The organism is Kribbella caucasensis, from assembly GCF_004361855.1.
GTDB lineage: Bacteria > Actinomycetota > Actinomycetes > Propionibacteriales > Kribbellaceae > Kribbella > Kribbella caucasensis.
The window spans coordinates 227,243-283,267 of record NZ_SNWQ01000008.1 but is presented as its reverse complement, the minus strand read 5'-3'; the positions used below and the strand labels follow the sequence as shown (position 1 = coordinate 283,267).

Here is a 56,025-nt window from a genome sequence, read left to right as displayed (position 1 = left end):
GCATCGCCGCGGATCCGTTGCGGTACGTGCGTGTAGGCCCAGGCCGACTCGGTGCCGGCCGGAGAACGGCTCGGATCGGCCGTCGTCGGGGTCCCACTTGAAGAACCGCAACCGTTGCCAAACGTGCGAGGGCAGGTCTTGCCGTGGGATCAGATGACAGTAGAGAGCAGGTGCCGGGACGTCGGCGAGAATCGCGCGGCTGGCGGAGTACTCTCTGCCGTCGGCAGTCCGTACTGCGACGGCCCGGCCGTCGCGGATGACGATCTGGTCGACACGGGGCCTGGCAAACGATCGTGCCGCCGCCGGCCGTGAAGCGGTCGGCCAGTGCCTGTGACAGGCGTCCGGCGCCGCCGCGGGGGACAGGGTATCCGTACTGCTGGGCGATCATGACCAGCAGCCAGCCCATCAGTCCCGAGCCCGGGGTGGTCGGCGCGATGTCCGCCTGTTGGGAATTGGTTGCTACCAGCAACTTGGCGGCTTCGCCCGCGAACTGTTTGTCGCCGACGGACCGAACCGGGCCGATGAGAAGCCGCAGCCGCTTCAGGCCCCGCGGGCCCAACAGGTGGCTGAGCAGATCGGTCCCCGCTCGGATGGGAGGAAACGGGGTAAGGAGGGCTTCGGTGATCGCTGGGCCGACGCGTTCCCAGTCGGAGGACAGGTCCAGCCAGGCATGCCCATCGCCGGGGGTGTGTGCGTCCAACGCGTGCGCGGTGTCGGCTGGCTATCGGTCGCCGCCGGGAATGATCTGTTCGGCCGCCATCCATGCGGTGATCTCGGCGTGGTGCTCGTCCTGGTACTGGACGAGGCCGTGCCAGCCGGACGTCTGGTTGTCACAGGCGATAAGCCATCCGGGACGCCAGGCACCGTGCACCCACACACTCACGTGAGCCGGCAGCTGAAGGTGATCCAGTCGGTGTAGATCGTGGTCGGGTCGATCGTCGGGGCTGTTGCGCTGCGCGCTCATGAGGCTTGAGTGGTTGCTGCCGAGACGGCGGTCGGGTGGCGTAGTTGCTGGCCGACTTCGTGCATGTGGCGCAGTCCTTGGGCGTAGGAGTCGACGATGCCGGTGGACAGGTAGGGGACTCCGACGTGCTGGCAGTAGGCGCGGACGGCGCCTTGGGCGTGGCGCAGGTTGGCGCGGGGCATGTTCGGGAACAGGTGGTGTTCGATCTGGCAGTTCAGGCCGCCCATCAGCCAGTCGGTGACCGGGTTGCCGTTGACGTTTCGGGATGTGCGGACCTGCTTCTCGAGGTGTCCCCATCGGGTGTCACCGTCGGGCATCTCCATGCCCTTGTGGTTCGGGGCGAAGACGCTGCCGAGATGCAGCCCGAACAGGGCATGGTGGAGTACGGCGAAGACGATCGCTTTCTGGGGCGACATGATGAGGAGGAGTCCACCGAAGTACCCGGTCAGGTGGACGGCGATCAGGCCGAGCTCGAGTGTGGCTTCGCGGCGCCGCCGGCGGCCGAGCAGGTAGGTGATGCTGGAGATCTTCAGGCTGATTCCTTCGAGGGTGAGCAGCGAACACGCGGCCGGGACGCCGGCTCCCGACGGCGCGACCCCCGACCAGCCCTACTACACCGTCCACTACGACCTGGTGCTCGCCACCACCGAGGAGGCGCACTGATCACCACGGATGTGCTGATTGTCGGCAATGCCCCGCGGACGGTGCCGCTTCGCTGACCTGTCCACGTACGGCGTCGACAACCTCGTGGCACCGACAACGGACCGAAAGTCCTTGGTAGGCGCGGGGTCAGCTGGGCGAGGTCGACGGTGCCGGCCATGGCGCCAAGGTGTATCCCTCGGCGGTGGTTCCGCCCTGGACATCTTCGACGTCGCTGTGCAGCGCGTCGAGGAAGAACTCCCACGACCGGCGCCTGTCGAGCCGGGCGAGAACCCAGGAGTGCACCAGGCGGGAGAGTGTCGACCCGTGCGCGGTCCGGCTCAGGTAGTACTCGATGGTTCGGGGAATCTGGTCGGCGGGATCGAACGAGTAGCCGAGCCGTTCGAAGAGCACCGTGAGCTCCTCCGCGGAGAGCAGGTAGAACAGCATGAGCGTGTCTGCCTGCTTGGAGATCATGTAGCGGTTGGGCGTATCACCTTCGGCCTCCAGGATTCGGTCGAGCCGGTGAATGTCGCCGTACCGGCGCTGGTCGCCGTCCCAGTCCAGGTCCTCCAGCTTGCTGTAGCCCTCGAACTGGCTGATGATCCCGTCGGCGTGGAACGGGACGTACAGCTGCGGCTGATGACGTCCCAGAGCTCCAGCTCCCCGGCGGTACGAGCTGATGCGATCGCCGAGGGCAAGTTGACTGCGCTGGCGGGTCGCAAACCGCGGTCGGCCGGTGCAGTCCTCAATGACAAAAGGCGGCACAGAGCGTGCCGCCTTCTCTAGCTGAAACAGTTGTTCCAGTGTCCGAGGGGGGACTTGAACCCCCACGCCCCGCGAAGGGCACTAGCACCTCAAGCTAGCGCGTCTGCCTATTCCGCCACCCGGACGAGTGGTCTGGTCGCTCCGGGTGGGCCGGAGTGACGCTGACCGGAGAACCTTAGCAAACCCCACGGGTGAAATTCACATCGGGCAGGGGAGGATGGGGGCATGACTTCTCCGACGACCCCCGACCGACCGCCGTACCGCCCGGACGCGGAGGTGGTGGGGCTGTGCAGTGACCTGATCCGGTTCGATACGACGAACTACGGGAACGGGAAGAGCAACGGTGAGCGGGGGGCCGCGGAGTACGTGGCGGCGAAGCTGGATGAGGTCGGGATCGAGTCGACGATCTACGAGTCCGAGCCGGGGCGGGCAACGTTGGTGGCGCACTGGGAAGGCGAGGACGAGGGAGCGGATCCCCTGCTCGTGCACGGGCACCTGGACGTCGTACCGGCTGATCCGAAGGACTGGAAGGTGGACCCGTTCGCGGGGGAGATCTTCGACGGGTGCGTGTGGGGCCGGGGTGCGGTGGACATGAAGGACTTCGACGCGATGGTGTTGTCGGTGGTCCGGGCTCGGCAGCGGGCTGGGGTGAAACCGCGGCGTCCGGTGCGGTTGGTGTTCACGGCGGACGAGGAGGCCGGCGGCTTGTACGGCGCGCAGTGGCTGATGAAGAACCACCCGGACACGGTGGCCGACTGCACCGAGGGGATCGGCGAGGTGGGTGGGTTCTCGATCACGGTGCAGGACGATCTGCGGCTGTACCTGATCGAGACGGCCGAGAAGGGCATGAACTGGATGCGGCTCAAGGCCCGCGGTACGGCGGGTCACGGGTCGATGGTGAACAACGACAACGCGGTGACGAACCTGGTCGAGGCGGTCACCCGGATCGGCAACCACGAGTGGCCGCTGCGGATCACGCCGACGGTGAAGGAGTTCCTCGAGACGCTGGAAGAGGTGCTCGGGATCGAGCTGGATCCGGACGACATGACGGCCACGCTGGCGACGCTGGGTAGTTTCACCCGGATGTTCGGGGCGACGATCCGGAACACGGCGAACCCGACGATGCTGAGCGCGGGGTACAAGGTGAACGTGATCCCGGGCGACGCGGAGGCGCATGTCGACGGGCGGTTCCTGCCGGGGTACGAGGAGGAGTTCTTCACCACCATCGACGAACTGCTCGGCGACAAGGTGCGGCGGGAGACCGTGATCGAGGACATCGCGCTGGAAACGGAGTTCAGCGGCGGCCTGGTCGAGGCGATGAAGGCGTGCCTCGCGGCCGAGGACCCGCAGAGCCGGACCGCGCCGCTGCTGATGTCGGGCGGCACGGACGCGAAGTCGTGGTCCCGCCTCGGCATCCGCTGCTTCGGGTTCGTACCGCTCCAGCTGCCGCCCGACCTCGACTTCATGGGCATGTTCCACGGCATCGACGAACGAGTCCCCACCGCCTCCCTCGAATTCGGCTCCCGAGTCCTGGACCGCTTCCTCGCCCAAGCCTGAGCCCGGTACTACGCCCGCCCCCGCTCTTCAGGAGGTAGCGGGAGGGTTCGACCCAGGCGGGACAGGGGGGATAGGAGCATGCAGGTGGGGGAGGAGAGGAGGGCGAGGGCGGTGATGAGTAGGGCGGTGCGGGGGGTTAGGTGGGCGGCCAGGTAGCCGCCGGTTAGGGAGCCGATGGGGGCTAGGCCGAGGGTGGCGAAGTTGATGGTGGCGGCTACTCGGCCCTGGAGGTGGAGTGGGGTGATGGTTTGGCGGACGACTACGACGCAGACGTCGACGGTCTGGCCGAACACGCCGAAGGTGAAGTTGATGGCGACCAGCAAGACGATCGTCACCGCGCCTGAGCCGTGTAGTAGCGGGACGCCGATCAGGGCGGCGTCGGCGATGGCGGCTCCGGCGACCAGGACTGGGCCGTAGCCCAGGCGCCGGGGGAGGGTGGCCGCGAGGAGCGAGCCGAGGAGGGCGCCGGGGCCCAAGGCTGCGAGGGTGAGGCCGATCGCGGCTCCGGACAGTTCGAGCGTGCGCGGGAGGAAGACGAGGTAGATCGTCATGAACGCGGCGAACGAGAACTGGAAGATCCCCGAGATGACCCCCACGGTTCGCAGTGAGGGGTCCCGGGCCACGACGCTGAGTCCTTGGCGGATCGACCTCAGTACGCCGTGCGCCGGGCCGCCGTGGTCTGGGACCTCGGAGCGGTGGATCCGGCTGATGGAGATGGACGACAGAGCGAAGAAGACGGCGCCGGAGATGATCGCGAGGGGCGCGGACAGCAGAGATACCAGGCCGCCGCCGAGTGCGGGGCCGCCGATTTGGGCCAGTGATCTGCTGCTTTCCAGGATGCTGGCGCCCTGGGCGAGCTCGTCGCGGTCGACTAGTCGTACCAACGAGGCCTGGTATGCGACGTCGAAGCAGACGGTGAAGACGCCGACTACGAAGGCGACTGCGAAGAGCAGGGCTACGCCGAGGGCGCCGAGCAGGTAGGCGATCGGGATGGCCATCAGTACGAGGGCGCGGGCGAGGTCGGCGAGCATCATCACGGTGCGGACGCGCCAGCGGTCCACCCAGACGCCGACGAAGAGCGACAGCAGCAGAACCGGGATCTGCTGGGCCGCGCGGAGTTCTCCGAGTTGGCCGGCTTCCGCGCCGAGCGCGACGACGGCGACGAGTGGCAGCGTCACCTGACCGGCCTGACTGCCGAACTGTGAGGCGGTCTGCCCCACCCAGAGTTTCAGGAAATCACGGTTGCGCCACAGAGAAGAGGGCAGCACAGCAAGAACTCCCAACGAGTTACCGTGCTGCAAATCTGAGCAGCACGCGGTGACAGGAATGAGTCAGCGCGTGCAGGGTTGACCGGGCATCTCTCAGCTCCTCGAAGGATGGCTCAGGGCAAGCTAACAGGTCAGCTACCGCAGAACCACTGAGTTCCCGTCAGCTTGGGCGGGACAGGTTGATCGTTTTGCGGAGGTGGGGGAGTAGGCGGGTCAGGCGTGCGGGTGGGGTTGGGCTGGTCACGAGGCTGAGGGTGAGGCGGTAGCGGAAGGGGGCCGGGACGAGTTGTTCGCCCGGGCGGAGCTCACCCGACAGCGCGCTCCGTGGGACCAGGGCCAGGTGGGAGCTGCGGCGGGCCATGGCGACGGTGGTGCCGAGGGTGACGCCATGGCGTGCCCGTGCGCCAAAAGCGATCAGCCGGGCACGGATCTCCTCGGCGCCGCGGTCGTAGGTGGAGAACGGGATCTGGCGGTCCTTCAGCGGCTGCTTGCCCCGGCCCGGCAAGGCCACGCCGGGCGGTACGAACAGCACCAGCTCGTCCCGTCCGACCGGGCGGGTGACGGTACCGCGGGGGAGCGCCATCTGGTCGGCGATCGCGATGAACGCGGCGTCCATGGTGCCCTCGGCAACCTTTTCGACCAGGAAGTGGCCGTGATCGACCTGCTGTTCGATGTCCAGTTCGGCCAGCGATGCGTCGAGCACGGGGAACAGGATCGGCGCCAGGCTGGCGAACGTGCCGACCACCAGCCGAGGCCCGCCAGCCGCGGCGCGGGTGGCGGCGTACACCTCGTCGAGGTGGCCGAGGATGTGTTCGGCGCGCTGGGCGAGCTCGGCGCCGGCGACTGTTGGCCTGGCACCGCGGGTGTCTCGCTCGAACAGGCGTACCTCGCAGGTGCGCTCCAGCCGGGCCAGGCGCTGGGAGGCCGACGGTTGGGAGATCCGGAGCTCGCGGGCCGCCGTCCCGACCGAGCCGGTCCGGCTGATCGCCAGCACGAGCCGGAGATCCTCGACCGACGGTGATGAGGCCATAGGGAAAGGCTATGACATGAGGTCAGTTGCCGCCGGCTACCGGTCGAGTATCGAACAGCCAAGAATGAAAGGCATGAGAGCCCGTCGGGATGCGCTGGTTCTGTTGGCCGGTGCTGGTTCGGCGGATCTCGCCTTCCGGATCGCGCAGGTCGCGCTGCCGTTGGTGGTGCTGGCCGAGACGGGTTCGGTCGCCGCGACCGGACTGGCCGGCGGAGCATCCGGTCTACCTGTCGTGCTGTCTCCTTGGTGGGCTCGGCGCGCGCGGCAATGGGTCGACTCGGGTCCGCGATTGGCCGTGGTGGCCGTGGTTTCCGCGGTCGCGCTCGCGATGGTGCCGGGGGCTGCCGCGCTCGGCGTACTGCACGCCGCTGTGCTGATCGCCAGCGGGCTGCTGCTCGGTTGTGCCGACGCCCTGTCCACGCCGGGACGCTCTGCATTGCTCGCGGACACCGGAGATCGGTGGGGTGCCGACAAGGCAGTCGTACTGCTGACCTGGCAGGACGGGTTGCGGCGGGTGGGCATGGTGATCGGTCCGCCCATCGGCGCGCTCGCGATCGCGGCGGGCTTCACCAACCAGTTGTTGTGGGTCGAGGCCGGGACGGTGCTGGCCGCCGGCGTACTCGCGTGCTCGGTGAAGGCCGATCGACCCCGCGACGGCGAGGTAGCGACACCGTCGATCCGGGCCAGCCTGGTTGGTCGCCGCGACATCCTGTATGGGTGGATCGCGCGGGGGACCGGCTGTCTCACCTGGTTCGCGTTCACCCTCGGTCTGTCGGTGATCGGTGCCCAGCGCAACCAACCGGGCGTCTATCTCGCCGCCGGGATGTCCGGGTACGGCGTGGGCTCGGTGCTGGGCACGGTGATCTCGGTGGCCGTAGTCCGTCGGTTCGCCCCGGTGCCCGTCTCGAGTCTCGCCTGGACGGTCATGGGGTTGTGCTGGGTCGGGATGGGGGTGTGGACCACGCCGGCCGCGGTCGCAGTACTGGCTGCGTTGTCCGGAGCGACCGTCGTACTGGGGATCGCGGCCATCTCGGCACTGATCACCAGGTCGTCGACGGGTGCGGAGCGACGGACGTTGCTGTCGGGGCAGAGTGTGGTGGTGAACGCGAGTAGTTCGGCGGGACTCTTGCTCGGTGGTCCGGTGATAGCGGTGGTTGGTGCGGAGCACACGTTGATCGGCGCGGGCGTCCTGACGGCGGCGGTGGCGATGGGTGTGCTGGCGACGGGTACGCAAAAGACGGGGCGAAATCGGGCTGCGGATGAGACGGCGGCCTGCGACACTGCCGGGCATGTCCGAGATCGTGATCACCACGCTGGCCGAGCGGCCTGACATCGTCGACGGCCACGACCACGCCGTGTACGTCGAACCCAACGTCTGGGTCCGGCACGACCTCGGACAAAACCCCAACTAGTCGGGGTACTCCGGTCGCCGGTGAGGCCGGACGATCGGGGCATGACTACTTCGACAGAGCAGAACAAGGGGATCGTCCGCGACTTCATCGACGGACTGTTCAGCAAGGGGGATCCGGGCGCGGTCGACACATACCTCGCCGAGGACTTCGTCAACCACGACCCGCCGTTCGGGGTCTCCGCCGACCGGGAGGGGATGCGGGTCGCCGGGGCAATGATGCGGGCCGGCTTCCCGGATTGGCACAGCGAAGTGCACGACCTGATCGCCGAGGGTGATCTCGTGGTCGAGCGGTTCACCGCGACTGGGCACCAGAAGGGTGAGGTGATGGGGGTCGCGCCGACGGGCCGGGCGGTCGCGCTGGAACCGTCTGGACGTGCTGATCCGGCGCTGCTACGCAGGACTGGAGACCGACCGGCTGCGCGCCGAGACGCTCGACCGGCTCCGCGGCCTGCTGACTGTCGACGCCGCCTTCTTCGCCACCGTCGACCCGGCCACGCTGTTGTTCACCAGCGCGTTCGCCGACGATCCGTTGCGGTCGGCAAGCGGGGAGTTCATGGCCAACGAGTTCGGCCGGGCCGACGTGAACAAGTTCGCCGAGCTGGCCCAGGCGAGCGACCCGGTCAGCTCGGTCGACCATGCGACCCGGGGCGATCGGTCGGCGAGTTCGCGGTACGTCGAGGTGATGGCGCCCCTCGGGCTCGGCGACGAGTTGCGGGCCGCGCTGGTGTCGGGCGGCAGGTGCTGGGGCGTGATCTGTCTGCATCGGGAGGACGCCGAGTTCGGCTTCTCCGATCGGGAGCTCCGGCTGGTACGCCGAGTCGCCCCGCACCTGGCCGAGGGACTGCGCCGGAGCCTGCTGGGCGGGACCACGGCATCCACGGACGTCGGCCCCGGCGTGGTCGTCCTCGATACGGGGCTGGACGTAGTGTCGATCAGCACAGAGGCGGAGTACTGGCTGGCTCAGCTGGATCCGGAACGACGGACCGAGCTGCCGGTCGCCGTACGGGCGGCGGCTGCGCAGTTACGGCGAGTGCACGAACTTTCGGCGGCGCCGGTGCTGAAGGTGAGAACACCAGCCGGGCAATGGCTGGCCGTGCATGCCTCGACGCTGCGGGGTGCGGATGGCGAGCAGATCGCCGTCGTCGTCGAGCCGGCCACGGCCAAGCAGCTCGGCTCGTTCCTGCTCGACGTTCACGGTCTCACTCCGGCACAGCAACGGGTGACCGAACTACTTCTGCAGGGCTGCTCGACCCGGCAGATCGTCGAGCGGCTGCACCTGTCGCCGCACACGGTCCAGGAGCATGTCCGGGCAGCCTTCGACAAGGTCGGCGTCGGCAGCCGCCGCGAGCTCGTCGCGACCCTGCTCGGCGGCCACTGAGCTGAGCTCCTAGAACGTGCGCATCACCTTGATGATGCGGCGGCGGAGCCAGACCCTGCGGGTGCCGTCGGGATATCGGCGGAGCCGGGCCAGCTCCCAGCCGCCGTACTCGGCGTGCTCGGTGAGCAGCCGCCGGACAGCCCCCCGCGACTCCGTCCTGGACAACTCGAACTGCTGCAGTTCGTATTCGGCCAATCTGCACCTCCACCACTACTTCACGAAACATCCTCCAGCGCCGCCACGATCGCGGGCGGCAAGGCGAGCTCCTCGGTCCCCAGCACCGACTTGAGCTGCATCGCCGTCCGGGCCCCGACGATCGCGGCGGTCACGCCGGGCCGGTCCCGGACCCAGGTCAGCGCCACTTCGAGCGGGGTCCAGCCGAGCCCGTCAGCCGCCCGGGCCACGGCTTCAACGATGCCCGAACCTCGTCCATCGAGGTAGGGGTCGACGAATCTGGACAGATGCTGAGATGCGGCCCGCGAGTCGGCCGGGATCCCGGTCCGGTACTTCCCGGTCAACACGCCGCGGCCAAGCGGCGACCACGCCAGTACGCCGATGCCGAGTCCGCCCGCCGCCCGGATGGCGTCCGCCTCCGCGTCCCGGGCGAGCAGCGAGTACTCCACCTGGTTGGAGACCGGGACCGCGCGACCGGGCCAGGCCTGCTGCCAGGTGACGGCGCGGGCGGACTTCCAGCCGGCGTAGTTCGAGATGCCGACGTACCGGACCTTGCCGGAGTTGACCGCGTGGTCCAGCGCCGACAACGTCTCCTCCAGCGGCACGTCGTCGGACCAGGTGTGCAACTGCCAGAGGTCGATGTGCTCCACGTTGAGCCGGCGGAGTGAGCTGTCCAGATCGCGGAGCAGGGCGCCACGGGAGGTATCGGTGAGCCGCTCGCCCCGCCGTACGCTGAAACCCGCCTTGGTGGCGATCACCAGGTCGTCGCGGTCGACCACGTCGCCGAGCAGGTTGCCGATCAGCCGCTCACTGTCGCCGTCCCCGTACGCCGCGGCGGTGTCGATCAGGGTGCCACCCGCGGACACGAACGCGGCCAGCTGCTCGCGCGCCTCGTGCTCGTCGGTGTCCCGGCCCCAGGACATCGTCCCCAGGCCCAGTCTGCTGACCGCGAGGCCACTGTGACCGAGATAGCGCTGCTGCATGTACCGAGCCTATTGCGGGGCACCGACAACGGCTCGTTAGGCTCGCCTGTCATGCGACTCGGACTGAACATCGGCTTCGTCTACGGCGGCGACGACCATCTGGATCACTTGCGGGTGGTGAGGGAGGCCGAACGGCTCGGGTACTCGGTCACCTGGGCCGCGGAGGCGTACGGCTCCGACGCCGCCACGCTGCTGAGCTGGATCGCCGCTCAGACCTCGACCATCGACGTCGGCGCGGCGGTGTTCCAGATCCCGGCCCGGACGCCGGCGATGACCGCGATGACGGCCGCCACCCTGGACAAGCTGTCCGGCGGCCGGTTCCGGCTCGGCCTGGGCGTGTCCGGGCCGCAGGTGTCCGAAGGCTGGCACGGCGTCCGGTTCGACAAGCCGTTGGGCCGCACCCGCGAGTACGTGGCGATCGTCAACGCGGCGATGCGCCGTGAGACCGTCGCGTTCGAAGGTGAGCACTTCACCCTGCCGCTGCCGGACGGGCCGGGCAAACCGCTCAAACTGACGATCCGGCCGGTCCGCGATCATGTCCCGGTGTACCTTGCCGCGGTCGGGCCGAAGAACCTCGAACTGGCCGGCGAGATCGCCGACGGCTGGCTCGGCATCCTGAACGACCCCACCTATCTGGGAGAGCAGTTGAACCACATCAGGACGGGCCGCGAGGTCCGTCAGCCCGGTCTCGGCCTGGACGGCTTCGACACGGTGGTGTCGGTCCCGGTCGTGGCCGGCGAGGACATCGCCGCGGCCGCCGACCCGATCCGGGGCTACACGGCCCTGTACATCGGCGGCATGGGCAGCCGGGAGAAGAACTTCTACAACGCCCTCGCGGTCCGGATGGGGTACGCCGACGAGGCGAAGGAGGTCCAGGACCTCTATCTGGCCAAGAAGCACCGGGAGGCGATGGCCGCCGTACCGCAGGGCTTCATCGACTCGATCTCGCTGCTCGGCGGCAAGGAGCGGATGGCCGACAAGCTCACCGCGTACGCCGAGGCGGGCGCGACCACCGTCGCGCTGACCCCCTTCGAGCCGACCGTCGAGGCCCGGATCGACACGTTGCGCACGGTCGCCGAGGCGCTCGAGCTCGCCGGGGTCGGTGACTGACCGCGTATGTCCATCTGGGACGCCATCATCCTCGGCATCGTCGAGGGGCTCACCGAATTCCTGCCGGTTTCCAGCACCGGGCACCTGACCATCGCGTCGAAGATGCTCGGCCAGAAGATCGACGACCCGGCGATCACGGCGTTCACCGCGGTGATCCAGTTCGGCGCGATCGCGGCCGTGGTGTTCTTCATGTGGAAGGACATCCGGACGTACGCCGTGGCGTGGTTCAAGGGGTTGCGCCATCCGGAGTACCGGGGTGAGTTCGACCACCGGATGGGGTGGTTCGTGATCGTCGGGTCGCTGCCGATCTGCATCGTCGGGTTCCTCGGCCGGCACATCATCGCGGGGCCGCTGCGCAGTCTGTGGTGGGTGGCGGGGTCGCTGATCGCGTGGTCGTTCGTGATGGTGGCGGCCGAGCGGATGGGCCGGAAGGACCGGCCGTTGACGCGGATCACCTGGATCGACGCGATCGTGATGGGCGTGATCCAGTGCCTCGCGCTGATCCCAGGGGTCTCGCGGTCGGGGGCGACGATCTCGGCCGGGTTGTTCTGCGGGCTGGATCGGGTCGCGGCGACGCGGATGGCGTTCCTGCTGGGGATTCCGGCGCTGGTGGGGGCTGCGGTGTTTGAGTTGCCGCATGCGCTGGATGGGAGCGTGGGACTGGTGCCGGTTCTGGTGGGGACGGTTGTCAGTTTCGTGGTCGCGTACGCGTCGGTGGCGTGGTTGATCCGGTTCGTGGCGAAGCACACGACCGAGGTGTTCGCCTTCTACCGGATTTTGATCGGCATCGTCATTTTGATCCTGCTGGCGACCAGCACGATCACGGCGACCTGAGGACGGGTACGGCGCCGGGCTGGTGGGGTTAGAGCCAGCCGGCGCGGCGGAAGGCGGCGTACATGGTGGTGCTGGTGACGGCCATCACGGTGAGGCAGGCGTAGTAGCCGTAGTACCAGCGGAGTTCGGGCATGTTGTCGAAGTTCATGCCGTAGATGCCGGCGATCGCGGTCAGGGCGGCCGCGATCCCGACCCAGGCGGCGATGCGGCGCATGTCTTCGTTCTGCTGGACCGAGACGCGGGCCAGGTGGGCGTTCAGGGCCGAGCTGAGCAGGGTGTTGAGGGCGTCGGTCTGGTCGGCGACCCGGACCACGTGGTCGGCGACGTCGCGGAAGAAGGGGGCGGCTTCGGGGCTGATCAGTGGGACCGCGCCGTGGGCGAAGGATTCCATCGGCTCGGTCAGCGGGCCGATCGCGCGGCGCATCTCGAGCACCTCACGCTTGAGCAGGTAGATCCGCTCGGCGTCGCTGGTGCGTTCGGCGGAGAAGACCGAGGTCTCCACCTCGTCGACGTCCACCTCGACCTGCTCGGCGACCGACTCGTAGCCGTCGACGATCGAGTCGCAGATCGCCCACAGGACGGCGGCCGGGCCGTGGCCCAGGACGGAGGCGCGTTCCTCGAGTTCCTGGCGGGCGGTGGACAGCGGGGCCCCTTCGCCGTGCCGCACGGTGACGACGTACCGCTTGCCGACGAAGACGCTGACCTGGCCGGTCTCCACGGCGTCTTCCTCGTCGATGTACCAGAGCGTGCGGAGGACGACGACGATCGAGTCGCCGAAGCGTTCGACCTTGGGGCGCTGATGAGCCTGCAGCGCGTCCTCGACGGCGAGTTCGTGCAGGTCGAACAGCTGCTGGACCCGGTGCATCTCGGCCGGAGTGGGTTCGTGCAGGCCGACCCAGCCGAAGCACTCGCCGTTGTCGTCGATCGCCTGGGCCACGGTCTCCGGGTCCTTGGGCAGGTCCTGCCGCTCCCCCTTGGCGTACACCCCGCAGTCGACGATCACAGCACTATGATGGCACCGCCGGTACTGCGGACGCGGGATCGCCTGGTTGCCGCGGTCGTTGCACTGTGGTTGCCGGGGACTTGCCCGGACCGGATACCGTGCGGTCATGCCCACGGTGATTCTGGTCCGGCACGGTCGCAGCAGCGCGAACACCTCCGGTGTCCTGGCCGGCCGGACACCAGGGGTCAAGCTGGACGAGGCCGGGCTGCAGCAGGCGGCCGCGGTCGGGGAGCGGCTGGCCGGGTTGCCGCTGGCCGCGATCGTGACCTCGCCGCTGGATCGCTGCAAGCAGACCGCGGCCGCGATCGCCAAGCACCACCAGGTGTTGCGTCCGGCAACGGATCGGCGGCTGACCGAGTGCGGGTACGGCGACTGGACCGGGCAGCAGCTGTCCGCGCTTATGAAGGACCCGCTCTGGCCGGTCGTCCAGCAGCACCCGTCGGCCGTCACGTTCCCGAACGGAGAGTCGATGCGCGGGATGCAGCAGCGCGCGGTCGACGCGGTCCGCGAGCACAACACGGCGCTGGCGGCCAGCCACGGACCGGATGCGCTCTGGGTCGCGGTCTCACATGGTGACGTGATCAAGGCGATCGTGGCGGACGCGCTCGGTCAGCATCTGGACACGTTCCAGCGGATCGTCGTGGACACCGCGTCGACCACGATCATCAGCTACACCCCGACCCGGCCGTTCCTGGTCCGGCTGAACGACACCGGCAGCGAGTTGGCCTCGTTGATGCCGAAGCCCCCGGCCAAGACGAAGGGCGGTCGCCGCAAGCCCGCAGTACAGTCGTCTGATGCCGTAGTGGGCGGGCGATAGGGTTTCGGTATGGCGCGCGTTGTGCATTCGTATGACGATCCGGATCGGTTCGTCGCAGGCACCGTCGGTGAACCGGGTGCCCGGACCTTCTTCCTGCAGGCCCGGGCCGGTGCCCGGCTGACCTCGGTCGCCTGTGAGAAGGAGCAGGTGATGGCCCTCGCGGAGCGGCTGGACGTGATGCTTGACGAGGTGGCCCGGCGGTTCGACCGGGATCCCGTGCCGCCGGGCGGGGAAGAGGACACCGATCCGCTGGAGCAGCCGATCGAGGAGGAGTTCCGGGCCGGCACCATGACGCTGGCCTGGGAGGCCGACGCCGAGCGGGTGGTGATCGAGGTGTTCGCCGTCGTCACCACTGAGCAGGTCGAGCTGGAGGAGTCCGACCCGGTCACGGCCGCGATGGAGTCCGACGACGCCGAGGTGTTCATCGTCCGGATCAGCGAGGAGCAGGCCCGCGCGTTCGCCCGGCGGGCGGTGGCCCTGGTCGCGTCCGGCCGGCCGAGCTGCCCCTTCTGCGGCCGCCCGATCGATGCGGACGGCCATATCTGTCCCCGCGCCAACGGCTATCGCAGGCACACCCGCGAATGATCGACCTCGACCTGCTCAGCAGGGGAGAGTTGTCCCTGCACGGTCGGCTCGTGGCCGCCTCGAACGGCACCTTCCAGGGATCCGTCAGCCTCTCCGGTGAGAGCGCGACTGTGGTCTACAAACCGGTCCAGGGCGAGCGCCCGCTGTGGGACTTCCCCGACGGCACCCTGGCCCAGCGCGAGTACGCGGCGTACGTCGTGTCGGAGGCGCTCGGGTGGTCGCTCGTCCCCCCGACGTTGCTGCGGGACGGGCCGCTCGGCGAGGGCATGGTGCAGCTGTGGATCGACGAGGCGGAGCTGCCGGCGGGTGAGACCGAGCTGGTGGACATCGTGCCGCAGGGGCGGGTGCCGACGGGCTGGATCGGCGTGCTCGACGCGCTCGACGGGCGGCACAACCCGGTCACGCTGGTGCACGCCGACCAGGACGGGTTGCGGCGGATGGCGGTGTTCGATGCCTTGGTCAACAACGCGGACCGCAAGGGCGGGCATGTCCTGAATCCGGGCGACGGGCGAATCTTCGGCGTGGACCACGGGGTCACCTTCAATGCCGACGACAAGCTCCGGACGGTCCTGTGGGGATGGGCCGGCGAGACGATCCCGGCGGAGCTTCTCGAGGACGTCCGGAAGCTGGCCGACGAGCTGGCCGGACGGCTGGGTGCCGAGCTCTGCGAGCTGATCACCGGCGTGGAGCTGACCGCGACCCGCGAACGTTGCGCTGCATTGCTCAAGACGGGCAAGTACCCGTTCCCCAGCGACGACTGGCCGGCGATTCCCTGGCCGGCGTTCTAGAACCCTGGGTCGGACGTTCTTCGGCGGTTGCCGGGCACTGGTTCGTCAGGCCGTTGCGTAGGCGCTTGGGCTGGTGCCGCGGTTGCGTTTGAAGGCGGTGCTGAAGCTGAAGGCGTCGGCGTAGCCCACCTGGCGAGCCACTGATTGGACGGTCGCGCCGGGTTCGGTCAACAGGCCGGCGGCGTGCGTCATTCGCAGATCCGTCAGGTAGGCCAGTGGCGGTTCGCCGACGAGTTCGGTGAAGCGACGGGCCAACGTGGTCCTGGAGACGTTGGCGACTCCGGCCAGGCTGTTCAGGGTCCAGGGCGCGCCGGGGGAGTTGTGCAGGGCCTGCAGCACCGGACCGACCACGTCGTCGCCCAGAGCCTGGTACCACGGCGGCGACTTCTGCTCGAACCAGTCGCGCATCGTGCAGACCAGCAACCAATCGAGCAGCCGATCGAGACCGACCTGCCGGCCGAGGGATCCCGCGGCGAGCTGCAGTTCGAGGTAGTCGCGCAAGGGACCGCAGTCGTGGTTCGAGGTGAGGACGAGGACGGGTGGCAGCTCGCGAAGCAGCCGCTGCGGCGTCTCCCGCCGAACGTGGTACGCCCCGGCGAGGAGAACCGTGCCGCCCAGACTCGTCGTACCGGCTGGTCGAACCCTTGACGGTGCCGTCGCAGAGCGCGTCGACCGGTTGGGCGTTGCGCCTCGGGTCGTCGGTGACGATGAAGGGCGCCGGGCCGAGGACGATCGCGTTGTCGCCTGGTCGTACGGGTGTGGGCTCCCAGCCGTCCGCCACGATCCAGGCCTCGCCTCGCAGCGGCGCGATCAAGGTCAGCGCGGCGGCGTCGGTGAAGCGGAGCGCATACGGAGCCGGGAGCACCGGAGTACCGAGCACCGCGCCCTCGGCACGGACACCTCGGAGCAGGTCGTCGAGAGGATCCATAGGACCCAGCGTAGGCAGCGGGACTAATGGACATCTGGGTGGAACTTTCGCGCATGGGCCGCGGTGGGATGGCCGGATTGACTTCGGGTATGACGATTTTGGTGCTTGGGGCAACGGGTAAGACCGGTCGGCGGGTGGTTGGGAGGCTGCGTGATCGAGGGGTGGCGGTGCGGGCGGCCTCGCGGAGTTCGGAGACTCGGTTCGATTGGGAGGATTCGGGCAGCTGGGCGAGCGCCGTACGGGATGTCGCTGCCGTGTATCTGATCGCGCCGGAGGAGCCGAAGCTGATCGAGCCGTTCGTGGATCAGGCGGTTGCCGCGGGGGTGGCGAAGTTCGTGGTGTTGTCGGGGCGGGGTGGTGCGGATGGGTTCGGTGAGGTGTTCGGGCATGGGATGGCCGAGGCCGAACGAGCCGTGAAGGCATCCGGGGTCGCGTGGACGATCATCGGGTCGAACAACTTCGCTCAGAACTTCGACGAGGATCTCTGGTACGAACCGCTGCTGACCGGGCGGCTGGCGTTGCCGACGGGTGGGGTGCGCGAGCCGTTCGTGGATGTCGAGGACGTGGCAGAGGTCGCCGCGACGCTGCTGACGGAGGACGGGTACGACGGGCGGAGGTACGACCTGTCCGGTCCGGAGGGGTTGACCTTCGACGAGGCCGTTGCGCAGATCGCGGCCGCCTCGGGGCGGACGATGTCGCACGTCGACGTGTCGCCGGCCGAGTACGGGGCCGAGCTGCGGGCGCAGGGGTACCCCGAGGACGTCGTGGAGCAGTTGAACGCCATGTTCGACCTGGTCCGGGCCGGTCTGCTCGCCGAACCGGCCGACGGCGTACGCCAGGTCCTCGGCCGGGACGCGACGCCGTTCGCGGCGTACGTGGACCGGGCCTGGCGTCGGAGGTGATCCCGCTCATACCGCATTTCGGGCGGGAGCGCGGGGCGGATCGGGGAGTGGAACCTGTTCGTGTCTGTTGATGGCTGACTGGATAGGCTCCGTCTCATGCAGGCGTGGACGAAACCAGAAATCCCGGTCGTACCCGGGCCGGCCCGGCGTCTTCGCCTCTACGACACCGCCTCGGGTGGTCCGGTCGAGGTCCCGCCGGCCGCCGACGGGCCAGCCAGGATGTACGTCTGCGGCATCACCCCGTACGACGCGACGCACATGGGCCACGCGGCGACGTACGTCACCTTCGACCTGATCAACCGCCTCTGGCGCGACGCCGGCTACGACGTCCACTACACCCAGAACATCACCGACGTCGACGACCCGCTGCTCGAGCGGGCGACCGCGACCGGTGTCGAGTGGGCCGATCTGGCCGAGCGCGAGATCCAGTTGTTCCGCGACGACATGACCGCGTTGCGGGTGATCCCGCCGCAGGAATACGTCGGCGTGGTCGAGTCGATCCCGTTGGTGGTCGAGCGGATCGCCGAGCTGCAGCGCGCCGGCGCCGTGTACGACGTGGACGGGGACCTGTACTTCGCGGTCAAGGCGGACCCGGCGTTCGGCAGCATCTCGTCGTACGACGCCGCGACCATGCTGGCGTTGTTCGGCGAGCGCGGCGGCGACCCCGATCGCGAAGGCAAGCGCGACCCGCTGGACTGTCTGGTCTGGATGCGCGAACGTCCGGGCGAACCCGCCTGGGACTCGCCGTTCGGGCGCGGCCGGCCGGGTTGGCACATCGAGTGCTCGGCGATCGCGCTGCGCTACCTCGGGATGACGATCGACGTCCAGGGCGGCGGGTCGGACCTGATCTTCCCGCATCACGAGATGTCGGCGAGCGAGGCGCAGTGCGCGACGGGGGAGTACCCGTTCGCCCGCGCGTACGTCCACCAGGCGATGGTCGGACTGGACGGCGAGAAGATGTCGAAATCCAAGGGCAACCTCGTCCTCGTCTCCCGCGAACGCCAGGCCGGCTCCGACCCGATGGCGATCCGGCTGGCGCTGCTGGCCCACCACTACCGGACCGACTGGTTCTGGACCGACGCCGACCTGCTCGAAGCCCAGAAGCGCCTCGACACCTGGCGCGGCGCGATCGCCCGAGGCACCGGCCCCGACGGCACCGCCGCGGTCGACGCCCTCCGCTCGGCCCTGACCAACGACCTGGACACCCCGGCCGCCCTCGCCGCCCTGGACCTCTGGTCCGAAACCAACGGCGAGGACCCCACCTCACCCGCCCTGATCACCCAGGCCGCCGATGCCCTACTCGGCATCAAGCTCTAACCCGTACTACGCGCCGCCGGCGACGAAGGAGCGGGTCGTCGTACGGGGCTATTCGGGGCGGTTGTTGTTGCGGCGTCTGAGGTAGCGCTCGAATTCGGCGGCGATGGCGTCGCCGGAGGCTTCGGGGAGGTCGGTGGTGTCGCGCTGCTGTTCGAGGGTGGCGACGTACTCGGCGACCTCGGGGTCTTCCTCGCTGAGTTCGTCGGCGCCGCGTTGCCAGGCGCGGGCGAGTTCGGGCAGGTCGCCCTCGGGGATCGGGAGATCCAGCAACGCCTCGACCTTGCCGAGGAGGGCGAGGGACGCCTTCGGGCAAGGGGTACCGGCGATGTAGTGGGGGATCGCGGACCAGACCGAGACCGACGGTATGCCGAGGGTGTTGCACAGGTCGGCGAAGACACCGGTGATCCCGGTCGGGCCCTCGTAGCTGGACGGCTCCAGACTCCACGAGGCGGTCAGCTCGGGATCGGACGACGTCGCGCTGACCGGGATCGGGCGGGTGTGCGGCGAGTCGGCGAGCAGGGCGCCGAGCACGACGACCAGTTGCGCGTTCGACTCGTCGACGACCGCGAGGAGCTCCTGGCAGAAGGTCCGCCAGCGCATGTTCGGCTCGATGCCGCGGATCAGCAGTACGTCGCGGTCGGTGTCGTCCGGCCGGGCCAGGTACATCCGGGTGGTCGGCCAGGTGATCTCACGGACACCTTCCTCGTCGATACCGACCGTCGGCCGGTTCACCTGGAAGTCGTAGTAGTCCTCGGGATCGATCTCGGTCACGAGCTCGGCGTCCCACTCGTCGATCAGGTGGTCCACCGCACCGGTCGCGGCCTCGGCGGCGTCGTTCCAGCCCTCGAACGCGGCGATCACGACCGGGTCCCGCAGGTTAGCGAGGTCTACCACCCGCCACCCCCTGTCCTAGCCGTTGTCGCTGCCGCTGTCTGAGCTGCCAAAGTCAGTACTCCGTCCGCACCGCGTGCCGGACTGCCAGCCTACGTCCCCGGGGAGCACCGTGCGTCCGGTTTCACGCCCAGCGGAACGTGTCGGCCGTACGACGTACCGAGGTACCCGGCGTGCTCCGAACTTGAGTCCCAGGTGAAACTGGTGGGGCTGTCCGTCTCTCAAAGGAGCCCACGTTGTCCGCGCACCCGAAGTACGTCATCGCCCCATGACCCTGCGCGCGGTGCTCTGGGACATGGACGGCACGCTGGTCGACTCCGAGCCGGTCTGGGCCCGGGTCCAGATCGACCTGATGGCAACGCTCGGAGCGGTGTGGACGACCGAGGATTGTGTCTCGCTCGTCGGCAGCGATCTGAGTAACGCGTTGAAAGTCTGGATGGCGCGGATCCCGGCCGGCCGGATCACCCCCGACGAACTGGCCGAGCGGATGTTCAGCCAGGTGGTGGCGACGTTGCGGGAAGAGGTCGAATTGCGGCCCGGGGCGGTCGAGTTGCTGCAGGCGTTGAACAAAGAAGAGATCCCGTGCGCCCTGGTTTCGGCGTCGCACCGGGTCATGATCGACGCGGTCCTCGGACACCTGCCGGACGAGTTGTTCGACGTGATCGTCGCCGGTGACGAGGTCGAGCACGGCAAGCCGCACCCCGAGCCGTACCTGACCGCAGCCCGGGCGCTCGGCGTCGATCCGGCCGACTGCGTGGTGATCGAGGATTCCCCGGGCGGCACCGAATCCGGTACCGCGGCGGGTGCGTTCGTGGTCGCCGTACCGCAATGGGTGCCGATCCCCGAAGCACCTCGGCGCCTGGTCGTCAAGTCCCTGGAACCCATCACCCCGGAGTCCCTGCGTCGTTTGCTCCACTGAGGCGCTACCTTCGTGAGGTGCCCGCGGGGCGTGACTGGGGACGAGAGGGTGGGACGTGGTGATGGTGGTGAAGCGTCGTCTCCTGGCGGTGGCCAGGACCGGCGTAGTGAGGTCCGCAGGGCAGGCTGCACTGGTGGGGTTGCTGGCCGGCTCGCTGGCGGCGTGTGGGAAGAACGGCGACCAGCAGAACGACACCGGCCCGACGCCGAACCAGGTGATGATCAAGGTCGCGACCACCGACTCGGTCACCTCGCTCGATCCGGCCGGCCCGTACGAGATCGGCTCGCGCACCCTGCAGGCGAACCTCTTCCAGACCCTGCTGACGATCACGCCGGGCAAACCGACCCCGGTACCGGATGCCGCCGACTGCCAGTTCGACGCGCCCACGACGTACACCTGCAGCCTGAAGAACGGGCTGACCTTCCCGAACGGGCACGAGCTGACGTCGTCGGACGTGAAGTTCAGCTTCGACCGGATGGTCAAGCTCAAGACCGCGGGTGGCCCGGCCGGACTGTTCAGCACGGTCGCGTCCGTGAGCACGCCGGACGAGTTGACCGCGGTGTTCACGCTGAAGCGGCCGGACGCGCGACTGCCGTACCTGCTGACCACGACCGGCGCCTCGATCGTGGACGAGGAGACCTACCCGGCCGCGAAGCTGTTGAACGACAAAGCGATGGGCAGCGGGCCGTACCAGCTCAGCTCTTACAAGGCCGGTACGTCGGCCGTGCTGACCAAGTTCATCAAGTACCGCGGACCGCGGGCCGCGCAGAACGACGGGATCGAGCTCAGCCTGCTCCCCGACTCGGCCGCGCTGTCGTCGGCCGTCACCACCGGGAAGGCCGATCTGGCGTTCCATGGGTTCGGCGCGAGCGACCTGGACAAGCTGCGCTCTGGGGACAAGGTGCAGGTGGTCGAGGCCGCGTCCGCGGAGATCCGGTTCTTCTCCTTCCACTTCAAATCGACGGTGGCCCGACGGCCCGCAGTACGGCGTGCCGTGGCGCAGTTGATCGACCGGCCGGCCCTGGTGAAGAAGGCGTACGGCGACCACGTGACGCCGTTGTACTCCGTTGTGCCGCCCGGGTTCGCGGGTCAGGTCGACGCGTTCCGCGCGGAGTACAAGGATCCGAACAAGGCAGCGGCCACGACGATCCTGCGCGAAGCGGGTATCACCACGCCGGTGCCGTTGACGCTCGGGTGGACGCCGACGCAGTACGGCGCCGGCGCGAAGGCTGAAGTGACCGAGCTGAAACGGCAGCTGGATGCGACGGGGTTGTTCCGGGTGACGCTGCTGTCGGTCGAGTGGCCTCGGTACCAGCAGCTGGCGCGGGCCGGGGCGTTTGATATTTATCACTCCGGCTGGCTGCCGGACTACCCCGACACCGACGACTATCTGGCCCCGTTCGTGCGCGACAGCGGGCTCTACCAGAACGGCTACAAGTCGCAGACGGCGAACAAGCTGTTGGATCAGGAAGTCGCCGAGCAGAACAACCTCGACCGCGAAGAGCTGCTGGCCAGTGCACAGAACGTGATCGCGCACGACGCGCCGGTGCTGCCCAGTTGGCAGGGCCGGTTCACCGTCGTGGCCGGCAAGGGCCTGGAAAACGTCGCCGAGACGCTGAATCCGCTGTCGTACCTGTCCTTCTCCGCATTGAAGAAGTAACACTCGGCGAGGCATCCGCGACGCCGCGTGGGAGGACATGGTTTACTGCGACGTGTCCACGATACGGGACGATTTCCGCAGCATCACGATCGGGCAACGCAGCACTTTCCGCGTTTGACTCCGGAGAGTTCTGGCGGCAGGTTTGGGCCGCAGCCATTCCGGCGTGGGCCGGATTTCACGGATTCGAGGTAGGGGGAGCACACCGCGTGACAGCACCACTCGAGGTCGAGCCCGGCGCGGCGACGGCAGATCCGGAGGCCGTCCTCAAAGGTATGGGCAAGATCGAGGGACGCTCACTCGGTCAGATCGCGTGGATGCGGCTCAAGCGGGACAAGGTCGCGATCGGCGGCTTCGTCATCATCGTCCTGCTGATCCTGATGGCGATCTTCGCCAACCTGATCATCAAGCTCATCGGGCATCCGCCGAACCAGTTCAACCAGAACCTGATCGACACCGTCGGCGGCACCCTCGCCCCGACCGGGAAGTTCGGCGGGATGAGCTGGGAGCACCCGTTCGGGGTCGAGCCGGTGAACGGCCGCGACATCATGAGCCGGGTCATCTACGGATCCCGGATCTCGCTGCTGATCGCCTTCTTCGCCACCCTGCTGTCGGTCGCGATCGGCACCACCCTGGGGATCGTGGCCGGCTTCTTCGGCGGCTGGGTCGACGCCTTCATCAGCCGCTTGATGGACATCTTCCTCGCCTTCCCGCTGCTGGTCTTCGCGATCGCGCTGGCCGGGGTCGTCCCGGACGACGCCTTCGGCCTGAAGGGCGACTCGCTGCGGATCGTGCTGCTGATCTTCATCATCGGATTCTTCAACTGGCCCTACATCGGCCGGATCGTGCGCGGGCAGACGATCTCGCTGCGGGAACGCGAGTTCGTCGACGCCGCCCGCAGCCTGGGCGCTCGCCGGCCGTACATCCTGTTCACCGAGCTGCTGCCGAACCTGATCGCGCCGATCCTGGTCTACGCGACGCTGCTGATCCCGACGAACATCCTGTTCGAGGCCGCGCTGTCGTTCCTCGGCGTCGGTGTCCGGGCTCCCACGGCCACCTGGGGCGGCATGCTGTCCGACGCGGTGACCTTCTACACGATGCCGCACTTCATGTTGTGGCCCGGCTTGGCCATCTTCATCACCGTGCTGGCCTTCAACCTGTTCGGCGACGGACTGCGGGACGCGCTGGACCCGCGGTCTCGATGACTCGACTTTCACCACCAGTGGTTCTGACAAGAAGGGGTGCACCACAACCATGAGGATCAAACGACTGAGAACGGTCGCCGCGTTGTCGGCGGTCGTCGCCCTGGCGCTGTCGGCCTGTGGCGGCAGCGACGAGAGCCCCAGCGACGGATCCACTGGGGCCAAGAACGAGTTCAACGCGGCGCTGACCGGGGTGGTGAGTCCTTCTGACAAGAAGGGCGGCACCATCAAGATGGCCAACGCCGACGACTGGGACACCCTGGACCCGGGTGAGACCTACTACGGCTATGCCTGGAACTTCGCCCGCCTCTACGGCCGGTCGTTGCTGATGTTCAAGCCGGCTCCGGGTAAAGAGAGCAACGTACTGGTCCCCGACCTGGCCGAAAGCCTGGGCGTGCCCAGCGACGGCGGTAAGACCTGGACGTACAAGATCCGCAAGGGCGTCAAGTACGACGACGGCACCGAGGTCAAGGCGCAGGACGTCAAGCACGCCGTCCTGCGCTCGACCGACAAGGAGACCTTCCCGAACGGCCCGGCGTACTTCGAGGCGTTCCTGAACCTGCCGGCCGGCTACAAGGGCCCGTACAAGTCGAAGGGTGTCAACACCGACTCGGCGATCACCACCCCGGACGACCACACCATCGTCTTCCACCTGAAGAACGGCTTCGGTGGTTTCGATTACCTGGCTCAGCTGACCCAGACGATGCCGGTGCCGGAGGCAAAGGACGACGGCGCCAAGTACCGGAACCACATCGTCTCCAGTGGCCCGTACAAGTTCGAGAACGTGCAGCCCGGCAAGTCGTTCGCGCTGGCCCGCAACGACCAGTGGGACCAGGCGACGGACCCGAACCGCAAGGCGCTGCCGGACCGGTACGAGGTCGCGCTGAAGGTCAGCGCCGACGACATCGACAACCAGGTCATCAACGGCACCATCGACATCGATGTCCAGGGCACCGGTGTCCAGCCGGCGTCGCTGAGCAAGGTGCTGACGGACCCGGCCCTCAAGGCGAGCTCGGACAACGCCACCATCGCGCGTCTCTGGTACACCTCGATCAACCCGACGGTGAAGCCGTTCGACAACATCGAGTGCCGCAAGGCGATCGAGTACGGCATGGACAAGACCAGCTACCAGACCGCTTACGGAGGCCCGTTCTCCGGTGGCGACCTGGCGACGACGATCATGCCGCCGCTGGTCCCGGGCTACGAGAAGTTCGACCTGTACCCGGCCGGTCCCGACAACAAGGGCGACCAGGCCAAGGCGAAGGAAGCCCTGACCGCTTGTGGTCAGCCGAACGGGTTCAGCACCAACATGGCCTACCGCTCCGACCGGCCGCGTGAGAAGGCGACCGCCGAGGCGTTCCAGCAGGCCCTCAAGCCGCTCGGTATCAACCTGACCCTGAAGGGTTACCCGTCGGGTGACTACTTCTCGCAGTACGCCGGCAACCCGGGCTTCGTGGTCAAGAACGGCCTCGGCCTGGCCACCAACGGCTGGGGCGCGGACTGGAACGACGGCTTCGGCTTCCTGTCCCAGATCGTCGACAGCCGGGTCATCCGGCCGGCCGGTGGTTCGTCGAACACCAGCGTCCGGATCCCCGAGGTCGACAAGATGCTCGACGCGGCCATTGCCGAGACGGACACCGCCAAGCGGGAGAAGCTCTGGGCCCCGATCGACAAGCGCGTGATGGAAGAGGCCGTGATCTACCCGGGTGTGTACGCCAAGAGCCTGCTGCTGCGGCCGAAGAACCTCAGCAACGTGTTCATCAGCGAGGCGTTCAACATGTACGACTACCTGAGCCTGGGTGTGAAGTAACCGATCCAGCACAACCCTCTCTCAGGTACTCACGTTAGGTAGGTGAAGGCTGCAGGTGCCCGGCCCGGGAGGATCTCCCGGGCCGGGCACCGGTGCCGGGCACTGTGATCACATACATCGTCAGGCGGCTCATCGCGGCGATCGGTCTGCTCATCATCGTGAGCGCGATCACCTTCTCGATCTTCTATCTGGTACCGCGCTGGGCCGGTGCGTCGCCGGAGACGCTGGCGAACCGGTACGTCGGTCGCGCGGCAACCGAAGAGACCGTCAAACTGACCGCCGAGCGGCTCGGTCTGTACGACCCGATCGCAGTGCAGTACTGGAACTGGGCCAAAGGTGTCGTGGTCGGCGCGGAGTACGACTACGGCGCCGGCGTCGAGCGGTGTCCCGCGCCCTGCCTGGGGTACTCGTTCATCACCAAGCAGCCGGTGTGGCCCGAACTGCTCGACCGAATACCCGTGACGCTGTCGCTGGCAGCCGGTGCGTCGATCCTCTGGCTGGTGTTCGGTGTCGCCATCGGCGTGTTGTCGGCGTTGAGACGCGGCTCGATCTTCGACCGGGCCGCCATGACGGTGGCTCTGGCCGGAGTCTCGTTGCCGATCTTCTTCACCGGTCTGATCTCGCTGGCGTTCTTCAGCTATCGACTGGGCTGGACGAAACCCGGTGGAACCTTCGTCCCGCTCACCGACAATCCGGTGCTGTGGGCGCAGGCACTGATCCTGCCCTGGATCACCCTTGCCTTCCTGTTCTCTGCGCAGTACGCCAGGCTGACCCGGGCAGGCATGCTCGAGACGATGAACGAGGACTTCATCCGGACGGCCCGGGCGAAAGGCCTGAAGGAGCGGAACGTCGTCGTCCAGCACGGGCTCCGTGGAGCGTTGACACCGATCCTCACCATCTTCGGTCTGGACGTCGGCCTGCTGCTCGGCGGTGCCGTCCTGACCGAGAAGACGTTCTCCCTGCCGGGTCTGGGCAAGTACGCGGTCGACGGCATCGTCGCGAACGACCTGCCGAAGATCCTCGGCGTGACGCTGGTCGCGGCGGTCTTCATCGTGCTCGCGAACCTGATCGTCGACCTCCTGTACGCCGTCGTCGACCCGAGAGTGCGCGCCAAATGACCAACGACAACGCATTCCTCTCGGTCCGCGACCTGCGGGTGCACTTCCCGACCGACGACGGCCTGGTCAAGTCCGTCGACGGGTTGTCGTTCGACCTGGAGCGGGGCAAGACGCTCGGCATCGTGGGCGAATCCGGTTCCGGCAAGAGTGTGACCAGCCTGTCGATCATGGGCCTGCACAAGGGCGGATCGGCCCGGATCAGCGGCGAGGTACTGCTGGACGGGCAGGAGCTGGTCAGCTCCAGCTCGGAAGAGGTGCGGCTGCTCCGCGGCAAGCGGATGGCGATGATCTTCCAGGATCCGCTGTCGGCGATGCACCCGTACTACACGGTCGGGCACCAGATCATCGAGGCGTACCGGGTGCACAACAACGTGTCCAAGGCGGTCGCCAAGAAGCACGCGATCGAGATGCTCGACCGGGTCGGGATCCCGCAGCCGGACAAGCGGGTGGACGCGTATCCGCACCAGTTCTCCGGCGGTATGCGGCAGCGCGCGATGATCGCGATGGCGCTGTCCTGCGACCCGGATCTGCTGATCGCGGACGAGCCGACGACCGCGCTGGACGTGACCGTGCAGGCACAGATCCTGGACCTGATCCGGGATCTGCAGTCCGAGTTCAACTCCGCGGTCATCATCATCACCCACGACCTCGGGGTGGTGGCCGAGCTGGCCGACCACATCCAGGTGATGTACGCCGGCCGCGCGATCGAGTACGGCACGGCCGAGGACATCTTCGACCGGCCGCAGCACCCGTACACCTGGGGCCTGCTCGGTTCGATGCCGCGGATCGATCGCGAACGCACCGAGCGGCTGATCCCGATCAAGGGCACCCCGCCGAGTCTGATCAACGTGCCGAAGGGGTGTGCGTTCAACCCGCGCTGCAACTACGCGCACCTGAACGGCGGCGCAAGCGAGACCGAGCGGCCCGAGTTGCTGGACAGCGGCGCCGGCCACATGGTCGCCTGCCACCTCTCCCCGCAGGAGCGCCAGAAGGCGTGGGAGACCGACATCAAGCCGAAGCTGTGAACGGACGACGACTGTGACGACTGCTGATACCGACCCCACCGCCGTTCCCGGCGTCGTCGAGCCCGAGATCGGCGAGGAGCTGTTGTCGGTCAACAATCTGACCAAGCACTTCCCGATCCGGCGCGGCCTGCTGCAGCGTCAGGTCGGCGCGGTGCAGGCCGTCGACGGGCTGGACTTCACCGTCACCAAGGGCGAGACGCTGTCGCTGGTAGGGGAGTCCGGCTGCGGCAAGACGACGACCGGTCGGCTGCTGACCCGGCTGCTGGAGCCGTCCGACGGGCGGATCGTCTTCGAGGGCCGGGACATCACGCACATGTCCGAGGGCAAGATGCGGCCGCTGCGGCGCGACGTCCAGATGATCTTCCAGGACCCGTACGGTTCGCTGAACCCGCGGCACACGGTCGGCAAGATCGTCGGTGCGCCGTTCAAGCTGCAGAAGGTCCAGACCGAGAACGGCGTGAAGAAGGCCGTCCAGGAACTGCTCGAACTCGTCGGTCTCAGCCCAGAGCACTACAACCGGTACCCGCACGAGTTCTCCGGCGGCCAGCGGCAGCGCATCGGTATCGCTCGCACGCTGGCGTTGCGCCCGAAGTTGATCGTCGCCGACGAGCCGGTCTCCGCGCTCGACGTGTCGATCCAGGCGCAGGTGGTGAACCTGCTGGAGGACCTGCAGGAGGAGTTCGACCTCACGTACGTGATGATCGCGCACGACCTGTCCGTCGTACGGCATGTCTCGGACCGCGTCGCCGTCATGTACCTCGGCAAGATCGTCGAACTCGCCGACCGCGTCAGCCTCTACGAGAAGCCGATGCACCCCTACACCCTCGCCCTGCTGTCGGCCGTCCCGATCCCGGACACCGCCCGCAAAAGCAAACGCGAACGCATCCGCCTGGTCGGCGACGTCCCCAGCCCCATCAACCCGCCCCCGGCCTGCCGCTTCCACACCCGCTGCTGGAAAGCCCAAGACATCTGCAAGGTTGTCGAACCCCCACTGATCCAACTGGCCCCCGGCCACCAATCCGCCTGCCACTTCCCCGAAAACGCCACCCCGGAGCAAGAGGCCACGGCGATGAAGGCCGCAGAAACCAACCCCGGCAGAGACTCCGTCAAGGCCTGACGCTGACGGCTAGGGGACCACGTTGGTACCGCCTCTGGTACCAACGTAGTAGCATCGCGGGTATGGCCACGAATCTGAGACTCAGCCCGGAGATGGCATCGGCTCTTCAGGCTGAGGCGGAGCGGACAGGCAGGTCGCAGCAGGAGATCCTCAGGGAGGCGGTCGCCCGTCACCTGCACCTTGTCGAGGACGAACGGCCTGCCAGCGATCGTGAGGTGGCTCGGGCATCGGGATCGGTTCGTGCGGCGCGGGTGCCCTACCGGAAGGTGAGGCCACGCCTCCGTCTCCCGGAAGGCACCAGCAGCCTCGACCTGCTCGATCGCGGCGACCGCCTCTGATGCGCGTCTATATCGACAGCAGCGCTCTCATCAAGCGCGTCATTGTCGAGCAGGAATCCGATGAGTTCGTGGAGTTTCTGGATTCGCACAATGAGCAGGCGGACTTTCTGGTGTCGTCCTCGCTTGCTTGGGTCGAGGTCTCTCGCGCGGTGCTTGCCCGGGCCAAAGCGACGTCATCTGCCGGCCGCTTGATTGACGAAGCGATGTCCGGTATCGACGAGCGGACGATGACGGCCGAGGTCGTGAGCATCGCGCGGCGGATCGAACCGCTTGTACTTCGCAGCCTCGACGCAATCCATCTGGCCACGGCCGTATTGGTCGACGCCGACGTTGTCGTCACGTACGACGACCGACTGGCGGACGCGTGTAGACGCAATGCCCTCGCGGTCGCGTCACCCGGTCGCGATTGAGTCGACGTAGGGGCGGACTTCTTGCGGACCGCCAGGAGCCGGTCGTTCTGGGTGATGGCGTGTTGTATTGCCCGCTGTCGATCCAGCAACCTGCCATTGGCCGTTGGTTAGTTGGTGGTTGTGGTGGTGGCGGTGGGGAGTGTGGTCTGGCCGGTGACGAAGTGGCTCCAGAGGGCGAAGTGGAGGGGGTGGGTGGTGGGGGCGGAGCTTTGGACGAGGCTGACGGTTCGGGGGCCGGTGGGGGAGTTGATGGTGCGGGTGGCGCCGAAGGTCAGTTCGAAGCGGGAGGTGCCGGCGCGGTCCTGGGGTGGGGTGGCGGTTGGCGGGACGATCTCGTCGAGGGCCCAGCGGTAGGTGCTGCGGTAGGGGAGGGAGACCCGTTCAAGGGTTTGCTCGAGGAGGACGTTCGCGGCGGGGATGGAGACCAGGAGGCCGTAGTCGCCGGTCGCGTGGCGGGTGTTGAGTAGGTAGACCGGGGTGGTTCGGCCTTGGAGGTCGGTTGAGGTGCCGCCGCCGACCTGGGATCCGGATGGGCAGGCTGTGGGGCCTTGTTCACGGACAATGGTGGCTGCGCAGGTGGGGAAGTCGCGCAGGTTGAAGGAGATCGCGGGGTCGAAGAGGAAGACGAAGCGGCGAGCCGCGGCGGGGACGGTGCCCTCGGCGGTTCTACTGCGGCGGTCGAACTTGATGGTGACGCCTTGGCTGGTCGAAATGTTGGGAGCCGAAAGTCCGCCGAAACTTCGGGCCGGCTGGCAGCTTTAGGTCAGCCGGCTTGGCGGGTGGGGAGGAGCAGGTCCATCAGGAGAGCGGTATCGGGGTCCAGGCCGGCGCGGAGGTTTTGCAGGGCCTGGGTGGTCGTGGTCTGGGCGGTGCTGATCGAGCAGCCGAGGATCTGGGCGATCTCGGTGTCGCCGAGGTGTTCGTAGTACCGGAGGATGAGCGCCGCGCGCTGGCGGGGTGGGAGCGCCTGGAGTTCGTCGCGGATCCAGGTGCGCGCAGCGATGTCGTACTCCGCTCCGCCGGCCGGACGTGAGCGGTCTGCGAACCAGGCTCGGGGGCGCCAGCGGCCGACGGCGGCTGTGGTGTTGCCCGGCGGGTGTGGAGTTCGGCCTCGGCGTCGGTGTTGATCCGGCGCCAGGTGGCCTGGGTGCGGCCGAGTGCGTCCCGGACCAGGTGTTCGGCCTCGATGTGGTCGCCGGTGAGCAGATGCGCGTACCGGTAGAGCGCGCGCTCCCGCCGGATCGCGAACCTTCTGAAGTCCCCCGACTCGGTCATCCTGTCCCCATCCCCCGGCATGCGAGCCCTCGATCCACCAAAGTGCCTACCCTGCCAAGACGCATTGACCCCACCTTTTGGTTGCCTTCCGGCCGCAAATCTTTCCCACGTACCTCGGAGGCACCGGCGTGCCGCCTGATACGACGAGCAGGCCGTTCGACAATGTCGAACGTGCAGCGTTGTGCCGCCCCGCTAACACTCCTAGATTCCAGTTCTCCGTGGTTGTCACGGGGTTGGAAGGGAGGACAAGCATGGCTACGACCGAAGCGGTCAAGGAAAAGACCTTGATCGGTGAGTTGGCGGCGGAGTTCGCGGGCACCTTCATCCTGATCATGTTCGGTGTCGGTGTGGTCGCACAAGTGGTGGTAGGCGCCGGTGCGTACGGCGGTGCGCTCGGCGACCACGACTCGATCGCGTGGGCCTGGGGTCTCGGCGTCGTGCTCGGCATCTACACGGCCGGCCGGATGACCGGCGCGCACATCAACCCCGCTGTCACCCTGGCGATGGCAGTGTTCCGTGGCTTCTCGTGGAAGAAGGTGGTGCCTTACTCGGTGGCTCAGTTCCTCGGCGCCTTCGTGGCCGCGCTGCTGGTTCGATGGAACTACACCGAGGGACTGAACAAGGTCGACCCCGGTCTGACCATCAAGAGCCAGGGCGTCTTCTCGACGTTGCCGGGCAACGGCGTCGACATCGGTGTCGGCATGTGGGGCGGTTTCCGCGACCAGCTCATCGGCACCGCGCTGCTGCTCTTCCTGGTGCTGGCGATCATCGACGCCCGAAACATTTCGCCGGGCGTCAACCTGGCACCGTTCATCATCGGCCTGGTCGTCGTCGGCATCGGCATGGCCTGGGGCACGAACGCCGGGTACGCCATCAACCCCGCTCGTGACTTCGGACCGCGGCTCGCCTCGTTCATCACCGGCTACGGTACGGCGTTCCGAGATCAGTTCGGCGATCTGTACTTCTGGGTACCGATAGTGGGCCCGCTCATCGGCGGCCTGATCGGGGCCGGACTCTACGAACTGCTGATCGGTCGGTTCCTGCCGATCGCCGACGAGGCCGAACAACCCGAACGGGCTCCGGAGGAAGCTGCGCAATGACAACTCTGCAGCAGGAAAGGACTTTCCATGCCTGACTTTGTCGGTGCCGTGGACCAGGGCACCACGAGCACCCGTTTCATGACCTTCGACCACTCCGGCAACGAGGTGGCCATCCACCAGCTGGAGCACGAGCAGATCCTGCCCCAGGCAGGCTGGGTCGAGCACAACCCGGTGGAGATCTGGGAGCGCACCAGTTCGGTGATCAGGACCGCGATGAACGCGCAGGGTCTGCAGGCGAGCGACCTGGCGACGCTCGGCATCACGAACCAGCGCGAGACGTCGGTGGTCTGGAACCGCAAGACCGGCCGTCCCTACTACAACGCGATCGTCTGGCAGGACACCCGGACCGACCGGATCGCCTCTGCCCTCGAACGTGAGGGCAAGGGCGACGTGATCCGGCAGAAGGCCGGGCTCCCGCCGGCGACGTACTTCTCGGCCGGCAAGGTCCAGTGGATCCTGGAGAACGTCGAAGGGGTTCGCGAGGCCGCGGAGGCCGGTGACGCCATCTTCGGCAACACCGACACCTGGCTGCTCTGGAACCTGACCGGCGGCACCGAGGGCGGCGTACACGTCACCGACGTCACCAACGCCAGCCGCACGATGCTGATGAACCTGGAGACGCTCGACTGGGACGACGAGCTGATCTCGTTCTTCAACATCCCACGCCAGATGTTGCCGGAGATCCGTCCTTCGTCGGACCCGAACAAGTACGGCGAGACGCTGGCCAGCGGGCCTCTCGGTGGGGTGGTCCCGCTGACGGGCGACCTCGGCGACCAGCAGGCGGCCACGGTCGGCCAGGTCTGCTTCAAACCCGGCGAGGCCAAGAACACCTACGGCACCGGCAACTTCATGCTGCTGAACACCGGCACCGAGCTGGTCCGGTCGAAGTCCGGCCTGCTCAGCACAATGTGCTACAAGTTCGGCGACGAGGCCCCGGTCTACGCACTCGAGGGGTCGATCGCGGTCACCGGCTCGGCCGTCCAGTGGCTCCGGGACCAGCTCGGCATCATCTCCGGTGCGAGTGAGACCGAGACGCTGGCCCGGCAGGTCGCGGACAACGGCGGCGTGTACTTCGTCCCCGCGTTCTCGGGCCTGTTCGCGCCGTACTGGCGGTCCGACGCCCGGGGCGCGATCGTCGGCCTGTCGAGGTTCAACACCAACGCGCACCTGGCTCGCGCAACACTGGAAGCGATCTGCTACCAGAGCAAGGACGTGGCAGACGCGATGGAGAAGGACTCCGGCGTGAAGCTCGAAGTACTCAAGGTCGACGGTGGTGTCACCGCGAACGAGCTCTGCATGCAGATGCAGGCCGACATCCTCGGCGTGTCAGTGAGCAAGCCGGTCGTCGCTGAGACGACCGCGCTCGGGGCGGCGTACGCGGCCGGCCTGGCGGTGGGGTTCTGGAACACCAAGGAAGACCTGGTGCAGAACTGGAACGAGGCCAAGCGGTGGGAGCCGCAGTGGGACGACGAGCAGCGCGCCAAGGGGTACGCGGGCTGGCAGAAGGCGGTCGAGCGCACACTTGACTGGGTCGACGTCTCCTGACCACGTGGTAACGGCAAGACAACCGGAAGGAACAGCGCAGTGGGTGTAGTACCTCTGTCACCGCAGGCGAGGACCAAGGCCATCGAAGCGATGGCGGACGGCCGGGAACTGGACGTCCTGGTGGTCGGTGGCGGGGTGGTCGGCACCGGGTCGGCCCTCGACGCCGCCACCCGGGGCCTGACCACCGGACTGCTGGAGGCCCGCGATTTCGCCAGCGGCACCTCCAGCCGGTCCAGCAAACTGGTGCACGGTGGTCTCCGGTACCTGGAGATGCTCGACTTCCGGCTGGTGCACGAGGCGTTGCAGGAGCGCGGCCTGCTCCTGCAACGCCTGGCCCCGCACCTGGTCAAACCGGTCCCGTTCCTCTACCCGTTGCAACACCGCTGGTGGGAGCGGTTCTACGCCGGCGCCGGCGTTGCCCTGTACGACGGGATGGCGGTCAGCTCCGGACTCGGCGCGGGCCTGCCGATCCACCGGCACCTGACCCGCCGGGGGGCGATGCGGCTGGTCCCGAGCCTGAAGAAGTCGGCGCTCATCGGCGCCCTCCAGTACTACGACGCCCAGGTCGACGACGCCCGGCACACGATGGAACTGGCCCGCACGGCCGCGTCGTACGGTGCCCACGTCGCGAACCGGGTCAAGGTCACCGGCTTCCTCCGTCAGGGCGAACGGGTGACGGGTGTTCAGGCGAAGGACCTGGAGAGCGGTCGCGAGTTCGAAGTACGGGCCAAGCAGGTCGTGAACGCGACCGGGGTGTGGACCGACGACACGCAAGCGATGGTCGGCGAGCGCGGGCAGTACCACGTCCGCGCTTCGAAGGGGATCCACGTCGTCGTGCCGAAGGACCGGATCCAGTCCAGCACCGGGATGATCCTGCGGACCGAGAAGTCGGTGCTGTTCGTCATCCCGTGGGGTCGGCACTGGCTGATCGGCACCACGGACACCGACTGGAACCTGGACAAGGCGCACCCCGCCGCGACCAGCAAGGACATCGAGTACCTGCTCGACCACGTCAACGCGGTGCTCACCACGCCGCTGACCCGGGAGGACGTGGAGGGCGTGTACGCCGGGCTCCGGCCGCTGCTGGCGGGGGAGTCGGAGAGTACGTCGAAGCTGTCCCGCGAACACGTCGTCGCGCATGCGGCACCCGGTCTGGTCGTCGTTGCCGGGGGCAAGTACACGACGTACCGGGTGATGGCGAAGGACGCGATCGACGCGGCCGCGAACGCGCTCGACGGCCGGGTGCCGAAGTCCGTTACCAAGAACATCCCGCTGGTCGGCGCTGACGGCTACCAGGCGTTGTGGAACCAGCGGCACCTGATCGCACAACGGTCCGGCCTGCACGTGGCCCGGATCGAGCACCTGCTCAACCGGTACGGCGCGCTGATCGAGGAGGTGCTCGCGCTGGTCGAGGAGGATCCGTCGCTCGGTGAGCAACTGCCCGGCACCCAGGACTACCTGAAGGCCGAGATCGTGTACGCCGCCCGCGCCGAAGGTGCCCGTCACCTAGACGACGCGCTGGCCCGTCGTACCCGCATCTCGATCGAGGCGTGGGACCGGGGAGCCGGCGCGGCCGAGGCAGCCGCACAGTTGATGGCCCCCGAGCTCGGCTGGGACCAGGCCACGATCGACCGCGAGGTCTCCTTCTACATCCGCCGGGTCCAGTCCGAACGCGACTCCCAGGACCAGCCCGACGACGAGTCCGCCGACAAGGTCCGCCTCGAGGCCCCCGACATCGTCTCCCCCGCCTGAGATCTGGACGACTCCTTCGCCCCTGTGTCTTACTCGACACAGGGGCGAAGGGGGTTTGTGATGGGGGAAATCGGGCTGGATCAGCAGCCGGGCGCCGCCAAGCGATGGCGGACCATGTCGGTGGCCACGGGGATCGCGGGCCTGGCAGCCCTCGTCCTGGTGATTGTCAGCCAGTCGTTGTTACTGGCAGGCGAGACGGAGCCGGACTTCGATGCGCCGGCAGCGGAGATTCTGCACTTCCTGGAAGCACAGAACGAGACGCTCTACGCGGCCGGGTCCTACCTGAGTCTGCTCGCGTTGATGACGATGGCCTGGTTCGTGGCCGGCCTGTCAGCGGTACTGCGGCAGGCCGAGGGCGACCCGGCCTGGCGATCGGCGGTGGCGCTTGCCTCCGGCATCGTCTTCGTGGCGCTCGTGATGACCGGCGGTTGGCAGGTCGGCCAGTTCCGGCTGGACGACGGCCTGGATCCGCAACTGGCCCGGTTCGCCTTCGATCTGGGCAACCTGGGATTCGCCAACTCGTGGATCGCGCTCGGCAGCTTCATGCTCGCGGCCGGCTGGATCATCGTCGACTCCCGGTCGTTGCCGGCCTGGCTCGGTTGGTGGGCCCTGGTGGCGGGCGTCGGCTTCCTGATCGCGCGGGCGGTGTGGTTGAGCCCTGTCTGGCTGATCCCCTACGCCTTGTTCTGGGTGTGGGTCGTCGTGGTCTGCGTTCAGCTGGTCAGGCGCCGGATCGACATCACGCGCGCATAACTGTCGCGATGAGGGCGGTGCCGGGGGCGATGCGGCCGCCGGGGCCGGGGGTGGGGGTGACCTCGCCGGTTGTGAGGGGGTCGCCGCATTCGGAGCAGCAGACGGTGGGGGTGGTGACGTTGCCGCAGGTGTCGTGGGTGAAGCGGATCGGCGGGCCGCCTTCCGGGGTAGCCCAGCGGTCGCCCCAGGCTGTGATGGCCATCAGGATCGGGACGAATTCACGGCCTGCTTCGGTGAGCGAGTAGGCGTAGCGTACCGGGTTCTGCTGGTACGGCGTGCGCTCGACCAGGCCGCCTTCGATCAGGGTGCTGAGGCGATCGGTGAGCAGGTTGCGGGAGATCCCCAGGTCGGTGACGAACTGGTCGAAGCGGTCGAGACCCAGGTAGAGGTCGCGCAGGACCAGGGGAGTCCACCAGTCGCCGATCAGCTCGAGCGACTGGGCCAGGGAGCAGTGCATGGCGGCGAAGCTGGTGTTCCGCATGATCTACATCCTAGTCAGTTGCGTCATTGAACTCACTATCCCTAGGCTGAAATCTCCAACGACTGAGGGGATTGACGAGATGTATCACCGGGTGGTGGCGGCGAAGGTGCGGCAGGCGTTCGCGGAGATCAGCAAGGGGAACTGGGAGGCGATGGTGACCGGGATGGCGCCGGAGTTCACGTACCGGTTCTACGGCGATCACGCGCTGTCGGGGGAGCGGCACACGCACGAAGCGTTGCGGCGCTGGTGGGAACGGTGCTTCCGGTTGATGCCGAACACCCAGTTCGTCGTACAGGACGTCCTGGTGGCTGGGTGGCCGTGGGATACGCGGATCGCGACGGCGGTGACGGTGGATGTCGGGTTGGTGGACGGCACGCGGTACCAGAACGTCGTGCACCAGATGCTGCGGATGCGGTGGGGGAAGATGACCGAGGTCCGGACGCTGGAGGACACGGCGGTGCTGGCGCGGGCGCTGGACCGGTTGGCGGCGGCCGGTTATGAGGAGGCGCACGCGGCGCCGATCACGGACGAGGTCGCTGTCTGACGGGTTTGTTGCCTAGAGCACGTTTTATTGGCCGGGGCGGATCCAGCCGAAGGTGCGTTGGACTGCTGCCTGCCAGTTCGCGTACTCCGCGGCGCGGCGGGTGGGATCCATGTTCGGCAGCCACTGTCCGGCGCGATGCCAGTTGCTGCGCAGGCCTTCGAGATCCGGCCAGTAGCCGACGGCCAGGCCGGCGGCGTACGCGGCTCCGAGCGAGACCGTCTCGGTCACCATCGGCCGGACGACGGGGACGTCGAGGAGGTCGGCGAGGAACTGCATCAGCAGGTTGTTCGCCGTCATCCCGCCGTCGACCTTGAGGGCGGTCAGCGCGATGCCGGAGTCGGCGTTCATCGCGTTCACCACCTCCAGCGTCTGGAAGCCGGTCGCCTCGAGGACCGCGCGTGCGAGGTGACCCTTGGTGATGTACGAGGTGAGGCCGGCGATCACCCCGCGCGCCTCGCTACGCCAATGCGGTGCGAACAACCCGGAGAACGCGGGCACGATGTACGCGCCGCCGTTGTCGTCGACGGTCCGGGCCAGCGTCTCGATCTCGGCGGCGGTGTGGATCAGCCCGAGGCCGTCACGGAACCACTGGACGAGTGAGCCGGTGACCGCCATCGACCCTTCGAGCGCGTACGCCGCCGGTTGCGAGCCGATCTGGTACGCGACGGTGGTCAGCATGCCGTGCGTGGACCGGACGATCTCCTTGCCGGTGTTCAGCAACAGGAACGACCCGGTGCCATACGTGCACTTGGCCTCACCGGGACTGAAGCAGGTCTGCCCGAACAACGCAGCCTGCTGATCCCCGAGCGCCGCCCCGATCCGTACGCCGGGGAGCACTGCCGTGGCAGTCGCGAATACCCCGGAGGACGGCCGGATCTCGGGCAGCACCGACCGTGGTACATCGAACGCGGCGAGCAGGTGGTCGTCCCATTCGAGGGTCTCGATGTTCATCAGCATGGTGCGGCTGGCGTTCGTCACGTCGGTGACGTGGAGTCCGCCGTCCGGGCCGCCGGTGAAGTTCCAGATCAGCCAGGTCTCCATCGTGCCGAACAGCACTTCGCCGCGTTCGGCACGTTCCCGCAGGCCGGGAGTCTCGTCGAGCATCCAGCGCAATCTCGGCGCGGAGAAGTAGGTGGTCAGCGGCAGGCCGCACAGGTCGGCGAACCGGTCGGGCCCTTCGTCGCCGGCCAGTTCGGTGATCAGCCGGTCGGTCCGGGTGTCCTGCCAGGTCACCGCGTGCCCGATCGGGCGGCCGGTCCGGCGGTCCCACAGCAGGCTGGTCTCCCGCTGGTTGGTGATGCCGATGGCAACGATCTGGGTGGGGAGGGCGCCGATCTGGCGGATCGCGGCCGGGACCACCCGGGTGACGTTGCGCCAGATCTCGGTCGCGTCGTGCTCGACCCAGCCCGGTCGCGGAAAGTGCTGCTTATGCTCACGCTGCGCCACCGAAACGAGCCGTCCGCGTCGGTCGAACAGGATGCACCGGGTCGAGTTCGTCCCCTGATCCACCGCCGCCACATACTGCTCAGCCACTCACCCCACCTCCCAGAACGAACGAGGTGGTGGGTGACTGGAGCAAGTGCTGCGGGGAGGCGGGGGTGAAGGCGGGGTGCGAGGTGGTCGACGGACGGGTCGGGGCGGGGTGAGACCGCGATGTGGTGGGTGGTCGGAGTTGGGTGGGGCGTGGGTGGTGGGGGTGAGGGCGGGGTGGGGTCGGGGTGGGCATCAGCTCAGCGGTCCTCGCGGAGGTCGCGGCCGATGGCTTCGGCGGTGGCCCGGACCATGGTGACGAGGTCGGTGCGGTGGCGGAGGCGGCTGTCGCAGATGCGTTCGATCCGGCCGGTGAGGCCGACCGCGCCGACGACCAGGCCGCCGAGGCCGCGGATCGGCGCCGCGATGCCGGCCAGCTCGACGGTGTGCTCCTCGAACTCCGCGGCCCAGCCCTTCGCCCGGACCGACGCCAGTTCGTCCGCGAGCCGGGCCGGATCGACGATCGTCCTGGTGGTGAACGCCTCCAGCTTCCGCGGTTTCGCCCCGCCGCTGGTGTCGAAGGCGAGCACGGCCTTGCCCAGGGAACAGGCGTGCGGCGGCAGCGTCGTACCGACGTCCAGGTCCTGATCGCTGTCGTCGGGCCGGAACACGTGGTGGACCACGACCACCTTGCCCTCGACCAGCCGGCCGACGCGGACCACCTCACCGCTGCGGGCGGCGAGCGAGTCGGCCCAGTTGATCGCACGGCTGCGGAGCTCGTTGGGATCGAGATAGGTGTCGCCGAGGCGGCCGAAGGCGTCGCTCAGGTGGTAGTGCGCGCCGCTGTGGTCCTGCTCGACGAAGCCGACTTGGTGCAGTGTCTTGAGGATCCCGTGCACGGTCGCCTTGGCCAGACCGAGTGCGTTGCCGAGGTCCGCGACGCCGAGTCCGTTCGGCGCGCTGGCGAGTAGGCGCAGCACTGCGGCAGCTCGCTCGATCGATTGGACGCTGCCCGGCACACCGGCAGGCTACCTGGCATTCTCCGCCGACGGACCCCTTCGCGAGTCTGTGCATTTCGACATGAGGTAGTCCGCCGCCGGACAGGCTTCCCCGCGGGGCGATGGCGCCGAGCCGGCGGTTTGGCGCACTACCTCATGTCGAAGTGTTCGCTACTCGGCGGCGATGGCCTGCAGGACGTCCAGGCGGGACGCGCGGCGGGACGGCCAGAACGCGGCCAGTACGCCGACCACGGCCGCGACCACGATCGCGATGACGAGTTGCAGCACCGGGACGTCCAGGACGCTGAGGCCGTCCTCCGCCATCACCTGCTGGATCGCCGCGGCGAAGAGTACGCCGACGATCACACCCAGCAGCGCACCGAGCAGCGCCATCGCGATCGCCTCCACCTGAAGCATCCGGCGCAACTGCGGCCCGTCCATCCCGATCGCGCGCAGCAGGCCGATCTCCCGGGTCCGCTCGACCACACCGAGCGCGAGCGTGTTCACGATGCCGAGCAGAGCGATCAGCACCGCGAGCGCGAGCAGCGCCCCGACCACCCCGAGGATGGCGTTGATCGGACCCCGCTCACCGGCCGCATACGCCTGCTGATCGCGCACGAGCACTGACGGATAGTCGCTGACCTTCGCGAGCACCGCGGACCGGACCTGCACCGGATCGGTGCCGTCGGCAACATCCAGGTAGAGGGTCGAATCGGTCCCGGCGCCACCGACCGCGCCGAACTGGTCCAGCGACAGGATAACGGCGTTGACCTCGCGGTTCGAGGCGATCACCCCGCCGACGGTCAGCGGGAACTTGCCGGTCGAGGTGACGAGCTGGAACCGCTTGCCCACCGACAACTTGAGCTGGTTGGCCAGGTTGCGGGGGATGACGGCCTCGCCCTTTTCGAGATTGTCGAGCGAGCCCGCGTCGAGCCTGGTGACGATCGGTCCGCTGAGGGTTCCCGGTGAGACGCCGGAGACGCTGACCGGCGTACTGGCGACCGTGCCCGGGAGCTGACGGATCCGGTGCACGGCGGAGATCCCTGGTACTTCGGCGATCCGGTCGCCGACCTGGCTGCTGAACGCCCCGCCCTGGTCGCTGACGACGAACTCGGCGGTGCCGATCGCGTCCGCGATGCCCTTGTCCACCGAGGCCTTCGCGGAGGCCGCGAGGACGACCAGCCCGCTGACCAGGGCGAGCGAGATCATCAACGCCGATGCGGTCGCGGACGTACGCCGTGGGTTGCGTTCCGCGTTCCGCCGGCCGAGAACCACTGGGGCCTGACGCCCGAACGGCCGCATCAGCCCGCGGACGGCGTACCGGCTGATCAGCGGACTGGTCATGACGATGCCGAGCAGGGTGATCGCGGCGGCGAAGGCGAGCAGTACCGCGCCGGGCAGGCCTTGAGTGCCGAGCCCGATCGCGGAGAGGGTGACGGCCATCAGCAGCATGAACCCACCGATGAGCAGGCGGACCAGGAGGGAGCGCTCGGGTACGACGAGGTCGTCGCGCATCGCGGCGACGGGTGGCAGCTTGCCCGCACGCCGGGCCGCCGGGTACGCCGCGGCGACGGTGACACCGATGCCGATCAGGTAGCTGGTGACGATCGTGGCGGCGCTGACCTGGAGCGCCGTCGACGGGATGGCCAGGTCGAGACTTTGGTAGAAGAGCTGGATACCGCCCGCGACACCGGTGCCGATCAGCAGGCCGAGGGTCGAGCCGATCACGCCGATCACGGTCGCTTCGGCGAGGACCGTGCCGGTGACCTGGCTGCGGGACGCGCCGATCGCGCGGAGCATGGCGAGCTCGCGGGACCGCTGAGCGACGACCATCGCGAACGTGTTGACGATCAGGAACGCGCCGACGAACAACGCCAGGCCGGCGAACATGAGCAGGACCGTACTGAAGCCGCCGAAGGTGTCGTCGAGGGCGTTCTCGCCGTCGGCCGAGACCTCGGCCGCAGTCCGGACCGTGACGTCCGGGCCGGCGATCGAGGTGATCTCCTCCTTGACGATCGCGTGGTCCTGACCGGGCTGGACGGCGACGCCGATCGAGGTCCAGCCGGGGCGGCCGAGCAGGAGCAGTTGGGCGGTCGCCGGGTCGAAGCTGACCAGTGGAGCACCCGCGGCCGAACCGGACAGGGCAGACGTGGTGATGGCGGTCAGGGTCGCGCTGACGGACCTGGCCGGGGTGACGACCTTGATCTGCTGGCCGAGCTCGAATCCCTCGCGGCGGGCGGTGGTCTGGTCGAGAGCCAGTTTCGCCTGGCCCCAGGGCGCCTCGCCGTCGAGTAGCCGGAACGGCGCGGTCTGGGGGTGGTGCGGCCAGCCGGCGCCGTACGCGGACAGGCCGTGGTTGTCGATCGGCCGGCCGTCCTTGCCGATGATCTGGATGCCGGGGACGAGGAGTTGCGGGTCGGTGCCGGCGACGCCCGGTACGGCGGCGATCTGGTTCGCGAGATCGATCGTCAGGGTCGCCGGCAGCGCGCCCGACGTACCGGGGTCCACCTGGCTGACCGCGGTGACGGTGATGTCGGCGGTACCACCGGCGAAGTTCTTCTTCAGTGCGGCGGACAGGGTGTCGGTGAAGATCATCGCTCCGCTGACGAAAGCGATCCCGAGCAGCACCGCGACCGTACAGAGGACGAACCGCAGCCGGTGGGCCAGCACCGACCGGAGGCCGAGCTTGAGCATCAGTCGGTCCCGTCGAGCTGCTTCATCAGGTCGAGGACGGACTCCGCGGTCGGGTCGAGCAGCTCGTCCCGCAGCCGGCCGTCGGCGAGGAACAGCACCCGATCGGCGTACGCGGCGGCGGTGGGATCGTGGGTCACCATCACCACGGTCTGACCGAACTCACGGACCGAACGGTGCAGGAAGCCGAGCACGTCCGCCGAGGCGCGGGAGTCGAGGTTGCCGGTCGGCTCGTCGGCGAACACCACATGCGGGCGGGAGACCAGGGCGCGGGCGCACGCGACCCGTTGCTGCTGACCGCCGGACAACTCGGACGGTTTGTGACCGAGGCGGTCCTTGAGGCCGATCGTGGTCAGCACGGTGTCGAGCCAGGCCTTGTCGGGTTTGCGGTTGGCCAGGTCGAGCGGGAGGGTGATGTTCTCCAGCGCGGTCAGGGTCGGGACCAGGTTGAACGCCTGGAACACGAAGCCGATCCGGTCCCGCCTGAGGTGGGTCAGGGATCGCTCGTCCAGCTTGGTCAGGTCGAGTTCGCCGAGCATCACCTGGCCGGTGGTCGGCTTGTCGAGGCCCGCGAGACAGTGCAGCAGGGTCGACTTGCCCGAACCGGACGGCCCCATGATCGCGGTGAACCGCCCGCGCCCGAACTCCACACTCACGTCCGCCAGCGCATCGATCCTGGTCTCGCCGTGGCCGTAGCTCTTGCCCAGCCCCACCGTCCTGATCGCCACGGCCTGCTCGACGAGTTCCGCAGTCATGCCCGAACGCTATCCGCCCCCAGGTCCTCCCCAGCACGACCCCCACCCGGCGGTACACCACCCAGGCGGAGCGCCCCTGTCACACTCCGCCTTCCCTCACCCTCGCCACCGCCTCCCCGCACCTTGGGCGGGAGCGTCGTACCTACTCAGGCATCGATGACGACTGGGATGATGACCGGGCGGCGGTGCCACTTGCGGTAGATCCAGTTGCCGACGGCTCGGCCGACGAGTTGTTCGAGCTGGGTGGCGTCGCCGATGCTCTCGGCGGCCGCCTTCGCCAGGGCGTCCTCGATCACCGGCCCGACCGGCTTGAACGTGGTGTCGTCGTGCACGAACCCACGCGCCAGGAAGTCCGGCGGCTCGGCCAGCTTCCCGGTGTGCGCGTCGACGATCAGCACCACCGTGACGACGCCCTCCTCGGCCAGCGCCCGGCGGTCCTTCAGGCTCGCCTCGGTCACCCCGCCGACCGTCATCGCGTCGACGTACACGTATCCCGCCTCGACCTTGCCGGTGATCCGCGCCTTGCCCTTGTGCAGGTCGACCACGACGCCGTCCTCGGCGATGATCACCCGATCAGCCGGTACGCCGGTGTTGACGGCCAGCTCCGCGTTCGCCTTCAGGTGCCGGAACTCGCCGTGCACCGGCATCACGTTGCGCGGCTTGACCAGGTTGTAGCAGTAGACGAGTTCGCCGGCGCTCGCGTGACCCGACACGTGCACCTTCGCGTTGCCCTTGTGGACGACGTGCGCACCCCAGCGGATCAGGCCGTTGATCACCGCGTAGATCGCGTTCTCGTTGCCCGGGATCAGCGAGCTCGCCATCAGGACGGTGTCGCCCTCGCCGATCCGGATCATGTGGTCGCGGTTCGCCATCCGGGACAGCGCGGCCATCGGCTCGCCCTGGGACCCGGTGCAGATCAGCGTCACCTTGCGGTCCGGTAGCTGCTCGAGCTCCTTCAGGTCGACGATCAGGCCGCGCGGTACGTTCAGGTAGCCGAGATCGCGGGCGATACCCATGTTCCGGACCATCGAACGGCCGACGAACGCGACCTTCCGGCCGCCCGCCTTCGCCGCGTCCAGTACCTGCTGGATCCGGTGCACGTGACTGGCGAAACTCGACACGATGATCCGCCCTGGCGCGGTCCGGAACACCGCGTCGATGGCCGGCCCGAGATCCTTCTCCGCCGTGGTGAACCCCGGTACGTCGGCGTTGGTCGAGTCCGTCATGAACAGGTCGACCCCCTCCTCACCGAGCCGCGCGAACCCACGCAGGTCGGTCAGCCGGCGGTCCAGCGGGAACTGGTCCATCTTGAAGTCGCCGGTGTGCAGTACGACGCCGGCCTTCGTCCGGATCGCGACCGCCAGGCCGTCCGGGATCGAGTGGTTGACGGCCAGGAACTCACACTCGAACGGCCCGAACTTGCGCTTGTCGCCCTCCTTGACCTCGACCGTCGCCGGCTTCAGCCGGTGTTCCTTCAGCTTCGAGGTGATGAACGCGTTGGTGAGCTTCGAGCCGACGACCGGGATGTTCCCGCGCTCCTTGAGCAGGTACGGGACGCCGCCGATGTGGTCCTCGTGACCGTGGGTCAGGACGATCGCGTCGATCTTGTCCATCCGGTCCCGGATCCAGCCGAAGTCGGGCAGGATCACGTCGACGCCTGGCTGGTGCTCCTCGGGGAAGAGCACCCCGCAATCCACCACGAGCAACCGGCCGCGGTGTTCGAACACGGTCATGTTCCGGCCGATCTCACCGAGCCCGCCGAGCGCCACCACCCGGAGTGCGTCGTCGGGAAGGCGAGGAGGCTGACCGAGGTCAGGATGCGGATGACTCATAGCCCGGACGTTATCCGAGGAACCCCGCCGGCACCGACATCACCCGGCCGCACGCAGTGTGACCAGCGCCTCAAACCCCAGGTCGCGACGGCGTGTCGGGTCGGCGAAAGCCGGGTGGCCGCGGGGGTGATGCAGGACCTCAACCTGCCTGGGAGGCGTGCTCGGGGGTGCTCAGCCGTCCACTCCCACGAGGTCGATGCCGGCCGACTCCTGAGCGACTTCTTCGACCGAACGGGTCGGGAGCGGCGGAGGTGTGCCGCCCCAGGCGGGGCAGATCGCCTTGTGGTCGCACCACTCGCAGAGCGGGCCGCGACTCGGGCGCCAGTCGCCGGACTCGAGGGCCCGGGTGATGGCGGTCCACAACGCGGCGACCTTGCGTTCGCAGGCGCGGAGGTCGGCCTCGTCGGGGATGTAGCGGACGATCTCGCCGTTGCCGAGGTACACCAGCTGGAGCATCGCCGGGACGACACCGCGCAACCGCCACAGGACCAGCGCGTAGAACTTCATCTGGAACAGTGCCTTGGCCTCGAAGAACTCCGACGGCGAGCGCCCGGTCTTGTAGTCGACCACCCGGATCTCGCCGGTCGGCGCGACGTCCAGCCGGTCGACGTACCCGCGTAGTACCAGGCCTGAGTCGAGCTCGGTCTCGACGTACAGCTCCCGCTCGGCAGGCTCCAGCGCGTTCGGATCTTCGAGGGTGAAGTACTTCCCCAGCAGCTGATGCGCCTCGGCCAGCCACTTCGCCAGCTCGGCCCCATCCGCGTCGTCCTCGAACAGTTGAGCGACCTCTGGCTCGGCCTCGAGCACCTGCTGCCACTGCGGCTCCAGCATCTCGGCCGCGTGCTCCAGGGTCCGCTGACCACGCGGCAGGTCGAACAACCGCTCCAGCACGCCGTGCACCACCGTCCCGCGGACCGCGGCCGCGGACGGCTTCTCCGGCAGCCGGTCGATGACACGGAAGCGGTACTTGAGCGGGCAGCTCATGAAGTCCGCGGCACGGGATGGCGACAACGCCCCGCGCGGATGCCCGTGCACATCGACTTCGGCTGCAACGCTCATACCCAGAACCCTAGGCGAGCCGACCGACACTTCGCGTGCACACCACCCGGACCTGTGGAAAACCCCAGACCTGTGGAGAACCGTTCCCAGCAAACTCCCAGCAGACTTTCGGCAAACCATCGGCCCCGGTTGCCAGGATTGCTCCCATCGAACCCCGGCAAGGAGCCATCATGACCCCTCCGCAGAAACCGCCCCGTGAACACGATCTGGGCTTGGAGTACGACCTCGGCACGTTGCAGCGACGGAGGTTTCTCGGCCTCTTCGCCGGCGCCGGGCTCGCCGTCGTGGCCGGCTGCGCCGCCGACAACGCCACCGATTCGACCACCTCGGGAACGACGAGCACCACGACCTCGAGCACGCCGACGGCATCCAGCAGTACGTCGACCGGCACTGTCGACGTGGACGCGATTCCGCAGGAAACGGGCGGCCCGTACCCGGGTGACGGCTCCAACGGCCCGAACGTCCTGACCGAGTCCGGCATCGTCCGCAGCGACATCACCAAGTCCTTCGGCTCCGCATCCGGCACCGCGACCGGCGTACCGCTGACGGTCGAACTCACCATCTTGGACGCGGACAAGGACACCGCTCTCCAAGGTGCGGCCGTCTACCTGTGGCACTGCGACGCGGAGGGCCGCTACTCCCTCTACTCCGACGGCGTGACGAACGAGAACTACCTCCGCGGCGTCCAGGCGGCCGACTCCTCCGGCAAGGTCACCTTCACCACGATCTTCCCGGCCGCGTACATGGGCCGCTGGCCGCACATCCACTTCGAGGTCTACGCCAGCCTGTCCGAGGCCACGGCCGCGGGGAAGATCAGCCGGACGTCGCAGCTCGCCCTGCCCAAGGACGTCTGCAACACCGTCTACGCCACCGACGGGTACGACGGCAGTGCGCGGAACATGGCCCAGACCTCGCTGGAGGACGACAACGTTTTCGGCGACGACGACGGCGTCCACCAGCTCGCCACGGTCACCGGCAGCGTCCAGGACGGATTTGTGGCTCGCCTTAACGTGGGTGTGTAGCACGGAGTTACCAAAGGCCAAGTAGCGTTGCCTCGATGTCAGAGTCGCGTGATCCCCAGATTCCCGCCCAGCCCGCCGGTCCGCCCCCCGGCACCTGGGTGCTCGGTCGCGTCAAGGGGATCCAGCTCACGATGCGGGTCACCTGGCTTCCGGTCGCGGTGCTGCTGGCGATCGGGTTCTCCACGATCATCGGGCAGCAGTTCCCGTCCCTCGGTGGCTGGCGGTACGTCGCGTCGTTCGCGTTCGTGATCGCCTTCACCCTGTCGGTGCTGCTGCACGAGCTCGCGCACGCGTTGATGGCACTGCGGTTCAAGGTCTCGGTGACCGAGATCAACCTGGGCTTCTTCGCGGCCGGCACGCATATCGAAGGCGAGCGGAAGTCGCCGCTGGAGGAGTTCTCGATCTCGGTGGTCGGGCCGATCGCGTCCCTGCTGGTCGGCGGCGCGGCGTACCTGGGGTCGCGGGCCGCCGACGAGGGTGTCGCGTATGTCGCGCTGGTGCAGCTCGCAGTTGCGAACCTGATCGTCGGCATCACCAACCTGCTCCCGGGGCTGCCGCTCGACGGGGGCTGGGTGCTGCGCGCGCTGGTCTGGAAGCTGACCGGCAACATGCACACCGGCACCGTGGTCGCGGCGTGGGGCGGCCGGCTGATCGCGATCGCCGTGCTGGCCGCGCCGGTGATCCTGGAGGAGCTCTTCAACCGGCAGCCGACCCTGATCGACTTCGTGATCGCGCTCGCCGTCGGGTTCTTCCTCTGGATGGGGTCGACCGCTGCCCTGATGCAGGCGCGCCTCAAACGCAAGCTCCCGGCCCTGCAGGTCCGCAGCCTGGCCCGCCGCGCGATCGCCGTACATGCCTCGACCCCGGTGTCCGAGTCCGTCCGGCTCGCCGCGGAGGCCCACGCCGGCGCGGTCGTGGTGATCGACGGCGACGGCAAGCCGCACGCCCTGGTCTCGGAGTCGGCCGTCGCGGCCATCGCCCCGAACCAGCGCCCCTGGACCAACGTCGGCGAGGTCGCCACCCGGATCGGCCCGGGCCACATCATCGGCGTCAACGACACCGGCGAGGAGATCCTCGCCACTCTCCGGAAGAACCCGGCCTCGGAGTACCTCGTCCTGGACGCCCAGGGCCAGGTCTACGGCGTCCTGGCCACCGCCGACGTAGAACGCGCCTTCCGCGCCCGCTGACCCCCGCCGCCCAACCCGGTGCGGGGGACTCCGTCGGGTCTGTTGCGTCCCGATCGACAGGACGTAGTCATGTACGTATAGGCGCGGCCACGCGGGCCGGAGCGTCTGGGAGAGCCGGTTGGGGCACTACCCCATGTCGATCGGTACGGCGACTGGGCGGCGCGGGTGGGTGGGGGGTGGGGAAGTAGGGTTAGGCCCCTTATGGGTGATGTTGGTGAGTTTCCTGATGCGGCGTTTTCCGGGGTGCATCGAGGGTCGTTGCAGCCGGGGGAGTGGATCACGTTGTCGGACCCGAAGGGGCGCCGGCACTCGGTGAAGCTCGAGCGGGGGAAGATCTTCCACACGACCAAGGGCGGCATCGAGCACGACGACCTGATCGACGGGCCGGACGCGGTCACGATCCGGTCGAAGGGCGGGGTGGAGTACCTGGCGCTGCGGCCCCTGATGGCGGACTACTCGGTGTCGATGCCGCGCGGTGCCGCCGTGATCTATCCGAAGGACACCGCCCAGATCGTCACCATGGCCGACGTCTTCCCAGGTGCGAAGGTGGTCGAGGCGGGTGCCGGATCGGGCGCGCTGACGACGGCGTTGCTACGGGCGGTCGGGGTCCAGGGTCAGGTGATCTCGTTCGAACGGCGGGAGGATTTCGCCGAGGTCGCGCGGAAGAACGTGACCGGCTTCTTCGGCGGGGAGCACCCGGCCTGGCGGCTCGAGGTCGGGGATCTGGTCGACAAGCTGTCCGAGACCGACGTGGACCGCGTCGTACTGGACATGCTGGCGCCGTGGGAGTGCGTGGATGTCGTGGCGGGTGCCTTGGCGCCTGGCGGGGTGTTCTGCGCTTACGTTGCGACGACGACGCAGCTGAGCCGGTTTGTGGAGACGTTGCGGGCGCATGGCGAGTTCACCGAGCCGCGGGCCTGGGAGTCGCTGGTCCGGGACTGGCACGTCGAGGGGCTGGCCGTTCGGCCGGGGCATCGGATGCAGGGGCACACCGCGTTCCTGGTGACGGCGCGGCGGATGGCGCCGGGGGTGAAGGCGCCGCTGAAGAAGCGCCGGCCCGCGCCCGGGGCGTACGGCGACGACTACACCGGCCCCCGCCGATCCGACCGCACCGACGAGGCCTGATTCCGCAGGTCAGGCTGCACCCCGACGACGCCTCACTCCGCAGATCGGACGGTTGATTCTGTACGCCGGTACAGGTGGCCGGCGTGGTTCGGTAAGGGCGTACCGGGGTAGTCGGTCGATGTGATCCGAAACGGCGTACGACACGCCCTGGGAAGGCGCTGGTAAACGGTATTCCGTGCTAGGCGCCAGGCCGATATCCGGTGACCAACAGCCTCGATCGGGCAACCAATTCATCCGCAACCGACACGTGATGGGATTCCGCTTGCCCAGTGAGGTTTTCTGGGTAAGGTCCATAGGGTCGAGCCCCACATGGTGAGGTGATGATCGTGGCTGGAGACGAGAGCCCTACCGCGGCAGAGCTGCGTAACCAGGTCCGTTACCTGGAAGCCGAGGTCGCAGCGTTGCGGCGTCGGTTGCTGGAGCACCCGGCGGACAGCCGGTCGCTCGAGAGCAGGCTGTCCGAAACCCAGGCGTCCTTGGCGAGTGTGACCGCTCAGAACGAGCGGTTGGCGGAAACGCTGCGCGAGGCCCGTGAGAAGATCATCGCCCTCAAGGAGGAGGTCGACCGGCTGGCCCAACCGCCGTCCGGTTTCGGGACCTTCCTGGGCCGCAACGACGACGACACGCTGGACGTGTTCACCGGTGGCCGCAAGCTCCGCGTCGCGGCGAGCCCGTCCGTCGACCTGGACGCGCTGCACCTCGGCCAGGAACTGATGCTGAACGAGGCGCTGAACGTGGTCGAGGCCGTCGGCTTCGAGGTCGTCGGCGACGTGGTGATGCTGAAGGAGCTGCTGGCCGACGGCGAGCGGGCGCTGGTGATCGCGCAGGCGGACGAGGAGCGGGTGGTGCGGCTCGCGTCGCCGCTGCTCGACATCCCCCTGCGGGCCGGCGACTCGTTGCTGCTCGAGGCCCGGTCGGGGTACGTCTACGAGAAGATCCCGAAGTCCGAGGTCGAGGAGCTGATCCTCGAAGAGGTGCCGGACATCGACTACACCCAGATCGGTGGCCTGACCGGCCAGATCGAGCAGATCCGGGACGCGGTCGAGCTGCCGTACCTGCACAAGGACCTGTTCCTTGAGCACGAGCTCAAGCCACCGAAGGGTGTGCTGCTCTACGGCCCGCCCGGCTGCGGCAAGACGCTGATCGCCAAGGCGGTGGCGAACTCGCTGGCCAAGAAGGTGGCCGAGAGGACCGGGGTGGAGGGGCAGAAGTCGTTCTTCCTCAACATCAAGGGTCCGGAGCTGCTGAACAAGTACGTCGGCGAGACCGAGCGGCACATCCGGCTGGTCTTCCAGCGGGCCCGCGAGAAGGCGTCCGAGGGTATGCCGGTGATCGTGTTCTTCGACGAGATGGACTCGCTGTTCCGCACCCGCGGCTCCGGTGTGTCCTCCGACGTGGAGAACACCATCGTTCCGCAGCTGCTGAGCGAGATCGACGGCGTCGAGGGCCTGGAGAACGTGCTCGTCATCGGTGCCTCGAACCGTGAGGACATGATCGACCCGGCCATCCTGCGACCCGGCCGGCTGGACGTGAAGATCAAGATCGAGCGGCCGGACGCCGAGGCGGCGCGGGACATCTTCTCGAAGTACCTGACCACGACGCTGCCGCTGCACGCCGACGACCTCGGCGAGTTCGGCGGCGACAAGGCCGAGTGCGTGAACGGGATGATCCAGCGCGTCGTCGAGCGCATGTACACCGAGGCCGACGAGAACCGGTTCCTCGAGGTCACCTACGCCAACGGTGACAAGGAGGTCCTGTACTTCAAGGACTTCAACTCGGGCGCGATGATCCAGAACATCGTCGACCGGGCGAAGAAGATGGCGATCAAGGCGTTCCTGGACGACAAGCAGAAGGGGCTGCGGGTGCAGCACCTTCTGCAGGCGTGCGTCGACGAGTTCAAGGAGAACGAGGACCTGCCGAACACGACCAACCCGGACGACTGGGCCCGCATCTCCGGCAAGAAGGGCGAACGGATCGTCTACATCCGTACGCTCATCTCCGGCAAGCAGGGCACCGAACCGGGCCGGTCGATCGACACGGCGACCAACACGGGTCAGTACCTGTAGAAGCAGTCACGAGCAACCGCCTTGGCGCCCACTGCGGGCCCAGGGCGGTTGTCGTTCGGATTGGTGCTTCAGGCAACCGTTCGCCTGGCCGTCGTACAGGGTCAGGGCGATGGCGGCGATCAAGCTGAGGATGCGAGGCGCCCGGAGTACGCCGTACGCGATGACCGGGGCGGCGGCCGAAACACCTGCCTTGAGTCTGACAGAGGGGTGGGCCCGGGTTTCCCCTGATGGTGGGGTGGCGGAGGGCGGCGTACGGTCCTGATATGGCGACGGACGAGACGCGTAAAGACCTCCGAGCGGCGGTTGCGGCCCGGCAGGAACTGGGGCCGGAGTACGAGTCGGAGATCATCGACGGGTTCCTCGAGAAGCTCGATGCGCGCACGGCCGCCCACTACGGCCAGGCCGGCTACCAGCCCGCTCCCGGCTACCCGCAGGTCCCCGGCTATCCCCAGGCCCCCGGCTACCCCGTCGCCCCGCAGCACGCCGGACCGCCGCAGCCCCGGAAGTCCGACGGCGACGGCGGCGGACTAGCCCTTGCGATCTGCTCGGTCGTCGCCGGCATCCCCATCACCGCGATCGCCGCGGAGACCCAGGGCACCTTCGCCATCATGATCAGCTGGGCCGGCCTGGTAGGCATCAACCTCGCCCGGGCAATCTCCCGCTCAAGACGCGGCTAAGGACCTCACCAGCTGGCCGAGGAGGGCAGTTGTGTCGGGGACGAACGGCCAGGCGGGGTCGTTCAAACGCTCGACCAGTTCGGCGGGCGACATCCACGTGCCCCAGTCGACCTCTTCGGGCTGGTGGTGGATCGGGCCGTCCCACGTGCAGGCGTAGAGGTAGGCGCGGTAGTTGGTGAAGTCGTCGGCGTAATCACCTTCGGGCAGCTTCTCCAATGACACCCCGGTGATGCCCAGTTCCTCGGCCAGTTCGCGCACGACCGCGTCGTACGGATCCTCGCCGGCCGCGACGACGCCGCCGGCCATGAAGTCGTACCGTGCTGGATACACGTCCTTCGTGGGAGTCCGCCGATGCACATAGATCTCACCCGCCGGATTGCGCACCAGTACGCCGGTCGCCGCGTGCCGCAGGTTGTCCCGGCGCATCACCGATCGGGGCGCCGACCCGCACACCTCGCCGGCGGAGTCCAGCAGGGCCACGAGTTCGTCCACTTGCGAAGTCTCACATGTAACCCTGTGGATACTTCAACCCCTTTAGGCGGTCCGACCGCGTAGGCTCGATCGCATGAGTGTTCGGCGGATCATGGGGACCGAGACCGAGTTCGGCATCTCGGTGCCGGGCCAGCCCGGGGCGAACCCGATGCTGACCTCGAGCCAGGTGGTGAACGGTTATGCGCAGACGCAGCCGCTCGCGCGCAAGACGCGATGGGACTTCGACGAGGAGCATCCACTGCGGGACGCGCGCGGTTTCGACCTGAGCCGGGAGGTGGCGGACTCGAGCCAGCTCACCGACGAGGAGACCGGCCTGGCCAACGTGATCCTCACCAACGGCGCCCGGTTGTACGTCGACCACGCCCACCCCGAGTACTCGTCGCCAGAGTGCACGAATCCGCGTGACGTGGTGGTGTGGGACAAGGCCGGCGAGCTGGTGATCATGGAGGGCGCGCGACAGGCCCGGCAGATCCCCGGCGCACCCCCGTTGAACCTCTACAAGAACAACACCGACAACAAGGGCGCGTCGTACGGGTCGCACGAGAACTACCTGATGCGCCGGTCCACGCCGTTCGCGTCGATCGTGCGGCACCTGACGCCGTTCTTCGTCAGCCGCCAGGTGGTGACCGGCGCCGGCCGGGTCGGGCTCGGCCAGGACGGCACCACGCACGGTTTCCAGATCAGCCAGCGAGCCGACTACTTCGAGGTCGAGGTCGGCCTGGAGACGACGCTGAAACGCCCGATCATCAACACCCGGGACGAGCCGCACGCGAACCCGGACCGGTACCGCCGGCTGCACGTGATCATCGGCGACGCGAACCTGTCCGAGATCTCGACGTACCTCAAGGTGGGCACCGCGTCGCTGGTGCTGTCGATGATCGAGGACGGCTGGCTGACCGACGACCTGAGTGTCGACCGGCCGGTGACCGCGCTGCACGAGATCAGCCACGACCCGTCCTGCACGCATCTGATGACGTTGAAGGACGGCCGCAAGCTGACCGCGGTCCAGTTGCAGACAGAGTACCTGGAGCAGGCCCGCAAGTACGTCGAGGACAAGTACGGCGACGACGCGGACCGGCAGACCAAGGACGTCCTGCACCGCTGGGAGCAGGTGCTCGACCAGCTCGCCATCGATCCGATGAAGCTGGCCGACCAGCTCGACTGGGTCGCCAAGCTCAAGCTGCTGCAGTCGTACCGGGACCGCGACGGGCTGGGCTGGGACGACCCGAAGCTGGGCCTCGTCGACCTGCAGTACGCCGATCTGCGGCCGGACAAAGGGCTCTACCACAAGCTCCTCAAGGCGGGCCGGATGCAGCGGCTGGTCACCGACGAGGAGATCCGGATGGCGGTCTCGCACCCGCCGACCGACACCCGCGCCTACTTCCGCGGCCGCTGCATGCAGCAGTACGCGCCGCAGGTGGCGGCCGCGTCCTGGGACTCCGTGATCTTCGATCTGCCCGGCCGGGAGTCGCTCCAGCGGATCCCGACGCTGGACCCGCTGCGGGGCACGAAAGCCCATGTCGGGACACTTCTTGACCAATGCGACACCGCGAGTGACCTGGTTCGCACCATTACTGGGGGCGGCGCCGGGTAGGGTCGCTGTAGAGGGGTCGGTTGGGCGGCCTCTCCAGCGGTTCTAGGAGGTGTGTGCCATGGCGAAGGACGGCGGACAGCAGCACAAGCAGCCGAAGCGGTCGTCGACCGAGGAAGAGGTCGAGCAGGTCGAGGCGTCCGAGGAGGTCGCCGAGCGCAAGGAGCGGCTCGACGATGACGTCGACTCGATTCTGGACGAGATCGACGAGGTGCTGGAGGAGAACGCGGAAGAGTTCGTCCGCGGCTTCGTGCAAAAGGGTGGGGAGTGAACCGCTCGATGACATTTGATGCCTCCGGCCGCCTGCCGGAAGCCTTCCTGACCCCAGGTGGCTCGTCGTTCATGGACTTCCTGGCCGGGCACGCGCCCGACCTGCTGCCCGGACGGCGCGCCCTGGGGGCGGGTGACCTGTCCAAGGACGTTCCGCACGGTACGACGATCGTCGCGGCCACCTTCGCCGACGGCGTCGTGATGGCCGGCGACCGGCGGGCCACGATGGGCAACATCATCGCCCAGCGGGACATGGAGAAGGTGTTCCCGGCCGACGAGTACTCCTCCGTCGGGATCGCCGGCTCGGCCGGGCTCGCGGTCGAGATGGTGCGCCTGTTCCAGGTGGAGCTGGAGCACTACGAGAAGCTCGAGGGCACCACACTCAGCCTGGACGGCAAGGCGAACCGGCTGAGCGCGCTGATCCGGGGCAACCTGGCGATGGCGATGCAGGGCCTGGCCGTGGTGCCGCTGTTCGCGGGCTACGACCAGGACGTCCAGGGCGGCCGGATCTTCTCCTACGACCCGTCCGGCGGGCGCTACCCGGAGCAGTTCTTCCACAGTGTCGGCTCCGGCTCGGTGTTCGCCCGCGGCGCGCTGAAGAAGCTCTACCGCGAGGACATGTCGGCGACCGACTGCGTCACCGCGGTGGTCCAGTCGCTGTACGACGCGGCCGACGACGACTCGGCGACCGGCGGACCGGACCTGGCCCGGCGGATCTTCCCGGTGGTCGCGGTGGTCACCGCGGACGGCTACCAGCGGATGCCGGACGACCAGGTCGGCGACATCGTCGACTCGATCGTCGGGGCCCGCCGGGACCGGCCGGACGGACCCAACGCGCCGTTGTCGTGAATGTCCCCTGAGTCGACCGAAGGATATCGATGAGCGTTCCGTTCTACGTCTCGCCCGAACAGCTGATGCGGGACCGGGCCGACTTCGCCCGGAAAGGTATCGCCAAAGGCCGCAGCGCGATCGCGCTGCAGTACGCCGACGGCATCCTGTTCGTCGCCGAGAACCGGTCGCCCGCGCTGCACAAGGTGGCCGAGATCTACGACCGGATGGCGTTCGCCGCCGTCGGCCGGTACAACGAGTTCGAGAATCTGCGGATCGCCGGGGTCCGGCTGGCCGACATGCGGGGGTACTCCTACGACCGCCGCGACGTCACCGGCCGGGCGCTGGCCAACGCCTACGCGCAGACCCTCGGCGCGATCTTCTCCTCCGGCGGTGAGAAGCCGCTCGAGGTGGAGATCCTGGTCGCCGAGGTTGGCGCCAGCACGGCCGAGGACCAGATCTACCGGCTCACCTACGACGGCTCGATCGCCGATGTCCAGGGGTACGCCGTGATGGGTGGCCCGGCCGAGCAGGTGTCCGACTACGTGGGCGAGCACTACCAGGAGGGCATCTCGCTCGCGGGCGCCCTCCGGCTGGCGGTGGACGCGCTCGGCCACGACTCCAACGAGGTGCGCCAGCTGACCCCGGACCAGATCGAGGTCGCCGTGCTGGACCGGACCCGGACTCAGGTCCGCAAGTTCAAGCGGATCTCGGAGGAGACGCTGGCCCGGATACTGTCCGAGTCCCGGCCGGACACGACGCCTGCCGAGCCGGCCGTCCACGCCGAGCCCTCGGAGCCCGTCGACGGCGGTTCGTACGAGAGCACGGATGCTGCCCCGTCCGACGAGGGATCGGCGGACGACGCACCCGTCGCGCCGCCCGAGGACGACGTACCGGTTGCTCCGCCGGAAGACCCGGAGGACGACCGTCCGCTGTGACGCCTGACAACACCCCACCGTCCGCCGCCGGATCAGCTCCCGCGGCGGACGGTGTTGTTGACCGACTTGCCGATCCGGAGCCGTGGGTGTTGCTGGCAGACGAGCCCGGGTACGACGGATTTCTGACCGTCAGGCGCCGTCTGTACCGGTTGCCCGATGGGCGGGAAGCCGACTGGGACGTGTTCGGCCCGCGGCTGGCGGCCGGGATCGACTCGGGCATCACGGTGTTGCCGCTGACGGCCGAGGGGCGGATCGTCACTGTCCGGCTGTTCCGGGCAGGGCCGGATGGTGTCGTCACCAATCTGCCGGGTGGTCTGATCGACCCTCGTGAGGAACCGGGCGCGGCCGGACGGCGGGAGCTGGAGGAGGAGACGGGGTACACCTGCGAGTCGATCGAGGTGGTCGGCTGGCATTGGCAGGGTGCGTCGTCGATCTACCGGAAGTTCGTCGCCATCGCGCGCGGATGCCGGCCGGATGGGAAACAGTCGCTGGACGAGTTCGAGGACTGCGTCCCGGTGGAGTTGACGGTGGACGAGTTCCGCGCCGAGTTGCGGACGCCTGGAGCGATGACCGGCGTGGACGCGGCGTACGTCGCCCTCGACCACGCCGCCCTCCTCTGACCGGGCCCGCT

At 68.1% G+C, this 56,025-nt stretch carries 54 protein-coding genes, 1 tRNA gene and 3 pseudogenes; 36 read left to right on the top strand and 22 right to left on the bottom strand.

Features of this window, described 5'->3' with window-relative positions:
- Positions 1–721 precede the first annotated feature (721 nt).
- The 4 genes from EV643_RS18820 to EV643_RS18805 all read right to left on the bottom strand — a co-directional run bounded on the left by EV643_RS18820 (position 722) and on the right by EV643_RS18805 (position 2,496).
- A complete protein-coding gene (locus EV643_RS18820) occupies positions 722–964 on the bottom strand; it encodes a hypothetical protein (protein WP_133801382.1) in 243 nt (80 codons plus the stop codon).
- Entirely contained in the window at positions 961–1,473 is a 513-nt protein-coding gene (locus EV643_RS18815; protein ID WP_370452317.1) for a fatty acid desaturase family protein, read from the bottom strand. Before EV643_RS18815 ends, EV643_RS18820 begins: the two co-directional genes overlap by 4 nt.
- Before the next feature lie 280 nt (positions 1,474–1,753).
- Positions 1,754–2,371, bottom strand: coding sequence for a hypothetical protein (locus EV643_RS18810; RefSeq protein WP_202869612.1), 618 nt, complete (start codon positions 2,369–2,371; stop codon positions 1,754–1,756).
- A gap of 39 nt (positions 2,372–2,410) precedes the next feature.
- A tRNA-Leu gene (locus EV643_RS18805) sits at positions 2,411–2,496 on the bottom strand.
- Between the two features lie 100 nt (positions 2,497–2,596).
- Between EV643_RS18805 and EV643_RS18800 the strand changes: the two genes are divergently transcribed.
- Positions 2,597–3,928 (top strand): M20/M25/M40 family metallo-hydrolase, encoded by a 1,332-nt coding sequence (locus tag EV643_RS18800; RefSeq protein ID WP_133801381.1) that lies wholly within the window; start codon positions 2,597–2,599, stop codon positions 3,926–3,928.
- Between the two features lie 8 nt (positions 3,929–3,936).
- On the opposite strand, the gene EV643_RS18795 is transcribed toward EV643_RS18800, so the two are convergent.
- Both EV643_RS18795 and EV643_RS18790 read right to left on the bottom strand, forming a co-directional pair.
- On the bottom strand, positions 3,937–5,196 hold the full coding sequence (locus EV643_RS18795; RefSeq protein WP_238165659.1) for an MFS transporter: 1,260 nt from the start codon (positions 5,194–5,196) through the stop codon (positions 3,937–3,939).
- 160 nt (positions 5,197–5,356) lie between these two features.
- Positions 5,357–6,226 (bottom strand): LysR family transcriptional regulator, encoded by an 870-nt coding sequence (locus EV643_RS18790; protein WP_133801380.1) that lies wholly within the window; start codon positions 6,224–6,226, stop codon positions 5,357–5,359.
- Positions 6,227–6,299: 73 nt separating this feature from the next.
- On the opposite strand from EV643_RS18790, the gene EV643_RS18785 reads away from it, so the two are divergent.
- From EV643_RS18785 to EV643_RS18775, 4 genes and pseudogenes are all read left to right on the top strand, one after another.
- A complete protein-coding gene (locus EV643_RS18785) occupies positions 6,300–7,556 on the top strand; it encodes an MFS transporter (protein WP_133801379.1) in 1,257 nt (418 codons plus the stop codon).
- The gene (locus EV643_RS46480; RefSeq protein WP_255513000.1) at positions 7,516–7,638 is read left to right on the top strand and encodes a hypothetical protein; all 123 of its coding nucleotides are present in this window, start codon (positions 7,516–7,518) and stop codon (positions 7,636–7,638) included. Before EV643_RS18785 ends, EV643_RS46480 begins: the two co-directional genes overlap by 41 nt.
- Positions 7,639–7,679: 41 nt before the next feature.
- Positions 7,680–7,985 (top strand): annotated as a pseudogene (locus tag EV643_RS46925) (ester cyclase); the annotation flags it as partial.
- A gap of 25 nt (positions 7,986–8,010) precedes the next feature.
- Complete coding sequence (locus EV643_RS18775) at positions 8,011–9,015, top strand: LuxR C-terminal-related transcriptional regulator (protein ID WP_202869611.1); 1,005 nt, start codon at positions 8,011–8,013, stop codon at positions 9,013–9,015.
- A 9-nt stretch (positions 9,016–9,024) separates the two neighbouring features.
- Here EV643_RS18775 and EV643_RS18770 read toward each other — a convergent pair whose 3' ends face one another.
- Entirely contained in the window at positions 9,025–9,210 is a 186-nt protein-coding gene (locus EV643_RS18770; RefSeq protein WP_133801378.1) for a DUF5703 family protein, read from the bottom strand.
- 20 nt (positions 9,211–9,230) lie between these two features.
- Positions 9,231–10,172 (bottom strand): aldo/keto reductase, encoded by a 942-nt coding sequence (locus tag EV643_RS18765; protein WP_133801377.1) that lies wholly within the window; start codon positions 10,170–10,172, stop codon positions 9,231–9,233.
- A 51-nt stretch (positions 10,173–10,223) separates the two neighbouring features.
- On the opposite strand from EV643_RS18765, the gene EV643_RS18760 reads away from it, so the two are divergent.
- Together EV643_RS18760 and EV643_RS18755 are read left to right on the top strand one after the other, a co-directional pair.
- Entirely contained in the window at positions 10,224–11,282 is a 1,059-nt protein-coding gene (locus EV643_RS18760) for an LLM class F420-dependent oxidoreductase (RefSeq protein ID WP_133801376.1), read from the top strand.
- A 6-nt stretch (positions 11,283–11,288) separates the two neighbouring features.
- Complete coding sequence (locus tag EV643_RS18755; protein ID WP_133801375.1) at positions 11,289–12,116, top strand: undecaprenyl-diphosphate phosphatase; 828 nt, start codon at positions 11,289–11,291, stop codon at positions 12,114–12,116.
- Positions 12,117–12,144: 28 nt separating this feature from the next.
- Here the strand turns inward: EV643_RS18755 and corA are convergent, their stop codons facing one another.
- Positions 12,145–13,227, bottom strand: a complete 1,083-nt coding sequence (gene corA / locus EV643_RS18750) for a magnesium/cobalt transporter CorA (RefSeq protein WP_133801374.1) — start codon at positions 13,225–13,227, stop codon at positions 12,145–12,147.
- Here corA and EV643_RS18745 point away from each other — a divergent pair.
- From EV643_RS18745 to EV643_RS18735, 3 genes are read left to right on the top strand one after another with little or no spacing between them, the layout of a single operon-like run.
- Positions 13,226–13,936 carry a histidine phosphatase family protein gene (locus EV643_RS18745; RefSeq protein ID WP_133801373.1) on the top strand — a complete coding sequence of 237 codons (711 nt, stop codon included), beginning with the start codon at positions 13,226–13,228 and terminating at the stop codon, positions 13,934–13,936. The two genes, corA and EV643_RS18745, sit on opposite strands and share 2 nt — an antisense overlap.
- Before the next feature lie 9 nt (positions 13,937–13,945).
- Entirely contained in the window at positions 13,946–14,521 is a 576-nt protein-coding gene (locus EV643_RS18740) for a DUF3090 domain-containing protein (protein WP_133801372.1), read from the top strand.
- The gene (locus tag EV643_RS18735) at positions 14,518–15,309 is read left to right on the top strand and encodes an SCO1664 family protein (protein WP_133801371.1); all 792 of its coding nucleotides are present in this window, start codon (positions 14,518–14,520) and stop codon (positions 15,307–15,309) included. Before EV643_RS18740 ends, EV643_RS18735 begins: the two co-directional genes overlap by 4 nt.
- Positions 15,310–15,354: 45 nt before the next feature.
- Here EV643_RS18735 and EV643_RS45705 read toward each other — a convergent pair whose 3' ends face one another.
- The 3 genes and pseudogenes from EV643_RS45705 to EV643_RS46470 form a co-directional block, all read right to left on the bottom strand.
- A complete protein-coding gene (locus EV643_RS45705) occupies positions 15,355–15,717 on the bottom strand; it encodes a helix-turn-helix transcriptional regulator (protein ID WP_238165672.1) in 363 nt (120 codons plus the stop codon).
- A gap of 42 nt (positions 15,718–15,759) precedes the next feature.
- A pseudogene (locus EV643_RS46475) lies at positions 15,760–15,960 on the bottom strand (cupin domain-containing protein); the annotation flags it as partial.
- A gap of 136 nt (positions 15,961–16,096) precedes the next feature.
- Positions 16,097–16,237, bottom strand: a pseudogene (locus EV643_RS46470) (cupin domain-containing protein); the annotation flags it as partial.
- 89 nt (positions 16,238–16,326) lie between these two features.
- On the opposite strand from EV643_RS46470, the gene EV643_RS18725 reads away from it, so the two are divergent.
- Together EV643_RS18725 and mshC are read left to right on the top strand one after the other, a co-directional pair.
- Positions 16,327–17,139 (top strand): NAD(P)H-binding protein, encoded by an 813-nt coding sequence (locus EV643_RS18725; RefSeq protein ID WP_238165658.1) that lies wholly within the window; start codon positions 16,327–16,329, stop codon positions 17,137–17,139.
- Positions 17,140–17,235: 96 nt separating this feature from the next.
- Positions 17,236–18,456: a cysteine--1-D-myo-inosityl 2-amino-2-deoxy-alpha-D-glucopyranoside ligase gene (gene mshC, locus EV643_RS18720; RefSeq protein WP_133801370.1), complete on the top strand. Its 1,221-nt coding sequence runs from the start codon at positions 17,236–17,238 to the stop codon at positions 18,454–18,456.
- A 48-nt stretch (positions 18,457–18,504) separates the two neighbouring features.
- Here mshC and EV643_RS18715 read toward each other — a convergent pair whose 3' ends face one another.
- The gene (locus EV643_RS18715) at positions 18,505–19,350 is read right to left on the bottom strand and encodes a PAC2 family protein (RefSeq protein ID WP_133801369.1); all 846 of its coding nucleotides are present in this window, start codon (positions 19,348–19,350) and stop codon (positions 18,505–18,507) included.
- A 265-nt stretch (positions 19,351–19,615) separates the two neighbouring features.
- Between EV643_RS18715 and EV643_RS18710 the strand changes: the two genes are divergently transcribed.
- From EV643_RS18710 to EV643_RS18670, 9 genes are all read left to right on the top strand, one after another.
- Positions 19,616–20,266, top strand: coding sequence for an HAD family hydrolase (locus tag EV643_RS18710; protein WP_133801368.1), 651 nt, complete (start codon positions 19,616–19,618; stop codon positions 20,264–20,266).
- Between the two features lie 61 nt (positions 20,267–20,327).
- Positions 20,328–21,926, top strand: a complete 1,599-nt coding sequence (locus EV643_RS18705; protein ID WP_238165671.1) for an ABC transporter substrate-binding protein — start codon at positions 20,328–20,330, stop codon at positions 21,924–21,926.
- Positions 21,927–22,132: 206 nt separating this feature from the next.
- Positions 22,133–23,128: an ABC transporter permease gene (locus EV643_RS18700; protein WP_133801366.1), complete on the top strand. Its 996-nt coding sequence runs from the start codon at positions 22,133–22,135 to the stop codon at positions 23,126–23,128.
- A 49-nt stretch (positions 23,129–23,177) separates the two neighbouring features.
- The gene (locus EV643_RS18695) at positions 23,178–24,935 is read left to right on the top strand and encodes an ABC transporter substrate-binding protein (RefSeq protein ID WP_133801365.1); all 1,758 of its coding nucleotides are present in this window, start codon (positions 23,178–23,180) and stop codon (positions 24,933–24,935) included.
- A gap of 104 nt (positions 24,936–25,039) precedes the next feature.
- A complete protein-coding gene (locus tag EV643_RS18690) occupies positions 25,040–26,053 on the top strand; it encodes an ABC transporter permease (protein ID WP_133801364.1) in 1,014 nt (337 codons plus the stop codon).
- Positions 26,050–27,078 carry an ABC transporter ATP-binding protein gene (locus EV643_RS18685; RefSeq protein ID WP_133801363.1) on the top strand — a complete coding sequence of 343 codons (1,029 nt, stop codon included), beginning with the start codon at positions 26,050–26,052 and terminating at the stop codon, positions 27,076–27,078. The genes EV643_RS18690 and EV643_RS18685 overlap by 4 nt, the downstream gene beginning before the upstream one ends.
- Before the next feature lie 13 nt (positions 27,079–27,091).
- Positions 27,092–28,195, top strand: coding sequence for an ABC transporter ATP-binding protein (locus tag EV643_RS18680; RefSeq protein WP_133801362.1), 1,104 nt, complete (start codon positions 27,092–27,094; stop codon positions 28,193–28,195).
- A 62-nt stretch (positions 28,196–28,257) separates the two neighbouring features.
- Positions 28,258–28,533 carry a ribbon-helix-helix protein, CopG family gene (locus EV643_RS18675; RefSeq protein ID WP_133801361.1) on the top strand — a complete coding sequence of 92 codons (276 nt, stop codon included), beginning with the start codon at positions 28,258–28,260 and terminating at the stop codon, positions 28,531–28,533.
- Positions 28,533–28,943 (top strand): type II toxin-antitoxin system VapC family toxin, encoded by a 411-nt coding sequence (locus EV643_RS18670; RefSeq protein WP_133801360.1) that lies wholly within the window; start codon positions 28,533–28,535, stop codon positions 28,941–28,943. The genes EV643_RS18675 and EV643_RS18670 overlap by 1 nt, the downstream gene beginning before the upstream one ends.
- Before the next feature lie 763 nt (positions 28,944–29,706).
- On the opposite strand, the gene EV643_RS46920 is transcribed toward EV643_RS18670, so the two are convergent.
- Positions 29,707–29,880, bottom strand: a complete 174-nt coding sequence (locus EV643_RS46920) for a hypothetical protein (protein ID WP_370452316.1) — start codon at positions 29,878–29,880, stop codon at positions 29,707–29,709.
- A 589-nt stretch (positions 29,881–30,469) separates the two neighbouring features.
- Here EV643_RS46920 and EV643_RS18655 point away from each other — a divergent pair.
- From EV643_RS18655 to EV643_RS18640, 4 genes are read left to right on the top strand one after another with little or no spacing between them, the layout of a single operon-like run.
- Positions 30,470–31,318: an MIP/aquaporin family protein gene (locus EV643_RS18655; RefSeq protein ID WP_133801359.1), complete on the top strand. Its 849-nt coding sequence runs from the start codon at positions 30,470–30,472 to the stop codon at positions 31,316–31,318.
- 27 nt (positions 31,319–31,345) lie between these two features.
- Entirely contained in the window at positions 31,346–32,863 is a 1,518-nt protein-coding gene (glpK, locus tag EV643_RS18650) for a glycerol kinase GlpK (RefSeq protein WP_133801358.1), read from the top strand.
- Between the two features lie 39 nt (positions 32,864–32,902).
- Positions 32,903–34,615 carry a glycerol-3-phosphate dehydrogenase/oxidase gene (locus EV643_RS18645; RefSeq protein ID WP_238165656.1) on the top strand — a complete coding sequence of 571 codons (1,713 nt, stop codon included), beginning with the start codon at positions 32,903–32,905 and terminating at the stop codon, positions 34,613–34,615.
- Positions 34,616–34,675: 60 nt separating this feature from the next.
- Complete coding sequence (locus EV643_RS18640) at positions 34,676–35,368, top strand: DUF4386 family protein (RefSeq protein WP_133801357.1); 693 nt, start codon at positions 34,676–34,678, stop codon at positions 35,366–35,368.
- On the opposite strand, the gene EV643_RS18635 is transcribed toward EV643_RS18640, so the two are convergent.
- Positions 35,355–35,849, bottom strand: a complete 495-nt coding sequence (locus tag EV643_RS18635; protein WP_133801356.1) for a winged helix-turn-helix transcriptional regulator — start codon at positions 35,847–35,849, stop codon at positions 35,355–35,357. The two genes, EV643_RS18640 and EV643_RS18635, sit on opposite strands and share 14 nt — an antisense overlap.
- 79 nt (positions 35,850–35,928) lie before the next feature.
- Here EV643_RS18635 and EV643_RS46725 point away from each other — a divergent pair, with 79 nt between their 5' ends.
- Positions 35,929–36,393, top strand: coding sequence for a nuclear transport factor 2 family protein (locus tag EV643_RS46725; protein WP_133801355.1), 465 nt, complete (start codon positions 35,929–35,931; stop codon positions 36,391–36,393).
- A gap of 24 nt (positions 36,394–36,417) precedes the next feature.
- Here the strand turns inward: EV643_RS46725 and glpK (EV643_RS18625) are convergent, their stop codons facing one another.
- The 6 genes from glpK (EV643_RS18625) to EV643_RS18600 all read right to left on the bottom strand — a co-directional run bounded on the left by glpK (EV643_RS18625) (position 36,418) and on the right by EV643_RS18600 (position 45,198).
- Positions 36,418–37,926 (bottom strand): glycerol kinase GlpK, encoded by a 1,509-nt coding sequence (glpK, locus tag EV643_RS18625; RefSeq protein ID WP_133801354.1) that lies wholly within the window; start codon positions 37,924–37,926, stop codon positions 36,418–36,420.
- Between the two features lie 197 nt (positions 37,927–38,123).
- Positions 38,124–38,882, bottom strand: coding sequence for an IclR family transcriptional regulator (locus EV643_RS18620; RefSeq protein WP_133801353.1), 759 nt, complete (start codon positions 38,880–38,882; stop codon positions 38,124–38,126).
- Between the two features lie 150 nt (positions 38,883–39,032).
- Positions 39,033–41,555, bottom strand: a complete 2,523-nt coding sequence (locus EV643_RS18615; protein WP_133801352.1) for an ABC transporter permease — start codon at positions 41,553–41,555, stop codon at positions 39,033–39,035.
- The gene (locus EV643_RS18610) at positions 41,555–42,307 is read right to left on the bottom strand and encodes an ABC transporter ATP-binding protein (protein ID WP_133801351.1); all 753 of its coding nucleotides are present in this window, start codon (positions 42,305–42,307) and stop codon (positions 41,555–41,557) included. The genes EV643_RS18615 and EV643_RS18610 overlap by 1 nt, the downstream gene beginning before the upstream one ends.
- 146 nt (positions 42,308–42,453) lie before the next feature.
- Positions 42,454–44,139 (bottom strand): ribonuclease J, encoded by a 1,686-nt coding sequence (locus EV643_RS18605; RefSeq protein WP_133801350.1) that lies wholly within the window; start codon positions 44,137–44,139, stop codon positions 42,454–42,456.
- Between the two features lie 171 nt (positions 44,140–44,310).
- Positions 44,311–45,198 (bottom strand): RecB family exonuclease, encoded by an 888-nt coding sequence (locus EV643_RS18600; protein ID WP_133801349.1) that lies wholly within the window; start codon positions 45,196–45,198, stop codon positions 44,311–44,313.
- 170 nt (positions 45,199–45,368) lie between these two features.
- On the opposite strand from EV643_RS18600, the gene EV643_RS18595 reads away from it, so the two are divergent.
- From EV643_RS18595 to EV643_RS18575, 5 genes are all read left to right on the top strand, one after another.
- Positions 45,369–46,220 (top strand): intradiol ring-cleavage dioxygenase, encoded by an 852-nt coding sequence (locus EV643_RS18595; RefSeq protein ID WP_133801348.1) that lies wholly within the window; start codon positions 45,369–45,371, stop codon positions 46,218–46,220.
- Between the two features lie 35 nt (positions 46,221–46,255).
- On the top strand, positions 46,256–47,407 hold the full coding sequence (locus EV643_RS18590; protein WP_238165655.1) for a site-2 protease family protein: 1,152 nt from the start codon (positions 46,256–46,258) through the stop codon (positions 47,405–47,407).
- Between the two features lie 201 nt (positions 47,408–47,608).
- On the top strand, positions 47,609–48,532 hold the full coding sequence (locus EV643_RS18585) for a tRNA (adenine-N1)-methyltransferase (RefSeq protein WP_133801347.1): 924 nt from the start codon (positions 47,609–47,611) through the stop codon (positions 48,530–48,532).
- A 320-nt stretch (positions 48,533–48,852) separates the two neighbouring features.
- Complete coding sequence (arc, locus tag EV643_RS18580) at positions 48,853–50,598, top strand: proteasome ATPase (RefSeq protein WP_133801346.1); 1,746 nt, start codon at positions 48,853–48,855, stop codon at positions 50,596–50,598.
- A gap of 263 nt (positions 50,599–50,861) precedes the next feature.
- Positions 50,862–51,275, top strand: coding sequence for a hypothetical protein (locus EV643_RS18575; RefSeq protein ID WP_133801345.1), 414 nt, complete (start codon positions 50,862–50,864; stop codon positions 51,273–51,275).
- Here EV643_RS18575 and EV643_RS18570 read toward each other — a convergent pair.
- Positions 51,261–51,767, bottom strand: coding sequence for an NUDIX hydrolase (locus EV643_RS18570; protein WP_133801344.1), 507 nt, complete (start codon positions 51,765–51,767; stop codon positions 51,261–51,263). The two genes, EV643_RS18575 and EV643_RS18570, sit on opposite strands and share 15 nt — an antisense overlap.
- A 73-nt stretch (positions 51,768–51,840) precedes the next feature.
- Here EV643_RS18570 and dop point away from each other — a divergent pair, with 73 nt between their 5' ends.
- Genes dop through EV643_RS18545 form a run of 5 tightly spaced genes read left to right on the top strand, consistent with a single transcriptional unit; the run spans position 51,841 to position 56,014 of the window.
- Complete coding sequence (gene dop, locus EV643_RS18565; protein WP_133801343.1) at positions 51,841–53,361, top strand: depupylase/deamidase Dop; 1,521 nt, start codon at positions 51,841–51,843, stop codon at positions 53,359–53,361.
- Between the two features lie 58 nt (positions 53,362–53,419).
- The gene (locus EV643_RS18560; protein ID WP_133801342.1) at positions 53,420–53,629 is read left to right on the top strand and encodes a ubiquitin-like protein Pup; all 210 of its coding nucleotides are present in this window, start codon (positions 53,420–53,422) and stop codon (positions 53,627–53,629) included.
- An 8-nt stretch (positions 53,630–53,637) separates the two neighbouring features.
- Positions 53,638–54,477 (top strand): proteasome subunit beta, encoded by an 840-nt coding sequence (gene prcB, locus EV643_RS18555; RefSeq protein ID WP_133801341.1) that lies wholly within the window; start codon positions 53,638–53,640, stop codon positions 54,475–54,477.
- 29 nt (positions 54,478–54,506) lie between these two features.
- A complete protein-coding gene (gene prcA, locus EV643_RS18550; protein ID WP_133801340.1) occupies positions 54,507–55,394 on the top strand; it encodes a proteasome subunit alpha in 888 nt (295 codons plus the stop codon).
- Positions 55,391–56,014, top strand: a complete 624-nt coding sequence (locus tag EV643_RS18545; protein WP_166665486.1) for an NUDIX hydrolase — start codon at positions 55,391–55,393, stop codon at positions 56,012–56,014. Before prcA ends, EV643_RS18545 begins: the two co-directional genes overlap by 4 nt.
- Positions 56,015–56,025 lie beyond the last annotated feature (11 nt).

Coding starts and splice junctions, on each gene's coding strand:
- EV643_RS18820 (WP_133801382.1), bottom strand. CDS start 964: ATGAGCGCGCAGCGCAACAGCCCCGACGATCGACCCGACCACGATCTA.
- EV643_RS18800 (WP_133801381.1), top strand. CDS start 2,597: ATGACTTCTCCGACGACCCCCGACCGACCGCCGTACCGCCCGGACGCG.
- EV643_RS18790 (WP_133801380.1), bottom strand. CDS start 6,226: ATGGCCTCATCACCGTCGGTCGAGGATCTCCGGCTCGTGCTGGCGATC.
- EV643_RS18785 (WP_133801379.1), top strand. CDS start 6,300: ATGAGAGCCCGTCGGGATGCGCTGGTTCTGTTGGCCGGTGCTGGTTCG.
- EV643_RS46480 (WP_255513000.1), top strand. CDS start 7,516: ATGTCCGAGATCGTGATCACCACGCTGGCCGAGCGGCCTGACATCGTC.
- EV643_RS18765 (WP_133801377.1), bottom strand. CDS start 10,172: ATGCAGCAGCGCTATCTCGGTCACAGTGGCCTCGCGGTCAGCAGACTG.
- EV643_RS18760 (WP_133801376.1), top strand. CDS start 10,224: ATGCGACTCGGACTGAACATCGGCTTCGTCTACGGCGGCGACGACCAT.
- EV643_RS18755 (WP_133801375.1), top strand. CDS start 11,289: ATGTCCATCTGGGACGCCATCATCCTCGGCATCGTCGAGGGGCTCACC.
- EV643_RS18745 (WP_133801373.1), top strand. CDS start 13,226: ATGCCCACGGTGATTCTGGTCCGGCACGGTCGCAGCAGCGCGAACACC.
- corA (WP_133801374.1), bottom strand. CDS start 13,227: ATGACCGCACGGTATCCGGTCCGGGCAAGTCCCCGGCAACCACAGTGC.
- EV643_RS18740 (WP_133801372.1), top strand. CDS start 13,946: ATGGCGCGCGTTGTGCATTCGTATGACGATCCGGATCGGTTCGTCGCA.
- EV643_RS18735 (WP_133801371.1), top strand. CDS start 14,518: ATGATCGACCTCGACCTGCTCAGCAGGGGAGAGTTGTCCCTGCACGGT.
- EV643_RS45705 (WP_238165672.1), bottom strand. CDS start 15,717: ATGCGCGACTGGTTCGAGCAGAAGTCGCCGCCGTGGTACCAGGCTCTG.
- EV643_RS18725 (WP_238165658.1), top strand. CDS start 16,327: ATGACGATTTTGGTGCTTGGGGCAACGGGTAAGACCGGTCGGCGGGTG.
- mshC (WP_133801370.1), top strand. CDS start 17,236: ATGCAGGCGTGGACGAAACCAGAAATCCCGGTCGTACCCGGGCCGGCC.
- EV643_RS18710 (WP_133801368.1), top strand. CDS start 19,616: ATGACCCTGCGCGCGGTGCTCTGGGACATGGACGGCACGCTGGTCGAC.
- EV643_RS18705 (WP_238165671.1), top strand. CDS start 20,328: ATGGTGGTGAAGCGTCGTCTCCTGGCGGTGGCCAGGACCGGCGTAGTG.
- EV643_RS18695 (WP_133801365.1), top strand. CDS start 23,178: ATGAGGATCAAACGACTGAGAACGGTCGCCGCGTTGTCGGCGGTCGTC.
- EV643_RS18685 (WP_133801363.1), top strand. CDS start 26,050: ATGACCAACGACAACGCATTCCTCTCGGTCCGCGACCTGCGGGTGCAC.
- EV643_RS18675 (WP_133801361.1), top strand. CDS start 28,258: ATGGCCACGAATCTGAGACTCAGCCCGGAGATGGCATCGGCTCTTCAG.
- EV643_RS18670 (WP_133801360.1), top strand. CDS start 28,533: ATGCGCGTCTATATCGACAGCAGCGCTCTCATCAAGCGCGTCATTGTC.
- EV643_RS18655 (WP_133801359.1), top strand. CDS start 30,470: ATGGCTACGACCGAAGCGGTCAAGGAAAAGACCTTGATCGGTGAGTTG.
- glpK (WP_133801358.1), top strand. CDS start 31,346: ATGCCTGACTTTGTCGGTGCCGTGGACCAGGGCACCACGAGCACCCGT.
- EV643_RS18640 (WP_133801357.1), top strand. CDS start 34,676: ATGGGGGAAATCGGGCTGGATCAGCAGCCGGGCGCCGCCAAGCGATGG.
- EV643_RS18635 (WP_133801356.1), bottom strand. CDS start 35,849: ATGCGGAACACCAGCTTCGCCGCCATGCACTGCTCCCTGGCCCAGTCG.
- EV643_RS46725 (WP_133801355.1), top strand. CDS start 35,929: ATGTATCACCGGGTGGTGGCGGCGAAGGTGCGGCAGGCGTTCGCGGAG.
- EV643_RS18615 (WP_133801352.1), bottom strand. CDS start 41,555: ATGCTCAAGCTCGGCCTCCGGTCGGTGCTGGCCCACCGGCTGCGGTTC.
- EV643_RS18610 (WP_133801351.1), bottom strand. CDS start 42,307: ATGACTGCGGAACTCGTCGAGCAGGCCGTGGCGATCAGGACGGTGGGG.
- EV643_RS18605 (WP_133801350.1), bottom strand. CDS start 44,139: ATGAGTCATCCGCATCCTGACCTCGGTCAGCCTCCTCGCCTTCCCGAC.
- EV643_RS18600 (WP_133801349.1), bottom strand. CDS start 45,198: ATGAGCGTTGCAGCCGAAGTCGATGTGCACGGGCATCCGCGCGGGGCG.
- EV643_RS18595 (WP_133801348.1), top strand. CDS start 45,369: ATGACCCCTCCGCAGAAACCGCCCCGTGAACACGATCTGGGCTTGGAG.
- EV643_RS18590 (WP_238165655.1), top strand. CDS start 46,256: ATGTCAGAGTCGCGTGATCCCCAGATTCCCGCCCAGCCCGCCGGTCCG.
- EV643_RS18585 (WP_133801347.1), top strand. CDS start 47,609: ATGGGTGATGTTGGTGAGTTTCCTGATGCGGCGTTTTCCGGGGTGCAT.
- arc (WP_133801346.1), top strand. CDS start 48,853: ATGATCGTGGCTGGAGACGAGAGCCCTACCGCGGCAGAGCTGCGTAAC.
- EV643_RS18575 (WP_133801345.1), top strand. CDS start 50,862: ATGGCGACGGACGAGACGCGTAAAGACCTCCGAGCGGCGGTTGCGGCC.
- dop (WP_133801343.1), top strand. CDS start 51,841: ATGAGTGTTCGGCGGATCATGGGGACCGAGACCGAGTTCGGCATCTCG.
- EV643_RS18560 (WP_133801342.1), top strand. CDS start 53,420: ATGGCGAAGGACGGCGGACAGCAGCACAAGCAGCCGAAGCGGTCGTCG.
- prcB (WP_133801341.1), top strand. CDS start 53,638: ATGACATTTGATGCCTCCGGCCGCCTGCCGGAAGCCTTCCTGACCCCA.
- prcA (WP_133801340.1), top strand. CDS start 54,507: ATGAGCGTTCCGTTCTACGTCTCGCCCGAACAGCTGATGCGGGACCGG.